Origin of the sequence: Pseudomonas sp. LS-2 (assembly GCF_003605735.1) — a bacterium.
In the GTDB taxonomy this organism is placed as follows: domain Bacteria; phylum Pseudomonadota; class Gammaproteobacteria; order Pseudomonadales; family Pseudomonadaceae; genus Aquipseudomonas.
Window position 1 is genome coordinate 228,984 of record NZ_QXTJ01000016.1, and the last position, 42,344, is coordinate 271,327.

The 42,344-nt window shown below is 61.6% G+C and carries 36 protein-coding genes and 3 pseudogenes (1 of these 39 only partly in view); 29 read left to right on the forward strand and 10 right to left on the reverse strand.

What is annotated here, in order from left to right; all coding sequences use genetic code 11:
* The 6 genes and pseudogenes from odhB to brnQ form a co-directional block, all read left to right on the forward strand.
* Positions 1-306, forward strand: partial view of a 2-oxoglutarate dehydrogenase complex dihydrolipoyllysine-residue succinyltransferase gene (gene odhB, locus D3M70_RS11750; protein ID WP_120125924.1) — the 3' end only. The gene continues 936 nt to the left of window position 1, outside the view; 306 of the gene's 1,242 nt are visible here — the last part of the coding sequence; the start codon falls outside the window, past its left edge; its stop codon occupies positions 304-306.
* A 169-nt stretch (positions 307-475) separates the two neighbouring features.
* Positions 476-1,554 (forward strand): FAD-dependent oxidoreductase (locus D3M70_RS11755; RefSeq protein ID WP_256659819.1); only part of this gene is annotated, 1,079 nt, incomplete at its 3' end.
* A 1-nt stretch (position 1,555) separates the two neighbouring features.
* Positions 1,556-1,863, forward strand: a pseudogene (locus D3M70_RS33065) (dihydrolipoyl dehydrogenase); the annotation flags it as partial.
* Between the two features lie 204 nt (positions 1,864-2,067).
* Positions 2,068-3,234, forward strand: coding sequence for an ADP-forming succinate--CoA ligase subunit beta (sucC, locus tag D3M70_RS11760; protein ID WP_081567122.1), 1,167 nt, complete (start codon positions 2,068-2,070; stop codon positions 3,232-3,234).
* The gene (gene sucD / locus D3M70_RS11765; protein WP_062381087.1) at positions 3,234-4,118 is read left to right on the forward strand and encodes a succinate--CoA ligase subunit alpha; all 885 of its coding nucleotides are present in this window, start codon (positions 3,234-3,236) and stop codon (positions 4,116-4,118) included. Before sucC ends, sucD begins: the two co-directional genes overlap by 1 nt.
* 684 nt (positions 4,119-4,802) lie before the next feature.
* The gene (gene brnQ, locus D3M70_RS11770) at positions 4,803-6,116 is read left to right on the forward strand and encodes a branched-chain amino acid transport system II carrier protein (protein WP_120125925.1); all 1,314 of its coding nucleotides are present in this window, start codon (positions 4,803-4,805) and stop codon (positions 6,114-6,116) included.
* Between the two features lie 101 nt (positions 6,117-6,217).
* On the opposite strand, the gene D3M70_RS11775 is transcribed toward brnQ, so the two are convergent.
* Entirely contained in the window at positions 6,218-6,472 is a 255-nt protein-coding gene (locus D3M70_RS11775; protein WP_120125926.1) for a hypothetical protein, read from the reverse strand.
* A gap of 331 nt (positions 6,473-6,803) precedes the next feature.
* Here D3M70_RS11775 and htpG point away from each other — a divergent pair, with 331 nt between their 5' ends.
* Together htpG and D3M70_RS11785 are read left to right on the forward strand one after the other, a co-directional pair.
* The gene (htpG, locus tag D3M70_RS11780) at positions 6,804-8,708 is read left to right on the forward strand and encodes a molecular chaperone HtpG (RefSeq protein WP_120125968.1); all 1,905 of its coding nucleotides are present in this window, start codon (positions 6,804-6,806) and stop codon (positions 8,706-8,708) included.
* A gap of 78 nt (positions 8,709-8,786) precedes the next feature.
* Positions 8,787-9,512 (forward strand): dienelactone hydrolase family protein, encoded by a 726-nt coding sequence (locus tag D3M70_RS11785; protein WP_120125927.1) that lies wholly within the window; start codon positions 8,787-8,789, stop codon positions 9,510-9,512.
* A gap of 143 nt (positions 9,513-9,655) precedes the next feature.
* On the opposite strand, the gene D3M70_RS11790 is transcribed toward D3M70_RS11785, so the two are convergent.
* Positions 9,656-10,519 carry a pirin family protein gene (locus tag D3M70_RS11790; protein WP_120125928.1) on the reverse strand — a complete coding sequence of 288 codons (864 nt, stop codon included), beginning with the start codon at positions 10,517-10,519 and terminating at the stop codon, positions 9,656-9,658.
* Between the two features lie 200 nt (positions 10,520-10,719).
* On the opposite strand from D3M70_RS11790, the gene D3M70_RS11795 reads away from it, so the two are divergent.
* Positions 10,720-12,345: a methyl-accepting chemotaxis protein gene (locus D3M70_RS11795; RefSeq protein ID WP_120125929.1), complete on the forward strand. Its 1,626-nt coding sequence runs from the start codon at positions 10,720-10,722 to the stop codon at positions 12,343-12,345.
* Positions 12,346-12,564: 219 nt separating this feature from the next.
* Here D3M70_RS11795 and fabB read toward each other — a convergent pair whose 3' ends face one another.
* From fabB to D3M70_RS11810, 3 genes are all read right to left on the reverse strand, one after another.
* Positions 12,565-13,785 carry a beta-ketoacyl-ACP synthase I gene (fabB, locus tag D3M70_RS11800; protein WP_120125930.1) on the reverse strand — a complete coding sequence of 407 codons (1,221 nt, stop codon included), beginning with the start codon at positions 13,783-13,785 and terminating at the stop codon, positions 12,565-12,567.
* 10 nt (positions 13,786-13,795) lie between these two features.
* Complete coding sequence (gene fabA / locus D3M70_RS11805) at positions 13,796-14,311, reverse strand: 3-hydroxyacyl-[acyl-carrier-protein] dehydratase FabA (protein WP_120125931.1); 516 nt, start codon at positions 14,309-14,311, stop codon at positions 13,796-13,798.
* Between the two features lie 216 nt (positions 14,312-14,527).
* Complete coding sequence (locus D3M70_RS11810) at positions 14,528-16,453, reverse strand: response regulator (RefSeq protein ID WP_120125932.1); 1,926 nt, start codon at positions 16,451-16,453, stop codon at positions 14,528-14,530.
* A 295-nt stretch (positions 16,454-16,748) separates the two neighbouring features.
* On the opposite strand from D3M70_RS11810, the gene D3M70_RS11815 reads away from it, so the two are divergent.
* Positions 16,749-17,774, forward strand: coding sequence for an NAD(P)H-dependent glycerol-3-phosphate dehydrogenase (locus D3M70_RS11815; protein ID WP_120125933.1), 1,026 nt, complete (start codon positions 16,749-16,751; stop codon positions 17,772-17,774).
* Positions 17,775-17,798: 24 nt separating this feature from the next.
* Here the strand turns inward: D3M70_RS11815 and D3M70_RS34175 are convergent.
* A pseudogene (locus D3M70_RS34175) lies at positions 17,799-17,990 on the reverse strand (hypothetical protein); the annotation flags it as partial.
* Here D3M70_RS34175 and D3M70_RS11820 point away from each other — a divergent pair.
* From D3M70_RS11820 to D3M70_RS11850, 7 genes and pseudogenes are all read left to right on the forward strand, one after another.
* Positions 17,901-18,158 (forward strand): annotated as a pseudogene (locus D3M70_RS11820) (DUF4389 domain-containing protein); the annotation flags it as partial. The pseudogenes D3M70_RS34175 and D3M70_RS11820 sit on opposite strands and share 90 nt — an antisense overlap.
* On the forward strand, positions 18,155-18,613 hold the full coding sequence (sixA, locus tag D3M70_RS11825; protein WP_120125935.1) for a phosphohistidine phosphatase SixA: 459 nt from the start codon (positions 18,155-18,157) through the stop codon (positions 18,611-18,613). The pseudogene D3M70_RS11820 and the gene sixA, both read left to right, overlap by 4 nt.
* 151 nt (positions 18,614-18,764) lie before the next feature.
* Positions 18,765-19,208: a hotdog fold thioesterase gene (locus D3M70_RS11830; RefSeq protein WP_120125936.1), complete on the forward strand. Its 444-nt coding sequence runs from the start codon at positions 18,765-18,767 to the stop codon at positions 19,206-19,208.
* Between the two features lie 112 nt (positions 19,209-19,320).
* On the forward strand, positions 19,321-20,154 hold the full coding sequence (locus tag D3M70_RS11835) for an alpha/beta fold hydrolase (protein ID WP_120125937.1): 834 nt from the start codon (positions 19,321-19,323) through the stop codon (positions 20,152-20,154).
* The gene (locus D3M70_RS11840) at positions 20,151-21,005 is read left to right on the forward strand and encodes an alpha/beta fold hydrolase (RefSeq protein ID WP_120125938.1); all 855 of its coding nucleotides are present in this window, start codon (positions 20,151-20,153) and stop codon (positions 21,003-21,005) included. Before D3M70_RS11835 ends, D3M70_RS11840 begins: the two co-directional genes overlap by 4 nt.
* 147 nt (positions 21,006-21,152) lie before the next feature.
* Complete coding sequence (locus D3M70_RS11845) at positions 21,153-21,971, forward strand: DUF4892 domain-containing protein (RefSeq protein ID WP_256659814.1); 819 nt, start codon at positions 21,153-21,155, stop codon at positions 21,969-21,971.
* Positions 21,972-22,072: 101 nt separating this feature from the next.
* Positions 22,073-23,125: an AI-2E family transporter gene (locus D3M70_RS11850; RefSeq protein WP_120125940.1), complete on the forward strand. Its 1,053-nt coding sequence runs from the start codon at positions 22,073-22,075 to the stop codon at positions 23,123-23,125.
* A 66-nt stretch (positions 23,126-23,191) separates the two neighbouring features.
* Here D3M70_RS11850 and D3M70_RS11855 read toward each other — a convergent pair whose 3' ends face one another.
* Both D3M70_RS11855 and D3M70_RS11860 read right to left on the reverse strand, forming a co-directional pair.
* Complete coding sequence (locus tag D3M70_RS11855; RefSeq protein WP_120125941.1) at positions 23,192-24,265, reverse strand: HAMP domain-containing sensor histidine kinase; 1,074 nt, start codon at positions 24,263-24,265, stop codon at positions 23,192-23,194.
* Positions 24,262-25,014: a response regulator gene (locus tag D3M70_RS11860; protein ID WP_120125942.1), complete on the reverse strand. Its 753-nt coding sequence runs from the start codon at positions 25,012-25,014 to the stop codon at positions 24,262-24,264. The genes D3M70_RS11855 and D3M70_RS11860 overlap by 4 nt, the downstream gene beginning before the upstream one ends.
* Before the next feature lie 1,150 nt (positions 25,015-26,164).
* On the opposite strand from D3M70_RS11860, the gene kdpF reads away from it, so the two are divergent.
* The 6 genes from kdpF (at position 26,165) to D3M70_RS11890 (ending at position 34,251) form a co-directional block, all read left to right on the forward strand.
* Positions 26,165-26,260, forward strand: coding sequence for a K(+)-transporting ATPase subunit F (gene kdpF, locus D3M70_RS11865; protein ID WP_037009437.1), 96 nt, complete (start codon positions 26,165-26,167; stop codon positions 26,258-26,260).
* 5 nt (positions 26,261-26,265) lie between these two features.
* The gene (kdpA, locus tag D3M70_RS11870) at positions 26,266-27,960 is read left to right on the forward strand and encodes a potassium-transporting ATPase subunit KdpA (protein WP_120125943.1); all 1,695 of its coding nucleotides are present in this window, start codon (positions 26,266-26,268) and stop codon (positions 27,958-27,960) included.
* A 16-nt stretch (positions 27,961-27,976) separates the two neighbouring features.
* Entirely contained in the window at positions 27,977-30,052 is a 2,076-nt protein-coding gene (gene kdpB / locus D3M70_RS11875; protein ID WP_256659820.1) for a potassium-transporting ATPase subunit KdpB, read from the forward strand.
* 63 nt (positions 30,053-30,115) lie between these two features.
* Positions 30,116-30,682 carry a potassium-transporting ATPase subunit KdpC gene (gene kdpC, locus D3M70_RS11880; protein WP_165869777.1) on the forward strand — a complete coding sequence of 189 codons (567 nt, stop codon included), beginning with the start codon at positions 30,116-30,118 and terminating at the stop codon, positions 30,680-30,682.
* 167 nt (positions 30,683-30,849) lie between these two features.
* Positions 30,850-33,507: a sensor histidine kinase KdpD gene (locus tag D3M70_RS11885; RefSeq protein ID WP_120125946.1), complete on the forward strand. Its 2,658-nt coding sequence runs from the start codon at positions 30,850-30,852 to the stop codon at positions 33,505-33,507.
* Between the two features lie 54 nt (positions 33,508-33,561).
* Positions 33,562-34,251 carry a response regulator gene (locus D3M70_RS11890; RefSeq protein WP_120125947.1) on the forward strand — a complete coding sequence of 230 codons (690 nt, stop codon included), beginning with the start codon at positions 33,562-33,564 and terminating at the stop codon, positions 34,249-34,251.
* A 135-nt stretch (positions 34,252-34,386) separates the two neighbouring features.
* Here D3M70_RS11890 and D3M70_RS11895 read toward each other — a convergent pair whose 3' ends face one another.
* A complete protein-coding gene (locus D3M70_RS11895; protein WP_120125948.1) occupies positions 34,387-35,451 on the reverse strand; it encodes a patatin-like phospholipase family protein in 1,065 nt (354 codons plus the stop codon).
* A 177-nt stretch (positions 35,452-35,628) separates the two neighbouring features.
* Between D3M70_RS11895 and D3M70_RS11900 the strand changes: the two genes are divergently transcribed.
* The 6 genes from D3M70_RS11900 (at position 35,629) to D3M70_RS11925 (ending at position 41,757) form a co-directional block, all read left to right on the forward strand.
* Complete coding sequence (locus D3M70_RS11900) at positions 35,629-35,907, forward strand: hypothetical protein (RefSeq protein WP_120125949.1); 279 nt, start codon at positions 35,629-35,631, stop codon at positions 35,905-35,907.
* A gap of 270 nt (positions 35,908-36,177) precedes the next feature.
* Positions 36,178-37,095, forward strand: coding sequence for a MoxR family ATPase (locus D3M70_RS11905; RefSeq protein WP_120125950.1), 918 nt, complete (start codon positions 36,178-36,180; stop codon positions 37,093-37,095).
* Complete coding sequence (locus tag D3M70_RS11910) at positions 37,095-38,048, forward strand: DUF58 domain-containing protein (RefSeq protein ID WP_165869778.1); 954 nt, start codon at positions 37,095-37,097, stop codon at positions 38,046-38,048. The genes D3M70_RS11905 and D3M70_RS11910 overlap by 1 nt, the downstream gene beginning before the upstream one ends.
* A gap of 13 nt (positions 38,049-38,061) precedes the next feature.
* Positions 38,062-40,062, forward strand: coding sequence for a DUF3488 and transglutaminase-like domain-containing protein (locus D3M70_RS11915; RefSeq protein ID WP_120125952.1), 2,001 nt, complete (start codon positions 38,062-38,064; stop codon positions 40,060-40,062).
* 30 nt (positions 40,063-40,092) lie between these two features.
* Positions 40,093-40,863 (forward strand): CHAD domain-containing protein, encoded by a 771-nt coding sequence (locus D3M70_RS11920; protein WP_165869782.1) that lies wholly within the window; start codon positions 40,093-40,095, stop codon positions 40,861-40,863.
* Between the two features lie 99 nt (positions 40,864-40,962).
* Positions 40,963-41,757, forward strand: coding sequence for an acyl-CoA thioesterase II (locus D3M70_RS11925; protein ID WP_120125954.1), 795 nt, complete (start codon positions 40,963-40,965; stop codon positions 41,755-41,757).
* A gap of 77 nt (positions 41,758-41,834) precedes the next feature.
* On the opposite strand, the gene D3M70_RS11930 is transcribed toward D3M70_RS11925, so the two are convergent.
* A complete protein-coding gene (locus D3M70_RS11930) occupies positions 41,835-42,053 on the reverse strand; it encodes a hypothetical protein (RefSeq protein ID WP_120125955.1) in 219 nt (72 codons plus the stop codon).
* Between the last annotated feature and the right edge of the window lie 291 nt (positions 42,054-42,344).

Below are 42,344 nucleotides of genomic sequence, written 5' to 3' on the forward strand. Positions count from 1 at the left end.
AAAGCCCGTGACGGCAAACTGTCCATCGACGAGATGACCGGTGGTACCTTCACCATCACCAACGGTGGTACTTTCGGTTCGATGATGTCGACCCCGATCGTCAACCCGCCACAAGCGGCGATCCTGGGCATGCACAACATCGTTCAGCGTCCTATGGCGATCAACGGTCAGGTTGTCATCCGTCCGATGATGTACCTGGCACTGTCCTACGATCACCGCTTGATCGACGGTAAAGAAGCTGTGACCTTCCTGGTGACCATCAAGAACCTGCTGGAAGACCCGGCTCGTCTGTTGCTGGATATCTGATTCAAGGCAGTCGCAAGCCGCACGCGCCAAGCTGCAAGCAACAGCAGCCTGGCGCTCGCGCTTGAGGCGTCGCAACATCCCAATAACAGGCTGCAACTTGTCTGTAGAGCAACACGGATCAGCTTGCAGCTTGTGGCTTGAAGCTCGCAGCTAAAGAGGAACTCTTTGTATGTCCCAGAAATTCGACGTGGTAGTGATTGGCGCAGGCCCTGGCGGTTATGTTGCCGCCATCAAGGCCGCGCAACTTGGTCTCAAGACTGCCTGCATCGAGAAGTACCAGGATAAAGAGGGCAAGCTGGCTCTCGGCGGTACCTGCCTGAACGTAGGCTGCATTCCTTCCAAGGCGCTGCTGGACAGCTCCTGGAAATTCTACGAAGCCAAGAACCAGTTCAACGTGCACGGCATTTCCATCTCCGGCGACGTGCAGATGGACGTCCCGGCCATGGTTGGCCGCAAGTCGCAGATCGTCAAAGGTCTGACCGGCGGTGTGGCCAGCCTGTTCAAGGCCAACGGCGTCACTTCCCTGCAAGGTCACGGCAAACTGCTGGCCGGCAAGAAAGTCGAGCTGACCAAGCCTGACGGCACCACCGAAGTCATCGAAGCCGACAACATCATCCTGGCTTCCGGCTCGCGTCCGATCGACATTCCACCGGCCCCGGTCGACCAGAATGTCATCGTCGACTCCACCGGTGCCCTGGAATTCCAGACCGTGCCTGAGCGTCTGGGCGTTATCGGCGCTGGCGTCATCGGCCTTGAGCTGGGTTCGGTATGGTCGCGTCTGGGTTCCAGGGTTACCGTTCTTGAAGCGCTGGAGAAGTTCCTGCCAGCCGCTGACGAAGCCGTGTCCAAAGAAGCTCAGAAGACCTTCACCAAGCAGGGTCTGGACATCAAGCTGGGCGCTCGCGTGACTGGCTCGAAAGTCAACGGCAACGAAGTTGTCGTCAACTACACCGACAAGGAAGGTGAGCAGAACATCACGTTCGACCGCCTGATCGTTGCCGTAGGCCGTCGTCCGGTGACCACCGATCTGCTGGCCTCCGACAGCGGCGTCGACATCGACGAGCGCGGTTTCATCTTCGTCAACGATCAGTGCGAGACCAGCGTCCCTGGTGTCTACGCGATCGGTGACGTGGTCCGTGGTCTGATGCTGGCACACAAAGCCTCGGAAGAAGGCATCATGGTGGTCGAGCGCATCAAGGGTCACAAGACTCAGATGAACTATGACCTGATCCCTTCGGTTATCTACACNGCGTTGAGGTTAACGTCGGCAGCTTCCCGTTCGCGGCCAGCGGCCGTGCAATGGCGGCGAACGACACTGGCGGTTTCGTCAAGGTCATCGCTGATGCCAAGACCGACCGTGTACTGGGTGTACACGTCATCGGCCCAGGCGCAGCAGAGCTGGTTCAGCAGGGCGCGATCGGTATGGAGTTCGGCACCAGTGCCGAAGACATCGGCATGATGGTCTTCTCCCACCCGACGCTGTCCGAAGCGCTGCACGAAGCTGCTCTGGCTGTGAATGGCGGCGCCATCCACATCCAGAACAAGAAAAAACGCTAAGAAAAAACCACGGCGGTCCGCCCGTCGTAAGCCTTGTTCGCAGGGCTTACCGCGGAAGGTCCGTCGGACTCGAACTCCCGGCGGGTTTCGAACCGGCATTCAATTGCAGGGGCGGGACCTCACGGGAGAAGCGGTCACAGGTGGTGCGGCACGCCTAGACGAGCAGCACCGAATGCGCAGTACCTAACGAAGACGGTAATAAGCATGAATCTTCACGAGTATCAGGGTAAGCAGCTGTTTGCTGAATACGGCCTGCCAGTATCCAAGGGCTTTGCAGTAGACACCCCGGAAGCAGCAGCAGAAGCGTGCGACAAGATCGGCGGAACCGAGTGGGTCGTCAAAGCCCAGGTTCACGCAGGTGGTCGCGGTAAAGCGGGCGGCGTCAAGCTGGTTCGCAGCAAGGAAGACGCAGCTGCGTTCGCTCAACAGTGGTTGGGCAAGCGTCTGGTCACTTACCAGACTGATGCAAACGGTCAGCCAGTCACCAAGATCCTGGTTGAATCCTGCACTGACATCGCCAAAGAGCTGTACCTGGGCGCTGTAGTGGATCGTTCGAGCCGTCGTATCGTGTTCATGGCTTCCACCGAAGGTGGTGTGGACATCGAGAAAATCGCTCACGAAACTCCTGAGAAGATTCTCAAGGCCACGATCGATCCACTGGTTGGCGCTCAGCCATTCCAGGGTCGCGATCTGGCATTCCAGCTGGGTCTGGAAGGCAAGCAGGTTGCTCAGTTCGCCAAGATCTTCGTTGGCCTGGCCAAGCTGTTCCAGGACCACGACCTGGCTCTGCTGGAAGTGAACCCGCTGGTGATCAAGGCTGACGGCGATCTGCACTGCCTGGACGCCAAGATCAACATCGACGCCAACGCCATGTACCGTCAGCCTAAGCTGAAGGCTTTCCACGACCCATCTCAAGATGACCCACGTGAAGCCCACGCTGCCAAGTTCGAACTGAACTACGTGGCACTGGAAGGCAACATTGGCTGCATGGTCAACGGTGCTGGCCTGGCCATGGGTACCATGGACATCGTCAACCTGCACGGCGGCAAGCCAGCCAACTTCCTCGACGTAGGTGGTGGTGCGACCAAAGAGCGCGTGACCGAAGCCTTCAAGATCATCCTGTCCGACAGCAACGTCGCAGCAGTACTGGTCAACATCTTCGGCGGCATCGTTCGTTGCGACATGATTGCCGAAGGCATCATCGGCGCTGTGAAAGAAGTCGGCGTGAAAATCCCGGTCGTTGTTCGCCTGGAAGGCAACAACGCTGACCTGGGCGCTAAAGTACTGGCAGAAAGCGGCTTGAACATCATCGCTGCTACCAGCTTGACCGACGCTGCTCAACAAGTCGTCAAAGCTGCGGAGGGCAAATAATGAGCGTCCTGATCAATAAAGACACCAAAGTTATCTGCCAGGGCTTCACCGGCTCGCAAGGTACTTTCCACTCCGAACAAGCCATTGCCTACGGCACCAAAATGGTTGGCGGCGTGACGCCAGGCAAAGGTGGCACCACTCACCTGAACCTGCCGGTGTTCAACACCGTTCGCGAAGCAGTAGAAAAAACCGGCGCTACCGCCAGCGTGATCTACGTTCCGGCTCCTTTCTGTAAAGATTCGATCCTGGAAGCTGCTTTCGGCGGCATCAAACTGATCATCTGCATCACCGAAGGTATTCCTACCCTCGACATGCTGGATGCCAAGGTCAAGTGCGACGAGCTGGGTGTTACCCTGATCGGCCCTAACTGCCCAGGCGTGATTACTCCGGGCGAGTGCAAGATCGGCATCATGCCAGGTCACATTCACTTGCCAGGTAAAGTCGGTATCGTGTCGCGTTCCGGCACCCTGACTTACGAAGCTGTGAAGCAGACCACTGACGCCGGTTTCGGTCAGTCGACTTGCGTTGGTATCGGTGGTGACCCGATCCCGGGTTCCAACTTCATCGATATCCTGAAGCTGTTCCAGAACGACCCACAGACCGAAGCGATCGTCATGATCGGTGAGATCGGCGGTTCGGCTGAAGAAGAAGCGGCTGCCTACATCAAGGCAAACGTGACCAAGCCGGTCGTTTCCTACATCGCGGGTGTGACTGCTCCTCCGGGCAAGCGCATGGGCCATGCTGGCGCGATCATCTCCGGCGGTAAAGGCACTGCAGACGAGAAATTCGCTGCTCTGCAAGACGCTGGCGTGAAAACCGTGCGTTCGCTGGCAGACATCGGCAAGGCACTGGCTGAGCTGACCGGTTGGGAAATGAAGAAGTAAGCATTGCTTGCTGATCATTTTCTGATCGACAAAGGCCACCTTCGGGTGGCCTTTGTGTTTTCTGGCTTATCGAATCTGTAGGCATCTTGTTTCGAGCACTTCTCGATTGCAGCCTGGCTGACGCCACCGCCGGCAAGCCGTGCTGCTACAGGGCAAGGGTAGAGCCGGAATGCGGCGTCACTCACCGCACTTGGAGCAGTCCGGCTTGCCGGCAGTGAGACATTCAAGCTTGCCACCGCCGGCAAGCCGTGCTGCTACAGGGCAAGGGTAGAGCCGGAATGCGGCGTCACTCACCGCACTTGTAGCAGTCCGGCTTGCCGGCGGTGAGACATTCAAGATTGCCACCGCCGGCAAACCGAACGGCTACGGTCGTTGCTTGATGCCAAGAACGTGTCACTACGCAGTACCTGTAGGAGACGTCGGAGGTTACGACGGCAGCGAAAGCGGTGTCATGCCTAACGCAATGTTGTAAGACCTTTCCGATATGCGACAGGAAAGTGCGTACATCGGTCGGGGTGCCCTGTGTCGGTGCGTGAAATAGGGTAGGCTAGCCGCCATTTTGCGTTGCCGGCCCCCAAAAGGAGCCTGTCAGCGCCACGGGCCGGTCCTAAAAGGACGGGCAGCATTTCCCTCACCCTCGGGAAATCCTCTTCTTAATTCCGATTCAGCAGTGTGGTTTCTTTGATGAAAGTGTTGAAAGGTCAGGACATCCTGGCGCTTGGTTTCATGACGTTCGCGTTGTTCGTGGGTGCTGGCAATATCATCTTCCCCCCCATCGTTGGCTTGCAGGCCGGTCCGCATGTGTGGATGGCCGCGCTGGGCTTTCTTGTCACCGCCGTCGGTCTGCCGGTTGTCACCGTGATCGCCCTGGCCAAGGTCGGCGGTGCGATGGATGCTCTGAGCAGTCCCATCGGCAAAGTCGCCGGCACAGTGCTTGCGGCCGTCTGCTACCTGTCCGTGGGGCCGCTGTTCGCCACGCCACGTACGGCCACGGTGTCTTTCGAAGTAGGGCTTGCGCCCATCACCGGCGAAAGCCCGCTGGCGCTGTTCCTCTACAGTCTTGTGTATTTCCTGCTGGTGTTCTGGATCTCGTTGTACCCGGGCCGTCTGCTCGATACGGTCGGGCGTTTTCTGGCGCCGCTGAAGATCATCGCTCTGGCGGTGTTGGGCATCGCTGCGTTCGCCCTGCCTGCCGGTGATGTTGGCACCGCGCAGCCTGCGTATGTCGCGGCGCCGTTCTCCCAAGGCTTCATCAATGGCTATTTGACCATGGATACCCTGGGGGCGCTGGTGTTCGGTATCGTCATCGTCAACGCCATCCGTTCCCGTGGTGTCGAATCGCCCAAGCTGATCACTCGCTACGCGATCATCGCCGGCCTGATCGCAGGGCTCGGGCTGGCTCTGGTGTACGTCAGCCTGTTCCGGCTAGGTTCGGACAGCCATGCCATCGCGGCTGGCGCCACCAACGGCGCCGCTGTCTTGCACGCGTATGTGCAGCACACCTTTGGCACCTTGGGCAGCGGCTTTCTCGCGGTGTTGATCTCCCTGGCATGTCTGGTGACCGCAGTCGGCCTCACGTGTGCGTGCGCTGAATACTTCAGTCGCCTGCTGCCTTTTTCCTACAAGACTCTGGTGATTTTGCTGGCCGCGTTCTCGCTGCTGGTTTCCAACCTGGGCCTGACCAAACTGATCCAGTTTTCGATCCCGGTGCTCACAGCGATCTACCCACCCTGCATCGCGCTGGTTGCGCTGAGTTTCTGCAAGGACTTCTGGCACGTTCAAGGGCGCATCGTCGGACCGGTGATGCTGGTGTCGCTGCTGTTCGGCATGATCGACGCCCTCAAGGGCTCGGGGCTGGGCGAATACCTGCCTGACGCGGTCGCCCGCTTGCCGCTGAGCGAGCAGGGGCTGGCGTGGTTGATCCCGTCACTGGCGACCCTGTTCGTCGCGTTCATCGTTGATCGGGTGTTGGCCAAGCGCAGCGAGGCGCTGGCCTGAGAGGAGGGCGGCGCAGGCAATAAACCGCCGCGCCGTTTAAATCGAGGACATAAAAATAAAGCCCGCTGCGTGCGGGCTTTATTTTTTGGAAACTTTGGAACTTACTGCTTAGTTGGCGCAGGTGCCTGATCGTTGGCCTCTTTTGCACGCTCTTGCGCAGCTTCGGCGTTCTTCTGGGCAGCTTCCTGACTTTCTTTGGCGGCGTCGTTCACTTTGTCTTGAGCCTTCTGCATCGACTCTTGGGACTGCTGGGCAGCCTTGTTGGCATCTTCCTGTTTATCCTCGGATTTTTTATCGCAGGCAGCGAGGCCCAGGGTGGCAGAAAGCATGAGGGCAATGGCTAAAGTCTTACGCATGGGGTGTTTCTCCTTATTGAACATCTACGTGCCTTCGAGCGCACCGTTAATAAGTTAGTTCCATGTTTGTGCACGATAAATAAGCCACTGTGTCACCGCTGTTACGCATGAGGTGGGCTGGGTGCGGCTTAATCGTTTTTGCTCCGGTAGAGGAATTGCAATCTTTCACCCGACCTGCGTGCAGTTCATGAAGATTGTGTGGTTCGCCTTGCGCGAACTCTTGAAATCCCTGACCCAGCCCCCACCTTGATGACAACCTGCTGTCCGGCCCGCGGTATCTGGCGCCTGGCGGCTACCCCTATTTGTGTGGACTGATTGGAGTTTGATGACCATGAGTGTGGAAACTCAAAAGGAAACCCTGGGCTTCCAGACCGAGGTAAAGCAACTGCTGCACCTCATGATCCATTCGCTGTACTCGAACAAGGAGATCTTCCTTCGCGAGCTGATTTCCAACGCCTCGGACGCCGTGGACAAGCTGCGTTTCGAAGCGCTGTCCAAGCCTGAGCTGCTTGAAGGCGGTGCGGAGCTCAAGATCCGTGTGAGCTTCGACAAGGACGCGCAAACCGTCACGCTCGAAGACAACGGCATCGGCATGAGCCGCGAAGATGTGATCACCCACCTGGGTACCATCGCCAAATCCGGCACCGCCGACTTCATGAAGAACCTGAGCGGCGACCAGAAGAAGGATTCGCACCTGATCGGCCAGTTCGGTGTGGGCTTCTACTCGGCATTCATCGTCGCCGATCAGGTAGACGTTTTCAGTCGTCGCGCAGGTCTGCCCGCCAGCGAAGGCGTGCACTGGTCTTCCAAAGGTGAGGGCGACTTCGAGGTCGCGACGCTCGAGAAAGCCGATCGCGGCACCCGCATCGTGCTGCACCTGAAAAAGGGTGAAGACGAGTTCGCCGATGGCTATCGCCTGCGCAACATCATCAAGAAGTACTCCGATCACATCGCCTTGCCGATCGAGCTGCCGAAAGAGCAGGTCGCCGTCGAAGGCGAGCCGGCGCCAGTGCAGGAATGGGAAACCGTCAACCGTGCCAGCGCGCTGTGGACCCGTCCCCGCACCGAGGTGAAGGACGAGGAGTATCAGGAGTTCTACAAGCACATCGCCCACGACTTCGAAAATCCGCTGGCCTGGAGCCACAATAAGGTTGAAGGCAAGCTGGAGTACAACTCGCTGTTGTACGTGCCGGCCCGCGCCCCGTTCGACCTGTATCAGCGTGAAGCGCCGCGTGGCCTGAAGCTGTACGTGCAGCGTGTGTTCGTCATGGATCAGGCCGAGTCGTTCCTGCCGCTTTACCTGCGTTTCATCAAGGGTGTGGTGGATTCAAACGACCTGTCGCTGAACGTCTCCCGTGAAATCCTGCAGAAAGATCCGATCATCGATTCGATGAAGTCCGCGCTGACCAAGCGTGTGCTGGACATGCTGGAAAAGCTGGCGAAAAACCAGCCGGAAGAATACAAGGGCTTCTGGAAGAACTTCGGTCAGGTGATGAAAGAAGGTCCGGCCGAAGACTTCGCCAACAAGGAAAAGATCGCCGGTCTGTTGCGCTTCGCTTCGACCTCCGACGAGAGCGGCGAGCAGAGCGTTTCGCTGGCTGAATACCTGGCTCGCGGCAAGGAAGGTCAGGACAAGATCTACTACCTGACCGGCGAAAGCTACGCGCAGGTCAAGAACAGCCCGCACCTGGAAGTCTTCCGCAAGAAAGGCATCGAAGTGCTGCTGCTGACCGACCGTATCGATGAGTGGCTGATGAGCTACCTCAGCGACTTCGACGGCAAGGGCTTCGTCGACGTGGCACGCGGTGACCTGGATCTGGGCAAACTTGATTCCGAAGAGGACAAGAAAGCTCAGGAAGAAGTCGCCAAGGACAAGGAAGGCCTCATCGAGCGTCTGAAAACCGCGCTGGGTGATGCCGTCAGCGAAGTGCGCGTCTCCCATCGTCTGACTGATTCCCCTGCGATTCTGGCCATCGGTGAGCAGGACCTGGGTCTGCAGATGCGTCAGATTCTGGAAGCCAGCGGCCAGAAGGTGCCTGATTCCAAGCCGATTTTCGAGTTCAACCCGACTCACCCGCTGATTGGCAAGCTGGACAACGAACAGAGCGAGGACCGTTTCGGCGAGCTGTCGCACATCCTGTTCGATCAGGCAGCGCTGGCAGCCGGTGACAGCTTGAAGGATCCGGCGGCGTACGTGCGCCGTTTGAACAAGTTATTGGTCGAGCTCTCGGCTTAACATTCGAGCATTGTCAAAACCCGCTTCGGCGGGTTTTGTCATTTGATTTCCTTCACCCTCCAACAGCAGGAGTCCGCAATGAGCAACGTTACTGTGCAGTCCGTGGTGTATCAGATCGACGGTCAGAGCTACGAAAGCCGTCTGGCCTTCAGCGAAGGTGCCGAAGCCGCCCCGGGTCTGGTCATGGCTCCGAACTGGATGGGCATCAGCGAAGACGCCGAGCAGATTGCCAGGGAAGTGGCAGCCAAAGGGTATGTGGTCCTGCTGGCCGACCTGTACGGCCAGAATGTTCGTCCAAAAGGCAATGACGAAGCAGCGGCAGCGATGATGCCGATGAAGAATGATCGTGCCTTGCTGAACAAGCGCATGACTGCGGCACTGGATCAACTGACCACGCAGAACCTTGCGGCGGTGGACAAGGCGAGCCTGGCGGCTTTCGGTTTCTGCTTTGGCGGATGCTGTGCGCTGGAACTGGCACGCACTGGCGCGCCGCTGAAAGCCGCGGTGTCGTTCCATGGCACGCTGGACACCACCAACCCGGCAGACGCCAAAAACATCAAGGGCAAGGTGCTGGTACTGCACGGTGCGTCCGACCCATTGGTGCCCAAAGAGCAACTGCCAGCGTTCGAAGCGGAAATGAACGCAGCCAATGTCGACTGGCAGCTGTTGAGCTACGGCGGCGCGTTCCATTCCTTCACCGATCGTCACGCCAACAACCCCGGCGTGCAGATGTACAACCCGACGGTTTCCAGGCGTGCATTCACCGCGATGCACAATTTGCTGGATGAAGTCTTCGCCGGTTGAATACACCTGTTTGACGATACAAGGAGCCGGCTTGCTGGCGAACGCAGTCATCAGTCCACCATGCGTTGACTGATACGCCGCATTCGCCAGCCAGCCGGCTTCCACGCCTGAGGCCGAGCCAAAAGCATTTCCTGTGCGTCTGGCTATTTCCTGCTCATCGGCAACTCGATCCGCGCCACTTCTCCCGGCACCGTCGGCCAGTCGCCGGCCGCCCACTTCGCCCTGGCCCGATCGATCAAGGCCGGATCGCTGGCGACGAAATTCCAGTTCATCCTCCTCGGACCGTCCAGCGGCGCACCGCCGATCATCACGGCGTGGGATTCACTCTCGGCGCAAAGCGTCGGTTCGGTTCCCGGCTCCAGTACCACCAGGCTGCGTGGCTCCACCGGTTCGCCATCGAGCAGCATTTCACCTTCGATCACATATAGCGCCCGCTGCTCGTGCTCGGCGGGGATGAGCAGTGTCGTCGCGTTCTGCATCTTCACTTCGGCGTAGAGGGTCGATGACAGAACCGGAACGGGCGACTTCAGACAAAAACCGTGGCCGGCGATCATGCGGATGCCGATGCCCATGTAATCGCTGGCTGGCAATGCCGCGGCGGGGTGGTGGCTGTAATGGCCGTCTCCCTGTTCGTGCTCCTTGGGCGATGCCAACCACACTTGCAGGCCATGAAGCCGCGAGCCCTGGTCATGCTGCGCTTGTGGTGTGCGCTCGATGTGGGCAATTGCGCGACCGGCGGTCATCCAGCTGACTTCGCCGGGGAGTACGTGTTGATCGCTGCCCAGGCTGTCCTTGTGCTGGATTTCGCCCTCGAACAGGTAGGTCAGGGTCGACAGCCCGATGTGCGGGTGCTGGCGGATGTCCATGCCGGTGCCGGGCGAATAGGTGGTTTCCAGCATGTGGTCGAAGAACACGAACGGTCCGACACTGCGGCATTGCGCGGAGGGCAGGGGGCGCAGAATCGGCTGGCCTTCGACGTCTTCGGCGCGGGGTTTGATGGTCAACATGTCAGGGCTCTCGGTGGACGTGGCGACAGCGTACAAGAATAAGCATCCGTGTCAGGATCGTCTGTGCTCACACGTCGCTGTTATAAATTATTACGAACTAGTTAGTGAATTTTCCTACAGCTTTAGGAGGAGGTAGCCGATAGCGGGGCGACAACCGGCTGCCCTTTTTTCAGTGCAGGGTTTTTTGGAAGGGACCCATTATGACCGTCAGAAACATGAATATCGCGCCCCGTGCCGCGCTTGGCTTCGGGGTGCTGGCACTGCTGGTTTTCGGTCTGGGCGCTTTCGCGCTGTTGCAGATGTCCAGCATGCGCAAACAGTCGGATCTGGTTGAGAGCAAGTGGCTACCCAGCGTTATGGAGCTGGGCACGATGGGTCAGGACCTGATGCGCATCAGGACCCTCACGCTGCGGCTGATGCTCAACCGCAATGCCGACGCGTTGCAGGACAACTACAGCAAGATCGATCAGCTCAAGGCCGGTTTGCAGCGCACCGAACAGCATTATGCCGGGCTGATCGAGTCCTCACGGGAGCGCGAACTCTACGCGCTGTTCGCAGAGGCGAAGCAGGCGTATTTCCAGCGTCAGAACCGCATCATGGAGCTGTCACGACAAAACCAGATGGACGAGGCGCTGCAGGTCCTCAACGGCGAGATGAATCAATACGCCGACAAGATGACTCAAGCGCTCAACGAGCTGACCGCGATCAATAAGCAGGGCGCCTCCCAGGCAACCGACCTGGCGCAAGAGGTGTTTGGCAGCGCCAGGCTCTGGGTGATGGCCATGATCGTGCTGACGGCGGTGGTCACTCTGGTACTCGCCTGGGGCCTGACCCGCAGCATCGTGCAGCCACTGGCGCAGGCATTGGGCATCGCGCAGGTCATCGCGGCAGGGGATCTGACCGCTGACATCAAGGTAGAGGGGCGCGACGAACCTGCGCGGTTGCTGGAAGCATTGAAGGCCATGCAATCAAGTTTGCGTCGTACTATTCTGCGCATCTCCGATTCGTCCAGTCAGTTGGCCTCGGCGTCCGAAGAGTTGAGTACGGTGACCGAGGATTCCACCCGTGGTCTGCACCAGCAGAGCCTTGAAATCGATCAGGCGGCGACGGCGATCAATCAGATGACGGCGGCGGTCGAAGAGGTGGCGCGTAATGCCGTGGCGACCTCCGAGGCCTCCGACGAATCGGAACGTATCGCTCAGCGCGGTCGGCATCAGGTGCAGGAAACGGTGGCCTCGATCAACCATCTGGCGCAGGACGTCACGCACACTGGGGTTCAGGTCGAGACCCTGGCGCAGAAGGTGTATGGCATCAGCAAGGTGCTGGATGTGATTCGGTCGGTGGCCGAGCAGACCAACCTGTTGGCGCTCAACGCTGCGATCGAGGCGGCGCGGGCGGGCGAGGCGGGTCGTGGTTTTGCGGTGGTGGCCGATGAGGTGCGGGCGCTTGCGCATCGTACTCAGTCGTCGACACAGGAGATCGAGTTGCTGGTCGGGGATATTCGTCAGGGCACCGATCAGGCTGTGGCGGCGATGCAGGGCAGCAACAGCCGTGCCCGTTCGACCCTTGAACTGGCGCAATCGGCGGGGGTGGCGCTGGACGAGATTGCGGCGGCGATTACCTTGATCACAGAGCGAAATATGGTGATTGCCAGTGCGTCCGAGGAGCAGGCGCAAGTGGCGCGTGAGGTGGATCGCAACCTGACGAACATTCGGGATCTGGCGTTGCAGAGCTCGGCCGGCGCGAATCAGACCAGTGCGGCAAGTCATGATCTTTCGCGGCTGGCCACGGATTTGAACGGGATGGTGGCGGCGTTTTCGGTTTAAGTAAAAGGCCGCGACCGCTTCGCAATATGAAGACGGTCACGTAGAAGCGCTTGCCCGCCAAAGCAATGGCTCAGCTCGTATTGTGTTACCTGGACTGGGGCATCGCGGGCAAGCGCGCTCCTACAAGCAGAGCATTGCGCCGCCCAATGGGGGCATTTCGGCAGACATGAAAAAAGGCGCCTCAAGAGGCGCCTTTTTCATAGGCTGCGACAGGTCGGATTATTTACCGGTCCAGCGCTTCATCACCAGCGTGGCGTTGGTGCCGCCGAAGCCGAAGCTGTTGCTCATGACCAGATTGATCTCGGCGTTTTCGCGAGTCTTGGTCAGGATCGGCAGATCGGCGACTTCAGGGTCCAGCTCGTCGATGTTGGCCGAGCCTGCCATGAAGTTGCCTTCCATCATCAGCATGCAGTAGATCGCTTCGTGAACACCTGCGGCGCCCAGGGAGTGGCCCGACAGGCTCTTGGTGGAACTGATGGCCGGAGCGTCAGTGCCGAAGACTTCACGCACGCCTTTCATCTCCGCGACGTCGCCGACCGGCGTCGAAGTGCCGTGGGTGTTCAGGTAGTCGATCTTGCCGTCAACGGTGGACATCGCCTGCTGCATGCAGCGGATCGCGCCTTCGCCGCTCGGTGCGACCATGTCGTAGCCATCGGAGGTAGCCCCGTAGCCCACCAGTTCAGCGTAGATCTTCGCGCCGCGCGCCAGTGCGTGCTCCAGCTCTTCGACCACGACCATACCGCCACCGCCTGCAATGACGAAACCGTCACGGTCGGCGTCGTAGGCGCGGGAAGCCTGTTCCGGGGTTTCGTTGCGCTTGCTGGACAGTGCGCCCATGGCGTCGAACAGGAACGACTGGCTCCAGTGCTCTTCTTCACCGCCGCCGGCGAAGACCACGTCCTGTTTACCCATCTGAATCTGTTCCATGGCGGTCCCGATGCAGTGAGCACTGGTGGCGCAGGCAGAGGCGATGGAGTAGTTCAGGCCCTTGATCTTGAATGGCGTTGCCAGACAGGCCGAAACGGTGCTGCTCATGGTGCGGGTCACGCGGTATGGACCGACGCGCTTGACGCCTTTCTCGCGCAGGATGTCCAGCGCTTCCATCTGGTTCAGGGTCGATGCGCCGCCGGAGCCGGCGATCAGGCCGGTACGCGGGTTCGACACTTGCTCCTCGGTGAGGCCCGAGTCAGCGACAGCGTCTTTCATGGCCAGATAGGCATAGGCCGCAGCGTGACCGACGAAGCGATAGATCTTGCGGTCGATCAGCTCTTCGAGGTTGAGGTCGATGGAGCCGGAAACCTGGCTGCGCAGACCCATTTCGGCATATTCCGGATTGAAACGGATGCCAGGGCGGCTTGCACGCAGGTTGGCGGAAACGGTGTCTTTGTCATTGCCCAAGCAGGAAACAATGCCCAGACCAGTGATAACGACGCGGCGCATGCGAATACCCTTAGAAATTGTCAGTGGAGGTGAACACGCCGACGCGGAGGCCTTCGGCGGTGTAGATTTCGCGACCGTCCACGGTCACCGAACCGTCGGCGATGGCCAGGTTCAGCTTGCCCTTGAGGACGCGCTTGATTTGGATGTTGTAGGTGACTTTCCTGGCGGTCGGCAGGACCTGGCCGAAGAATTTCACTTCGCCCGAGCCCAGCGCACGACCGCGGCCCGGCAGGCCTTGCCAGCCCAGGAAGAAACCGACCAGTTGCCACATGGCATCCAGGCCCAGGCAACCTGGCATCACCGGGTCGCCTTCGAAGTGACAGGCGAAGAACCACAGGTCGGGAGTGATATCCAGTTCGGCGACCAATTCACCTTTGCCGTACTTGCCGCCTTCTTCGCTGATATGGGTGATCCGGTCGATCATCAGCATGTTGGGGGCGGGCAGTTGCGCGTTACCTTGGCCGAACAGCTCGCCGCGACTGCAGCGCAGCAGGTCTTCCCGGGTAAAGGCGTTTTGTTTGGTCATGCGAGCTCCTCGATAATCCTGTGCGGCTGGGTAAGGCGTAGCTACCCAATGCCAATCTGACCAGCGGGTCATCCCTCTGCTGGCAGCCTACTCATAGACTATTGCGTTGTAATGAAAGTCACAGCACAGGCGAAATGAAAGTACACCTGTGCACTGAAATTTTCCGTCCGCGCGTCGGCGCAGTTCGATCACGGCACACAAGACTGCCGCAATTTATCATTTATCGCCAGTCGCAGATGCCTTAAAGGTCAACCAGCGTTGTAAAACCTGCTGTAAATCAGTGCGCTTGAAAGGCTTGGCCAGGTAATCGTTCATGCCCGCCTGCAAGCAAATCTCCCGGTCCCCATGGCGGGCGTTGGCGGTCAGAGCGATGATCGGCAGGGTTTCGAGGCCCGGCAACTGGCGAATTCTACGGGTGGCTTCATAGCCGTCCATGATGGGCAGGCGGCAGTCCATCAGGATCAGGGCGTATTTCTCCCGGCTGACCATGCTCACCGCTTCCGCGCCGTCACCGGCGGCGCTGACTTGCAATCCCAGACTGCGCAGCATGGCTTCGACCACGGTGCGGTTGACCGGGTTGTCCTCCACCAGCAATACGCAACCCTCGCGCTCCTGCGACAATTCGCCCACGGCGCCGGGTTGCGGTTGAGGTTCTTCCTGCTGAATCAATTGCAACGGGATTTCGAGGGTGAACACCGAGCCGAGCCCTTCGCTGCTCTGGGCCTGCAGCGATCCACCCATGCGCTCCGTCAGGTTGCGTGCGATGGGCAGGCCCAGCCCGGTTCCGCCGTAGCGTCTGGAGATCGAGTTGTCCGCCTGCTGAAAGGCATCGAACATCGATTCCAGCAGGTCCGGCGAGATGCCGATGCCACTGTCGCGCACGGCGCAGGAGAACAGGATGTGGTGGGCATCGCGTTTCTGCCAGGACGTTTCAACACGCACGCTGCCGAACTCCGTGAACTTCAACGCATTGCCGATCAGGTTGACCAGAATCTGCCGGATACGGGTCGGGTCGCCCTTGACCCGTAACAGATCGAGCCCGGGCGGCAAGTCCAGCTCCAGCGCCAGACCGCGCTGTTGCGCGTTGTGGGCAAATGCCTGGACGGAAGTGGAGATCAGTTCCGCCAGATTGAAGGCGATGTTCTCCAGCTCCAGTGCGTCGCGTTCGAAGCGGGAGAAATCGAGAATGTCGTTGATCACCCGCAGCAGGTGTTCGGTTGACTCGGTGGCCAGCGCCGCATATTCGGACTGCTCGTCGGTCATCTTCGTGGTTTCCATCAACTGCAGCATCCCGAGCACGCCATTCATGGGGGTGCGCAGTTCGTGGCTCATCATTGCCAGGAATTCGGACTTGGCGCTGTTGGCGCGTTCTGCTTCTTCGCGGGTCCTGATCAATTCGTCCATGGCCTGCTTCTGCTCGCGGCTGGCTTTTTCCAGGCCTTGTGCGAGGTTGTTGATGTGTCGGGCCAGATCACCCAGCTCGGCGTCGTCGGCCACCGGCAGCGGCGCGGTGTAGTCGCCGTGCTGGATCGCCTTGACGGCATCACTCATGGCGCTGATGGGCTGCGACAGACTCAATGACAGGCGCCGGGCAAGGATGTAAGTAAAAAGCAGAGCGAACAGCGCGAGAATGCCGGCCTTGAGCAGGATTTCCTGTTCGCGCAGGTTGAAGGCATCGCTGGACATGCCCACCAGGACCCGGCCCAGATAATCCTCGACAGGCACGCTGGCGCTGTCACCGCGATCGTCCAGACGGCTGCTTTCGCTTTTGACCTGTTGCACGCGAATGGGGGCCTGAAAGATTTCCATTTGCCGGGCGTTGGGGTTATCGACGGGTTGCTCGACGTGCACCAGGACATTGCCCGAGCTGTCCTGTACTTCGAGAAAACGTACGTGGGGCGTGCTCATGGTCGCCTTCATCAGGCTCTCCAGCACGTCGTTGTTGCCCACGATCACTCCGTATTCGGACGCAGGGGCGAGCTGGTTGGCTATCAGTTGGCCGGTATGGGTGAGCTCCTGACGCAGATCCTGGATGCGCACGACGGTAAAAAAACTGATGAGCAGCAGGGTCAGCAACAGGGCCGGGCCCAGACTGAGAATTTGCGTGCGGGTGCTGATGTTCCAGCCACGTTGTGCCGTCACGGCCGCGCTCCGCCGGTCATGGATGCCTCATATGCCATCGTTTACGCAACGCCAGGCAAAAGATCGTGTCATCGGTCTGAATCTCGTCGGAAAGCGACGTAACGATAGCTCATCGGTGTCGCCGTGGAATTTTCATCTGGGGCGCGCATCTTAACCGAGCCGTAGGTGTTTTCCTCATGAAGAGTCAGGCCCGGATGATATGTGTCGTACTGTCGTGTTTTGCCGCTGGTGGCGAGCCCGGCGCTCCGTATAATGCTGCCATCGCCAGATCTGATGGCTCTAGATGGATTGTTTTATGACCCGACAGCAACCAATCGCAGTGCTGGGTGGCGGCAGCTTCGGAACGGCGGTGGCCAACCTGCTGGCCGAGAACGGTCACCGGGTGCGGCAATGGATGCGTGACCCCGAGCAGGCCGAGGCGATTCGCGTCAACCGCGAGAACCCGCGCTATCTCAAAGGCATCAAGGTGCTCGACGGGGTCGAACCCGTGACCGACCTGCAAAGCACGCTGGCAGACAGCCAGTTGGTGTTCGTGGCCCTTCCGTCCAGCGCCTTGCGTAGCGTTCTGACGCCCCATGTCGAGCTGCTGACCGGCAAGATGCTGGTCAGTCTGACCAAGGGCATCGAGGCGCAGACGTTCAAGCTGATGAGTGAAATCCTCGAAGACATCGCCCCGAACGCTCGTATCGGCGTGCTGTCCGGGCCCAACCTGGCTCGCGAGATCGCCGAGCATGCCTTGACCGCGACGGTGGTCGCCAGTGAAGACGAAGACCTCTGTCAGCAGGTTCAGGCTGCGCTGCACGGTCGCACGTTCCGCGTCTACGCCAGTGCCGACCGTTTTGGCGTCGAACTGGGCGGTGCCTTGAAAAACGTCTACGCCATCATCGCCGGGATGGCTGTGGCATTGGGCATGGGCGAGAACACCAAGAGCATGCTGATCACTCGAGCGCTCGCCGAGATGACCCGGTTTGCCGTCAGTCAGGGCGCCAATCCGATGACCTTTCTGGGCCTTGCCGGCGTCGGCGACCTGATCGTGACCTGCTCCTCGCCCAAGAGCCGCAATTATCAGGTTGGCTTCGCGCTGGGACAGGGGTTGAGTCTGGATGAGGCAGTCACCCGGCTGGGCGAAGTGGCCGAAGGGGTCAATACGCTGAAAGTGCTCAAGGCCAAGGCTCAGGAATTGCAGGTCTACATGCCGCTGGTCGCCGGGCTGCACGCAATCCTGTTCGAGGGGCGCACGCTGGAGCAGGTCATCGAGCTGCTGATGCGCGCCGAGCCCAAGACCGACGTCGATTTCATCTCGATCAGTGGTTTCAACTGATTCAATGCCCCCTGATTTCCAAGTTCAATGGAGAAGCTCTTGAACGAGTCCAAATTCAAGCAACACGAATCGGTTCTGCTGCGCGTCCTGTGGATGGTGGTGTTCGTGGTGGTCTGGCAGGTTGCGGTCACCGTGCTGGCCGTCGTGGTACTGGTGCAACTGGCGTATCGCCTGTTCTATGGCGCGCCAAGCCTGAGTCTGATGTCGTTCGGTGACAGCCTGAGTCAGTATTTCGCGCAGATCGGCCGTTTCGGCACCTTTCATACCGATCAGAAGCCCTGGCCGTTCGCCGACTGGCCGACCCCGCGTCCACCCGAGGGCGAAGCGCCGCATACCGTTCCAGCCGCCCCGCACCCCGTGCGTGATGAGGAACCGAAGCTATGAAATTGTGGATTCTGCGCCACGGCGAGGCCCAGAACCGCGCGCGCGCGGACGCTGAGCGGGAGCTGACCGACAACGGCCGCGCAGAAGTGCTGAGCAGCGCCGCCACCCTCATGGGCCAGCCGTTGCGCTGGATCATCGCCAGCCCTTACGTGCGTGCGCAGCAGACCGCCGAACTGGTTCCTCAGGCCCTGGGGTTTTCGGAAGCGGTGGTGACCGTGCCCTGGCTGACGCCGGACAGCGATCCGCGCAAGGTCCTCGATAACCTCGATCTGTACGCTTCGGACAATGTGCTGGTGGTCAGCCATCAGCCATTGGTGGGTTCGCTGATCGGTCTGGCGGTGCATGGCAGTCTGCAGCAGGCAGAGCCGATGCACACCGCCAGTCTCGCGGAGCTGGAGGCGGATTTCCCGCTGGCAGGGGCGATGGAGCTGATCAAGGTCCGCCATCCCGGCTGACCCGCGTTCGTATTCCTTGTAGAGCCGGCTTGCCGGCGAACGGGTTGTGTCAGGCGATTCATTCGTTACTGCCCCAGCTTTCGCTACCAAGTCGGCTCCTACAGTCCCGCTGCGATTCTGATGCTATGTCTTCGATAACAAGGAAAAAAACATGAGTCTATGGCGCCAACCCCCTGACCTCGATGCCCTCAACGCCATGCAGAAGAACACCATCGGCGAGTTGCTGGATATCCGTTTCGAGGCTTTCGATGAGCAATCCCTGACCGCCAGCATGGTGGTCGACCATCGCACCCATCAACCTTACGGCCTGTTGCATGGCGGCGCGTCAGTGGTATTGGCGGAAACCGTGGGTTCGTCGGCGAGCTACCTGGTCATCGACAGCAGCAAATACTTCTGCGTGGGGCTCGAAATCAACGCCAACCACTTGCGTGGCCTGCGCAGCGGACGTGTGACTGCGGTGGCGCATCCCGTGCATATCGGCCGCACGACCCACGTCTGGGACATCCGCCTGACCAGCGATGAAGGCAAGGCCAGCTGCATTTCGCGCCTGACCGTCGCGGTCGTCCCACTGGGTGAACAGCCACCGTCGCGCTGACCGGGTCCGGCATGACCGGAGTGTCATCATCGATGGCAGTTCCGGTCATTGCCGCGTTGCAGCGCCGGTGCGCACAATTGCAGCCTGTTCAAGGTTCTCTGGATGCGCCGGCATGACCCAACCCGTGTTTTTCGCTCACGCCAATGGCTTTCCTTCCGCCACCTACGGCAAATTGTTTGCAGCACTCGGGGATGAGTTTCAGGTGACTCATCTGGAGCAGCACGCTCACGATCCGCGTTTCCCCGTAACTGACAACTGGCCGAATCTGGTCGATGAGCTGGTTCACCATCTGCGTGAGCAGGAGCAGCCGGTGTGGGGTGTGGGGCATTCGCTCGGCGGTGTCCTGCATTATCACGCCGCCTTGCGTCATCCGGAGTTGTATCGTGGTGTGGTCATGCTCGATTCGCCGGTGCTGACCCGCTTCGATCAATGGATGATCCGTGCGGCCAAACGCTTTGGTTTCATCGATCGCATCACCCCGGCCGGGCGCACGCTGGGGCGGCGCGAAGTGTTCAGTGATCTGCAGGCTGCCCGGCAGTATTTCGCCGGCAAACACCTGTTTCGCCGTTTCGATCCCGAGTGCTTCGAGGCCTATCTGCTGCACGGCTTGCAAGCGGATGGCGAGCAACTGCGCCTGCGTTTCGACCCGGCCACCGAGATCAGCATCTACCGCAGCGTGCCCCACACCAGCCCCGGCATGGCCCGCCATCTGCGGGTGCCGCTGGCGATGGTGCGCGGCGAGCACAGCGACGTCGTGCGACGCCATCACGCGATGTCGGTGAAAAGCATGCGCGAAGGCGAGTATCTTTCTGTGCCGGGCGGGCATATGTTTCCGCTAGAACACCCCGAGGATACCGCGCAGATGCTCAAGAACCTGTTCTCCCGCTGGTCCGCTCGCGGCCAGAGCGCCAACGACGACCGGTCACGCCGGCGAGCCCGCGCATGAGCTGTTCCGTCGAAGAAGTTCGTCTGAGCCTGCCGCATATCGAACTGGCGGCGCATCTGTTCGGGCCACAGGACGGGCAGCCAGTGATTGCGCTGCATGGCTGGCTGGACAATGCGAACAGCTTCGCTCGCCTGGCGCCCAAGCTCCAGGGCTTGCGGATTCTGGCGCTGGACATGGCCGGGCACGGTCATTCCGATCACCGCCCACCCGGAGCCGGATACGGCCTGCCCGACTACGCCCACGACGTATTGCAAGTGGCGCAGCAGATGGGCTGGGAAAGGTTCTCCCTGCTGGGGCACTCCCTCGGCGCCATCGTATCGGTCATCATCGCCGGCGCCTTGCCCGAGCGCATCGAGCGTCTGGCCTTGATCGACGGCCTGATTCCGCCGCTTGGCGAACCTGTAGGTGCTGCCGAACGCATGGGCGCAGCCTTGCAGGCGCAACTGATGCAATCGAGCAAACGCAAACCGGTTTATCAGGAGATGGATCGTGCGGTCGAGGCGCGAATGAAGGGGGTGGTGGCGGTCAGTCGAGAGGCCGCCGAGTTGCTCGCTCAGCGCGGACTGATGCCGGTGCCCGGTGGATACACCTGGCGCAGCGACAGCCGTCTGACCCTGGCGTCGGCGACCCGGTTGACCCGGGCGCAGGCGTTGTCCTTCGTCAACGCCATTCGCTGTCCCGCCCACCTGGTGGTGGCGCAGGAGGGCATGCTGGCGCAGAACAAAGAGCTGCTGAGCAGTGTGCCGTTTGAGGTCACTGCACTGCCCGGCGGGCACCATCTGCATCTTAATGACGAGGCGGGCGCACGCGCTGTTGCAGACTGTTTCAATCGGTTCTTCGCCGTTTCTTGACTTGCGCATCGCAACTGTCGAGGCTGGGCGAGTTGAAACAGGAGACTGCACGATGGACCACTGCCCACGCCCGACCCTTTCACCTTCCGAGCCGCACGACCGTGCGGCATTTGTTTGCCCCCCGATGTTCATTCGATGAGAGCACCCATGCGTTTTTCCCGTGCTCTGGGCCTTGCGCTGTGCCTTTCTGGTTATGGCGCCATGAGTCATGCAGCCGACGTTGCCGGCAGCCAGGACTTCGCCAATCTGCCACGACCGAGTGACTCGGAAATCGTCGATTACCGGCCAGCCGCAGAGCTGGAACGTATCTTCCCCATGGGGTCGATTCGCAAGATCAGCGGGCAGTTGCGCTTTGAGAGTCAGGTCTCCTCCCGAGGCACGGCGACCTCCGTGACCTATGAGCTTGCACCCGAGCGCTCCGCTGACGAGGCGTTCACCGCTGCCCGTGAAGCGTTGCAAAAACAGAATGCGCAGTTGCTGTTCTGGTGTCAGGCCCGCGATTGCGGCGAAAGCAGCCTGTGGGCCAACGAGGTGTTCGGCAATTCCAGGCTGTATGGCGCGGACAGCGGGCAGGCGTATCTGCTGTTGCGCCTTGCCGCGCCGAGCAACGATACGCTGGTGGCGCTGTACAGCATCACACGGGGCAATCGCCGCGCTTATCTGCATGTCGAGCAGTTTCAGGCGAGTGCGCCGCTGGGTGAGGTGTTGCCGACCTCTGCGACCTTGCTGCGCGAGCTCAAAACCAGCGGCGATCTGGACTTGCCGATGCTCAACGGCGCACCTGCCGAGCCATGGATCACTTTGCTGTCTCGGGGCCTGAATCTGGACAGCACCTTGCGCGTCACGCTTTCCGGTCCGCAGAGCGAAGTGTGGCGTGAGGCGTTGACCGCCAAGGGCGTGCGAGCAGCGCGACTGGAAGCCGGAAACAAGGAAACCCAAGGCCTGATCATCGAACTCATTCGTTGAAAAAAACGCTCTATCGCGGGCGTTTCCCTCAGCAAATGCGGCGAGCGACGACGTTCGCCGTTATGCTCCGGTTTCTGGACTCCTCTTCTATGGAATGACCCATGCTCAATAACGATCGCCTGTTGGTGCAGATTCTTCTGCTGGCGTTGCTCGGTGCCTGTCTCTGGGTCATGGCGCCGTTCTGGTCGGCGCTGTTCTGGGGGGCGGTTCTGGCATTCGCCAGCTGGCCGTTGATGCGGTTGCTGACACGCGCGCTCAAGGGGCGGGAATCGCTGGCCGCGGGCATTCTGACCCTCGGCTGGATGTTGCTGGTCGCCGCGCCTCTGGTCTGGCTGGGGTTCAACCTCGCCGACCATGTGCGCGATGCCACGGTGTTCATCAAGGACGTGCAGGTCGACGGGTTGCCTGACCCGCCCACCTGGCTGGGCAGCATTCCGCTGGTGGGCGAGCGTCTGGTGGGTTACTGGACCACCATCGATGAACAGGGCGCGGCGATGCTCGCCACCCTCAAGCCGTATCTGGGTCAGGTCGGCAACTGGCTGCTGGCGCGTAGTGCGCAAATCGGCGGCGGCATCCTGGAACTGACGCTGAGTATTGTCTTCGTATTTTTCTTCTACCGCGACGGCCCGCGGCTGGCGGCCTTCGTGCTCAGTCTGCTGGAGCGGCTGATTGGCGATCGGGCGCCGTATTACCTGGATCTGGTGGCCGGCACCGTGCAACGGGTGGTCAACGGGGTGATCGGGACGGCCGCTGCGCAGGCGGTGCTGGCGCTGATCGGTTTCCTGATTGCCGGTGTTCCCGGCGCACTGGTGCTGGGCATCGGCACCTTTTTGCTGAGTCTGGTGCCCATGGGCCCGCCGCTGATCTGGATTCCCGCCACGGCCTGGCTGGCCTGGAGAGGGGAGTACGGGATGGCGATCTTTCTCGGGTTGTGGGGCACGTTCGTCGTCAGTGGCGTCGACAACGTGCTCAAACCTTACCTGATCAGTCGCGGCGGCAATCTGCCGTTGGTGATTGTGCTGCTGGGGGTGTTTGGCGGGCTGCTGGCGTTCGGTTTCATCGGCCTGTTCATCGGCCCGACATTGCTCGCAGTCGCCTACAGCCTTCTGCTCGATTGGGTCGGGGACAGCCGGGCGCGGCAGTTGCCGAAATAAACCGCCGCCATTGACCAGAACGCCGCCCGGCGGGGCGGCGGCAGGGTAGGTCAGCGCAAAGCCGATTCAAATGCGCGGCAGATCCAGGACTGCGGTGAGGCCGCCGCCGGGCGTATCTTCCAGCCGCAGATCGCCGCCCATGCGTCGGGCGGCTTCGCGGGCGATGGTCATGCCGATGCCCACGCCGCCAGAGTTGCGATTGCGCGAGCCTTCGACACGATAAAAAGGCTCGAACACGGCTTCGCGCAGGTTGGCCGCAATACCGGGGCCGTTGTCGACAACCGACACTTTGAGCCGATCGCTGGCGTCCTCGATCACCACCCGCGCGTGTCCGGCATAACGCAAGGCATTGTCGATCAGGTTGTGCAGGCAGGAACGCAGCGCCATGGGCTGGGCCCGGAGCGGCCTGCACGTACCGATGGCCTGAACATCATCGCCATTGTCCTGCGCGTTTTCGGTCAAGGATTCGATCAGGGCCTGCACGTCGAAATATTGCAGCGCTTCGCTGGTCCGTTGTTCGTTCAGGTAGGTCAGGGTCGCGTCGAGCATGGCGATCATGTCGTTGAGGTCCTGAGTCATCTGCCCGTGCAGCCTGGGTTCTTCGATCTGCTCGACGCGCAACTTGAGGCGGGCCAGCGGCGTGCGCAGGTCGTGGGAGACGGCTGCGAGCATGCGGCCCCTTTGTTGCACCTGATCGCGGATGCGTTCTTGCATCAGGTTGAAGGTGGCCGCGGCCTGACGGGCCTCGCGGGGCCCGTCGAGTAACAGAGGGGGGCTGTCGAGGTTTTCACTGAGGCGTTCGGCGGCGGTGCTCATCCGCTGGATCGGTCGGCTCAGGGCTTTGGCACCGAACCAGGCGGCGATGACCAGCGTGATCAACTGGAAGAACAGGGGAATCAGCGGAATGCCGAAGAACGGCGGGCGACCGGGGGGCGGAGGCGGCGGGCGCAGAGCTTCGAGCGTCGAGGGGCTTTCTTGCTGGCCGGCCGGCGCTGCTTGTCGCGCCTCATAGTGCGGCGGGGGCGGCATCTTCGGCCCGTAATAATGAAACCAGGCGAACGCCAGCAGGTGAGCCAGAACGATTGCCAGCAGTGCACCCCCGAACAGCCGGGCGAACAGTGTATCGGCCGAGCGGATCAACCAATGTCCCTGGCGTCGAACATATAGCCTTCGCCACGTACGGTCTTGATCAGTTGCGGGGACTTCGGATCGTCACCCAGTTTCTGGCGCAGGCGCGAGACCAGCAGGTCGATGCTGCGGTCGAAGGCTTCGATGGAGCGGCCGCGTGCGGCGTCGAGCAATTGTTCGCGGTTGAGCACGCGGCGCGGGCGTTCGAGGAACACGCGCAGCAGGCGGAATTCGGCATTCGAGAGCGGCACGACCAGGCCGTCGGGCGCGGTGAGCTGGCGCAGTACGCTGTTCAGGCGCCAGTTGTCGAAGCGCAGGGTGGTGCGTTCTTCTGTGCGGTCATCGCGCACGCGGCGCAGGATGGTCTGAATGCGTGCCACCAGTTCCCGTGGCTCGAAAGGCTTGGCCATGTAGTCGTCGGCGCCCAGTTCCAGGCCAATGATGCGGTCAGTGGGTTCGCACCGGGCGGTGAGCATCAGGATCGGGATGTCGGAGGTGCTGCGCAGCCAGCGGCACAGGGACAGGCCGTCTTCGCCGGGGAGCATAAGGTCCAGCACCACGACGTCGTAGGTTTCTGCGGCCAGGGCTTCGCGCATGGCATTGCCGTCGGTGACGCCGGTGCTCTGGATGTTGAAGCGGGCCAGGTAGTCGCACAGCAGTTCGCGGATCGGGACGTCGTCGTCGACGATCAGTGCGCGGGTGGTCCAGCGACGCTCGTCAGTCTGGGGCGTGGCGGTGTTGGTGTCTGGGGTTGGGTGCATGTTGCTGCCGCCATGTGATGCTGCCACGGGATGGGCCGCTGGTAAGGAACGACGCTGCCATGCTACTGCGCAGGCGAGCGGGGCGGAAGGGTAAGGGGGGCGGGTGTCGGTGGATTGTCCTGAATGTATCGAGAAGTGTACATGTGATTGTTGGGGTCAGACGGGGGCTGGCTAACGCCAGGCCTGTTTCGCCTTCGGCGAGTTACTTGAAAAGACACCAAGTAACCAAGTGTCCTGGCTCCCGGTTTGGCCTCGACTTCGTCGAGGTACCCTCACTCCGGCGACGCTCCGTGGGCCCGCGCCGAACGGACATCCATGTCCTGACGGCGCTCTCGCGGCATCCATGCCGCTCGGCCCACTGCGCGCCGCCTGCGTTCAGCCTGCACCCAGGTCGCGATTTGTGGTGTCTGGGCTATTGCGTACGGAGATCAAGATCAAGATCAACGGCAACGGCAACGGCAACGGCAACGGCAACGGCAACGGCAACGGCAACGACGGCCACCGAACCTGTAGCAGTCCGGCTTGCCGGCGGCGGCCATCTTCCGTACGACACCGCCGGCGAGCCGGACTGCTACAGGGCGTGTGTGGAGCCGAGATTAGCGTTGGACACCAATCACTGTGGGAGACGCCGGAGGTCACAGGGATCAGGTCACGACGAAGAGCTGCGTTCGCTTTAGATCTTGCTTCTAAGCGCGCGGAATACCAGACGACGCAAATTGCGACTTTGGCAGGCCGAGCGCAGGCGTTGCGTAGGGGGCAGCGCGACATGGATGTCGCGCTAGCCGCCGTTCGGCCAGGGATGGCCGGTCGGCGGCGTGCCCTCGGAGCAATGCCGGAGTCGAGGGAACCCGACGAAGTCGGGCCGGACAGGGAGCGCTAGACCCTTGGTTACTTGGGGTCTTATCAAGTAACTCGCCGAAGGCGAAACAGGTCTGGCGTTAGCCAGGGCCAGTACCAGCGCCGCCACAAATGAATCTGCATACAAAACCCACCCTCCCCATAAACCCGCTCTTTACACCCCGCGGCCCAACAGACCCGCCAGTCTTTACGCTTTCTTTATGCCCGGCCCGACCTCTCGATCTCGTTCCTTTACACCCTCAGTGAGGACAATTCCGGCACACGGCAGTCGCCGTATGACGGAGAGTTTTTCATGAGCGTTCTGGATGGGGTGTCACTGCTGTTGGCGGCAGGGTTGTTCGTGTACTTGCTGGTGGCGCTGTTGCGCGCCGGCCGGGTCGAGGAGTGACGGCCATGCACAGCTATGACTATCTGCTGATTCTGGCCTTCTTCGCGCTGGTTCTGCTGCCCGCGCCGTTTCTGGGCCGCTTCTATTACAAGGTGATGGAGGGCGAGCGCACCTTCCTGACCCCCGTCATGGGGCCGGTCGAGCGTGTCTGTTATCGGCTGGCGGGTGTCGATCCCAAGGTCGAACACAACTGGAAAACTTACACATTCGCCCTGCTGGCGTTCAATCTGGCGGGGTTCGTGCTGTTGTTCGCAATCCTGCTGTTTCAGGGCGCGTTGCCGCTCAATCCGCAAGGCCTGCCGGGGATGGAGTGGTCGTTGGCGTTCAACACTGCGATCAGTTTCGTCACCAACACCAACTGGCAGAGTTACAGCGGCGAAGCCTCCCTCAGTTATCTGAGCCAGATGGCCGGACTGACGGTGCAGAACTTCGTCAGTGCCGCGACCGGTATCGCAGTGCTGATCGCGTTCTGTCGCGGGATTGGCCGTCGCTCGACGCAGCACCTGGGCAACTTCTGGGCGGACATGACCCGGGCGACGCTCTACGGCCTGCTGCCGTTGTGCATCGTGCTGGCGCTGTTTCTGGTGTGGCAGGGCGTGCCGCAGACGTTTGCTCATTATGTTGACGCCCTCACTCTGCAAGGCACTGACCAGACCATTCCTCTGGGCCCGGCCGCGAGCCAGATCGCGATCAAGCAACTGGGCACCAACGGCGGCGGCTTCTTCGGCGTCAACTCGGCGCACCCCTTCGAAAACCCGACTGCCTGGAGCAACCTGTTCGAGCTAGTCTCGATCATCCTGATCCCGGTGGCGCTGGTGTTTACCTTCGGTCACTACGTCAAGGACATGCGTCAGAGCCGCGCCATCGTCGCCTGCATGTTCGTGCTGTTCCTGATCGGCGGCGCCACCGCGCTGTGGGCCGAGTATCAGCCCAACCCGGCGCTGAACATGGCGTCGGTGGAGCAGGCCGCGCCCATGGAAGGCAAGGAAACCCGCTTCGGCACGACCGCGACAGTATTGTGGGCGACGGCGACCACGGCAGCGTCCAACGGCTCGGTCAACGGCATGCACGACAGCCTGAACCCGCTGAGCGGCATGGTCGCGCTGGCCAACATGATGGTTGGTGAAGTGATCTTCGGCGGTGTCGGCGCAGGCTTGTACGGCATGCTGCTCAACGTCTTGATCGCCGTGTTTCTGGCCGGGCTGATGATCGGCCGCACTCCGGAATATCTCGGCAAGAAGCTGCAGGCCCGCGAAGTGAAACTGCTGGTGGCGACACTGATCGTGATGCCGGTCGGCGTGCTGGTTCTCGGAGCCCTGGCGGCGTCGTTGCCCGGTCCTGCCGGCGCGGTCAGCAACCCCGGCGCTCATGGTTTCAGTCAGTTGCTGTACGCCTACACCTCCGCCACCGCCAACAACGGTTCGGCGTTCGGCGGTTTCAGCGCCAACACCACCTTTCACAACCTGATGATGAGTCTGGCGATGTTCATCGGTCGCTTCGGCTACATCCTGCCGGTGCTGGCGCTGGCGGGCAGTCTGGCGGCGAAGAAGACCTCACCGCTGGGCCTGAACAGTTTCCCGACCCACGGCCCGCTGTTCGTCACGCTGTTGACCGTGACCATCCTGCTGGTGGGCGGCCTGACCTTCCTGCCGACCCTGGCTATGGGGCCGATTGCCGAACATCTGAGCCTGGGTTTCTGAGGAGCGAATCATGAACATGCCTGCACCCGTTACAAAGAAAGCCGTTACCCACACCGTCGAACCGGCCGTGGTGCCTGAATCTGCAAAAACCGGTTTCGCCGCACTGTGGCGGCCGGCGCTGATCCAGGCGTTCGTCAAGCTTGACCCGCGTCAGTTACAACGTGCGCCGGTGATGCTGGTGGTGGAGTTGACCGCGATCCTCACCACTGTGCTGTGTCTGATCCCCGACCCCGCGGTGCCGACGTTGGTGGCCGTGCAGATCGCTGTCTGGCTGTGGTTCACCGTGCTGTTCGCCAACTTCGCCGAAGCCTTGGCCGAAGGACGTGGCAAGGCGCGGGCCGACAGCCTCAAGGCCGGCACCGAAGGATTGAAGGCCCGCCTCAAAGGCGCGACCGGCGGCTTCGTGACGGTCAACGCCAGCGCGTTGCGCAAGGGCGATGTGGTGCGGGTAGAAGCGGGGGAGTTGATTCCCGGCGACGGCGAGGTCATCGAAGGCATCGCGGCAGTCAACGAAGCAGCCATCACCGGTGAGTCCGCGCCGGTGATTCGCGAGTCAGGCGGCGACCGCTCGGCGGTGACCGGCAATACCCGGCTGGTTTCCGACTGGTTGCTGGTGCGCATCAGCGCCAACCCTGGCGAGTCGACGCTGGATCGCATGATCGCCTTGGTCGAAGGCGCCAAACGCCAGAAAACCCCCAACGAAGTGGCGCTGGACATCCTGCTGATCGGTTTGACTCTGATCTTTCTGCTGGTGGTCGTGACGCTGCAACCCTTCGCCCACTTCGCCGGCGGCAACCTGCCGCTGGTGTTTCTGGTGGCGCTGCTGGTGACGCTGATCCCGACCACCATTGGCGGCCTGCTCTCGGCCATCGGCATTGCCGGGATGGACCGTCTGGTGCGTCTGAACGTCATCGCCAAGTCCGGTCGTGCCGTGGAAGCCGCGGGCGATGTGCACGTGTTGCTGCTGGACAAGACCGGCACCATCACCTTCGGCAACCGTCGCTGCGCAGCGGTCTACGCGGCGTCGGGCGTCAGCGCCAAAGAGCTGGGCGAGGGCACATTGCTGGCGTCGCTGGCCGATGACACCGCCGAGGGCAAATCCATCGTTGAATACCTGCGTGGGCTGCACCCGATCAACGAGCCTGCACCCAGCCGGCTGACCGCCGTGCCGTTCAGCGCTGAAACACGGCTCTCCGGCGTCGACTTTGACGGTCACGTTTATCGCAAGGGCGCGGTGGATTCGCTGCTGAAGTTCATCGGCCGCGATCGCAGTGACCTGCCACTGACCCTGTCTCGCGAAATCGACAAGATCGCCAAGACCGGGGGCACGCCATTGCTGGTGAGCGTCGACAACAAGCTGCTCGGCGCGATTCACCTCAAGGACGTGGTCAAGCCGGGGATTCGCGAGCGTTTCGAGGAACTGCGCAAACTGGGCATTCGTACGGTCATGGTCACCGGCGACAACCCCTTGACCGCCGCAGCGATTGCCGCCGAAGCCGGCGTCGATGACGTGCTCGCCGAAGCCACGCCAGAAAGGAAGCTTGCGCGGATTCGGCAGGAGCAGAACGACGGTCGATTGGTGGCGATGTGTGGCGACGGTGCAAACGACGCCCCGGCGCTGGCCCAGGCGGACGTCGGCATGGCGATGAACGATGGCACGCAAGCGGCCCGCGAAGCGGCGAACATGGTCGACCTGGACAGCGATCCGACCAAGCTGCTGGACGTGGTGCAGATCGGCAAGGAACTGCTGGTCACCCGAGGCGCGCTGACGACCTTTTCGATTGCCAACGACGTCGCCAAATACTTTGCGATCTTGCCGGCGCTGTTCGCCGCGATCTACCCGCAACTGGGGGTGCTCAACGTCATGCACCTGGCCAGCCCGCAGAGCGCGATTGTGTCGGCCATCGTCTTCAACGCGTTGATCATCGTGGTGCTGATCCCGCTGGCATTGCGCGGCGTGCGGGTTCAGGCCGCCAGCGCCGCGCACCTGCTGCGGCGCAATCTGTTGATCTACGGCCTGGGCGGCATCGTCGTGCCGTTCGTGGGCATCAAGCTGATCGACATGCTGCTGACCGCGCTGCACCTGGTTTAACGCACTGCCTGCGCAGCGAACCCACGCGTGTTCGCTGCGCCTACCTTGATTGAGGATTGAATGATGTCCAGTGTATTGCGTCCGGCCATGAGCCTGATCGTTCTGATGACCCTGATTACCGGCGTGGCGTATCCGCTGGTGGTGACGGGCGTTGCGCAAGTGGCGTTTCCCGTGCAGGCCAATGGCAGTCTGGTGTATGACGATCAGGAAAAAGTGCGAGGGTCCGAATTGATTGCGCAAGCGTTTACCGGCGAGAAGTGGTTTCATCCACGCCCTTCGGCCGGTGCGTTTGCCACGGTCGCCAGCGGTGCGAGTAATCTGTCGCCGAGCAATCCGGCGCTCGCCACACGTATCGGTGATGATGCGCTCAAGGAGAAGGTCGATAATCAGGGGCCTGTGCCGTTGAATCTGCTGACCACCTCCGGCAGCGGACTGGACCCGCACCTGTCGCCGGCAGCGGCGCAGTATCAAGTCGCACGGATCGCCGCGGCGCGTCATCTGCCGCGTGAGACGGTGCAGGGTCTGGTGGTGGCTAACACCTACAGCCCGTTGATCGGGCCGCCGGTGGTGAACGTGTTGGCGTTGAACCAGAGTCTGGATGCGTTGCCGTCTGGCAAACAGGTGAACTGAAGTACTCCGTAACCGAGTTCCACGGGGCTCTGTAGGAGCGCGCTTGCCCGCGATTGGGTTGTGTCAGGCTGCTAACCGGCCACTGACAGAGCGCGATCGCGGGCAAGCGCGCTCCTACAGGAATTGCAGCAGGGCTCAAACGTAATCAATACCCAAGGACAACCATCGTGAACCCAAACAGCCGCGCCGACGCTCTGCTGGCCCATCTGCCCCGGGACGACCGTGGTCGGTTGAAGGTGTTTCTCGGCGCTGCCCCCGGCGTGGGCAAGACCTTCGCCATGTTGCAGGCGGCACACACGCAAATGCGCCAGGGCGTTTCGCTGCTGGTCGGTGTGGTCGAAACCCATGGCCGCGCCGAAACCGAAGCCTTGCTCGGCGGCTTGCCGCAACTGCCCATGCTGCGCTCCGAATACCGGGGCGTGACGCTCGAAGAAATGGACCTCGACGCTTTGCTCGTGGCGAAACCGAAGCTGGTGCTGGTGGACGAACTCGCCCACAGCAACGCGCCGGGCAGCCGTCACGCCAAACGCTGGCAAGACATTCAGGAACTGCTCGCGGCAGGTATCGACGTCTACACCACGGTCAACGTTCAGCACCTGGAAAGCCTCAACGATCAGGTGCGCGGCATCACTGGGGTGCAAGTGCGCGAGACCCTGCCTGACTGGGTGTTGCAGGAGGCCTACGAACTGGTGCTGATCGATTTGCCCCCCCGGGAGCTGCTGGAGCGGCTTCGCGATGGCAAGGTCTACGTACCGGAACAGGCGAGGGCCGCCATCGATGCGTTCTTCACGCAGACCAACCTGACCGCGCTGCGGGAAATGGCTATGCAGACCGCTGCCGCTCAGGTGGATAACGATCTGGCGCTGGGGTATCGGCAATTGGGGCAGGCCGCGCCCGCCGTGCGCGGCCGGTTGCTGGTCGGGATCGACGGCGATGCTCAGGCTGAACGTCTGGTGCGTCACGCCAGCCGTGTCGCCCAACGTCGGCATCTGCCGTGGAGTCTGGTGCATGTCGACAATGGCCGGTTCTTCGACGAACTGGCGCGCACCCGCTTGCAGAATGCCCAGCAACTGGCCGAACGGCTGGGTGGCGAGGTCGTCGTGCTGCGGGCCCCGGAAGTGGCGAAGACGCTGATTCAACACGCCGCCGAGCGTCGTGCCAGTCTGGTGCTGGTCGGCCAGTCCGAGCGGTCGTTGCGTCGTCGCCTGTTCGGAGGCGGGCTGGCGGCGCGGCTGCTGCGCAATGCCCATGGCCTTGAAATCAATGTGCTCGACAGCGAGGCGCGCGCCGATCAACCGCGTTCGACCACGCCTCGCGCTTTTCGGTGGTTCGATTACCTCTTGGCGGTGCTGGCGACCGTCTGTGCCAGTGCGCTGGCGTGGGCAGTGTCGAGCTTTCTGGCGCTGCCCAACATTTCGCTGGTGTTCCTTGCCGCCGTGTTGCTGGTGGCCGTGCGCAGCAGCGTCGGCCCGGCGATGGTCTGTTCTGTGCTGTCGTTTCTGGCCTATGACTTTCTGTTCATCCCGCCGAATTTTTCTTTGAGCATTCAGCGCGAAGAAGATGTGCTCACCTTGCTGTTCTTCCTGATGATGGCAGCGTTGACCGGCAATCTTGCGGCGCGTCAGCGTCGCCAGTTGCAGGCGTTGCGCGATACTCAGGAAGAAACCAGCGAACTGCTCGACCTGTCCAGACGCCTCACCGCCGCCACCGATCGCCAGGCTGTGCTCAGTGCCGCCGAACACCATCTGGCGGGCTGGAGCGAGTTGCAGATCTGCGTCCTCGATCACGATGCTCAGCAAGGCTGGATAGTTGAAGTCGGCGGCGCGCTCGAGTTCTCCGAGTTCGAACGGGCGGCCGCAGACTGGGCCTGGCAACACGGGCAGGCGGCGGGCAAAAGCACCGGGACGTTGCCGTCGGGCCACTGGTGGTGGCTGCCGTTATGGGTCGACGATGCGCCCATGGCCCTCCTGGGTGTCAAGGCGCGTGAAGGGCAGAGTTTCAGCGCTCAACGTCGGCGCTTGCTGACGGCGCTGAGTCAGCCGCTGGGTCAGGCGCTGGCCCGGGCCCGACTGGCCGAAGACCTGGAAGCGGCGCGTCTGCACGGCGAAACCGAGCAACTGCGCAGCGCCCTGCTGGCGTCGGTTTCCCATGACCTGCGCACGCCGCTGACGGCCATGCGTGGCAGCATCGACAGCCTGCTGGCGCTCGGCGAGGCGATTCCCCTGCATGACCGGCAGGAATTGCTGGAAGGCACCCGCGACGAGGCTGAACGTCTGGACCGCTACATCCAGAACCTGCTGGACATGACCCGGCTGGGGCACGGCGCGTTGAAGCTGGCGCGGGACTGGGTGTCCCCCGGCGATATCGTCGGCAGCACCTTGAATCGTCTGCGTGCGGTGCTGGCGCCGTTGCAGGTCAGCACTGATCTGCCGGTCGATCTGCCATTGCTCTACGTGCATGCGGCGCTGATCGAACAGGCCCTGATCAACGTGGTGGAAAACGCGGCGCGCTTCTCGCCGGTTCACGGGCGGTTGCAGATGCACGTACACGCCACCGACGAGGAGCTGGTCTTTGCGGTCAGCGACGAAGGCCCGGGGATTCCCGAGGCTGAGCGGGCCAAGATTTTCGACATGTTCTACACCGCTGCGAGGGGGGATCGTGGCGGGCAGGGAACGGGGCTGGGCCTGGCGATCTGTCAGGGGATGGTCGGCGCCCATGGCGGACGGATCACCGTGGGCGACGGTATCGAGGGGCGCGGGACCTGCATCAGTCTGCACCTGCCGTTGCAGGCGCAGCCGCAGGCGGAAATGGAGCAGGCGGTTTGAGTGGACTTTGCGCTACGCTCGCGCTTTTCGAGAACCCTTTGTCATGAGACTGCCATGAGCCAGACCGCAACCATTCTGGTGATCGATGATGAACCGCAGATCCGCAAGTTTCTGCGCATCAGCCTCGCGTCACAAGGCTACAAAGTGCTGGAAGCCGGGACCGGCAGCGAGGGCTTGAGCCAGGCGGCGTTGAACAAGCCCGATCTGTTGGTGCTCGACCTCGGGTTGCCGGACATGGACGGCCAGAATGTCCTGAGTCAGTTGCGCGAGTGGTCGGCGGTGCCGGTGCTGGTGCTGTCGGTTCGCGCCAGCGAGGGTGAGAAGGTGCGTGCGCTGGATGCCGGGGCGAACGACTACGTGACCAAGCCGTTCGGCATTCAGGAGTTTCTGGCGCGCATTCGTGCCTTGCTGCGTCAGACGTCGGACACGGGGCACACCGATGCGGCGCTGGTGATCGGGCCGTTGACCGTGGACCTGGCCTATCGACGGGTGTCGCTGGACGGCGTCGAGGTCGCGCTGACCCGCAAGGAATACGCGGTGCTGGCGCAACTGGCGCGGCATCCGGGGCGGGTCATCACTCAGCAGCAACTGCTCAAGGACATCTGGGGCCCGACCCATGTGGAAGACACCCATTACCTGCGCATCGTGGTCGGTCATCTGCGGCAGAAACTGGCGGATGACCCCGCGGCGCCACGGTTCATCGTGACCGAGGCGGGGGTCGGGTATCGGTTGGCGCAGTCATGACGCCAATCCACGGCAAGCCTGGATTCCTGCGGGAACCGGCTTGCTGTCGAGGGCGGTGTGTCAGTCATGCATGAGTCGCCTGGCACCCTGCATTCGCCAGCCAGCCGGCTCCCCCACGTTTTCTCGTTGTTCCCCTCAATGCTCGCGCTCGTACCGGTCCAGCGTGTCCCGTGCGATCTCCCGTCCCAGGGCGATCAGTTCCGGCGCCTTGTAGAACTCGAAAAAACGGCACACGCGTTTGGGCACGTTGATCAAAATGTCCGGCGGATACCCGGCAATCTTGTACTGCGCCAATGACGTCTGCATCACCTCGAAACTCTGGTTGATCAGGTCCAGCAGGGACGCAGGTCCCACGTTGTCGACGATGATCGAACCGCTGGCGGACTTGGGCGCACCGGGTTCCTGAGGGGCGGCGCAGGGTTGCTGGCCCTGGGGATCGGCTGAGTCCGTGTCATGGCTGCCCAGCCACGGGCTGTTCGGGAGGGTCGCGGCGGTGGTCTTGAGGCTGTCCTGTGCCAGACGCAGCACATCGTCGCCGGCCACGTCCAGCTTGCGCCGAAAGGGCAGGTGCGAGCCGATGGAGCTGATCAGGCTGTCGAAGCGTTTTTTCACCGCTGGCGGACGCTCGATCACCGGTAGCTGATAGTGCTTCTGGTTGGTGGAGTTGAGGTTGACCGCGACGATCAGGTCGCAGTGGCTTGAAACCACCGGCACAATCGGCAAAGGGTTCAACAGACCGCCGTCCACCAGCGTGCGATTGCCCTGTACCACCGGGGTGAACAGGCTGGGAATCGCTGCCGAGGCGCGCATGGCCGAATGCAGGTTGCCCTCCTGAAACCAGATTTCCTGCTGGTTGGTCAGGTCGGTGGCGACGGCGGTGTAGGGGATTCGCAGATCCTCGATGTTGACCTCGCCGACGATCTCGCGAATCTGACCGAAGACTTTCTCCCCGCGAATCGCCCCAAGCCGGAAACTCACATCCACCAGTCGCAGCACATCCAGATAATCAAGGCTCTCGATCCAGGCCTTGTATTGCGGCAGTTTTCCGGCCGCGTAAATGCCACCGACCACGGCCCCCATCGAACACCCGGCGATACAGGCGATGTCGTAACCGCGCCGCTCTAGTTCCTCGATCACGCCAATGTGCGCGTACCCCCTGGCACCCCCGGAACCCAACACCAGCGCAATTCGTTTCTTCATCTAAAGGCTCCCCGTGGCAATGGTTCTACCCTACGCCCTAGGCTGGCGGTAATCATCTGGTGTTTGTATAACCCTTGCGACATAAAACAGATACTCTGCGACGCCGGGTCGTGGCACTTTTGCATCGCCGCACCGTCAAAGCCGCATTCTCGATTTCCACTGTTGAGGTAACACTGAATGAAAGCCTGGATCTGCCTGCCTTTGCTTGCCCTCGTTCTCACAGGCTGTGCGGGTAAAACCGCCTATCGCGACGCGTGCGCCACCAACCTCGATGCGGCCTGGCATGAGCTGGATCTGGCCAAGGCAGAAGGGTTCGCCGGCACCGTCAGCTATTCCAAGGCCCTGTCGCTGCTGACCGGCGCCAAGACCCAGCAACAGTTCGAAGCCTTCGAAGGTTGTTCCGAGAAAGCCGAGAAAGCCCGTTTCTATATCCGCGAGTCTCGCGCGGGTCGATAAAAGTGCTTGATTGAAAAGACCTGTAGCAGTCCGGCTTGCCAGCGGTGGCGAGTGTGCAGACCCCACCGCCGGCAAGCCGTGCTGCTACAGACGATGTTGCAGCCTTGAATTCTTGCGCTTCGCCTCACTGCTTCACCCTCCCGCAACAAATCCTCCTGATTCCCTCTATCTGCTCTGGCGAAAAGGCCTACGCTGACTTTAAAGTGGCTGCACGTCTGGCATTTTCTGCAGTCCTAATAGCCAAGAGCAGTCGCCTGGGGAGGCTTTCCAATGGGCAGAAAACTGGATGCGTGTCTCAACGCGATCAATGAAGTGGTGCTGGGCAAGGAGCCTCAGGTTCGTCTGGCCATGACCTGTCTGCTGGGCGGCGGTCATCTGCTGATCGAAGATTTGCCCGGCATGGGCAAGACCACCCTCAGTCATACCCTGGCGCGGGTCCTGGGACTGAGCTTTCAGCGCATTCAATTCACCTCCGATCTGCTGCCGGGCGACATCCTGGGCACCTCGATCTTCGACCGGGAAACCGGGCAGTTCACCTTTCATCCGGGGCCGATCTTCGCCGAACTGGTACTCGCGGATGAGATCAACCGCGCCACCCCGAAAAGCCAGAGCGCGCTGCTAGAAGCGATGGAAGAAGGGCAGGTCACCATCGAAGGTGCAACGCGCCTGCTGCCCGATCCGTTTTTTGTCATTGCCACCCAGAACCCCTTCAGTCAGGGCGGCACCTTTGCCTTGCCCGAGTCGCAACTGGACCGCTTTCTGATGCGCCTGTCGCTGGGTTACCCGGCACGGTCGGCCGAAAAGGCCCTGCTGCTGGGTGAATCGCGCCGTGAGTTATTGCCCCGCATCGAGCCAATTCTGGACCACACTGAACTGGCCGCGATGCAGGAAGAAGCGCGCCGGGTCCGGGCCAGCGATGCCTTGGTCGACTATGTGTTGAGACTGGTGGACGCCACGCGCAGCCAGCCGCAATTCGCCTACGGTCTGTCGCCTCGTGCCAGTCTGGCGATTCTGTCGGCGGCGCGAGCCTGGGCCTTGGTGATCGGACGTGATTACGTGATACCTGAAGACGTTCAGGCGATTCTGCCTTCGGTGATCGGTCATCGCCTGCGCGAGCGCACCGATCCCACCGGGCATGGCGGCGGGGCGTTGGTTCAATGGCTGCTGCGTGAGGTGCCGGTGCTTTGATGCCACAGTTCAAACCGGTCTGGCAGCGCTGGGTGGGACGCCGTATCCCCCCGGCATCGCGGATCGAGCTGGATCACCGACGAATCTTCATTCTGCCGACACGGGTCGGCGGCACCTACGCGCTCGTGCTGTTCCTGCTGCTGCTGGTCTCGATCAATTATCAGAACAGCCTTGCCTACGGGCTGACCTTTCTCATGCTCTCGGTGGGGATTCTCGCGATCCTGCACACCTACCGCAATTTCAGCGGCCTGATTCTCAGCGCCAGCAACGCCCGCTCGGTGTTCGTCGGCGAACCGGTGCAGTTGCGCCTGCGGCTGGAGAGCGCCGCCCACGGCCATCAGGCCATCGCGCTGGGCTGGGACAGCGAGCAACTGGAGCAGGCCGACGTCGACCCGGAACGTCAGGTGGAGGTCGCCTTGACGTTGCCGGCTGCCCACCGTGGCTGGTTACGGGCGCCGCGTCTGCGGGTCGAAAGTGTGTTTCCGCTGGGGATCTTCCGCGCCTGGAGCTGGCTGGACCTGGAGCAGACCGTCTTGATTTACCCGCGCCCGGTGCCGGGCAGCATGCCGTTGCTGCAAGGGGTACAACCTCACGCCGAGGATGACGGACAGGCGACGCAGGGGCAGGGCGTCGACGATTATCAGGGCCTGCGCCTGTGGCAGCCCGGCGACTCGCTGCGGCGCATGCACTGGAAAGCCTGGTCTCGCGGTCAGGGCCTGATGGTCAAGGAGTTCACCGACCTGAGCGGCCATGACCTGTGTCTGGATTTCATGGCCTTGGGCGGCGACATCGAAGAGCGCCTGTCGCGCTTGTGTTATTGGGTGCTGGAACTGTCCCAGCGCCAACAACCGTTCGCCTTGCGTCTGCCGGGTTTTCTGTCGGCGGTGGACAGCGGTGACGCTCATCGCGAAGCCTGTCTTCGGCAGCTGGCGCTCTACGGGGTGCGGGCATGAGCGCGAGGCTGCCATGACATCGGCCAATCTTGCCCAGCCAATTCCTCGCGTCAGCCTGAACTGGCTGCTCATCGCTCAGGCACTGGTCATCGTGCCCTTCGCCTTGCACATCCCCGTGTCGTTGATCGTGTTGTGGCTGGTGTGCACGTTCTGGCGCATTCAGATCTTCCGCATGCGCGTGCGCATGCCAGGCACCTGGGTCAAATCCGGTCTGCTGGTGGGCACCGCCGGCGGGATCTTTCTGGCCCGGGGCAGCCTGGTAGGGCTCGACGCCGGCGCCGCGCTGCTGATTGCCGCGTTCATTCTCAAGATGCTGGAAATGCAGACCCGGCGCGATGCGCTGGTGCTGATCTTTCTTGGCTTCTTCTGCGTCGCGGTCGGCTATCTGTTCGAAGACGCGCTGCTGTGGGGGCTGTTCACGCTGCTGCCCATCGCGACCTTGCTGGCCGGGCTGATCGGCCTGCAACAGTCCAGTCTTTCCAGCAAGCCGGCGAGCAGCCTCAGACTGGCCGCCAAGCTGTTGGTGCAGGCGGTGCCGCTGATGCTGCTGCTGTTCCTGTTCTTTCCGCGTCTGGACCCGCTCTGGTCGCTGCCGCAGCCCAGCAACAAGGCCTTGACCGGGTTGTCCGATAGCATGGCGCCGGGCGACATCGCCGATTTGAGTAAGTCCGCCGCCCTGGTGTTTCGTGCCAGCTTCGAGGGCCAGGTGCCGCCGCGCAATCAACAGTATTGGCGCGGTCTGACCCTGGAGCAGTTCGATGGCAGGCGCTGGTCGCAGTCCTCGCGGGCACAGGTCCCGGATGCTCCGGACTGGCGCAGGGAAGGCGAAAAGCTCAGCTACAGCATCGTCATCGAGCCCACCGGAAAGCCCTGGCTGATGACCCTCGATGTCGGCGAAACCGACCTTGCCGGGGTCAGGCAGATGAGCGATTTCCGCTGGCAGCGTCGTCGTCCCATCGAGCAGTCGATGCTGTACACGGTCAATTCCTGGCCCGACGCCGTGCGTGAAACCGTGCTCAGCGATGGCGGGCGCATGCAGAACCTGCAGCTGCCAGCCAAGGGCAATCCCGAGGCGCGGGAGTGGGCCGCTGACCTGCATCGCCGCTATCCAAAGGTCGATGCGCTGGTCGACGCCATGCTCTCGCATTTCACCGAGCAGCCGTTCCACTACACCCTGAAGCCGCCGCAACTGGGGCCCAACAGCATCGACGACTTCCTGTTCACCAGCCGCGCCGGTTTCTGCGCCCATTACGCCGGCGCCATGACGTTCGTGCTGCGGGCGGCCGGCATACCGGCCAGGGTCGTGGCCGGGTATCAGGGCGGCGAGTTGAACCCGGATGGCAACTACATCAGCGTGCGTCAGTTCGACGCCCACGCGTGGGTCGAATACTGGCAGCCGGGCGTCGGCTGGCGCAGCGTCGATCCAACCGCCGCCGTGGCACCTGCGCGCATCGAGCAAGGTCTGGAACAGGCGCTCGCCAGCGACGAGGATTTTCTCGCCAACTCGCCCATGTCGGCGCTGCGTTACCGACACCTGGCCTGGCTCAATTCGATCCGCCTGAGTTGGGATAACCTCAACTACGGCTGGCAGCGCTGGGTATTGGGCTATCAGGGCCAGCAGCAACTGCAGGTGCTGGGGCGCTGGTTCTCCGGGTTTGAGACGCCGGTGTTCGCCGGTGGCGCGGTGGCGATTCTGGGCTTGTTGGCGTTGTGGCTGTTCAAGCCCTGGCGTCGGGAAAGTGACTCACAGCTTCGTCTGTTCAATGCCTTCGAACGACTCCTGGCCCGCCATGGTCTCAAGCGTCAGCAGGGGGAGGGCGCGCAGGCATTCGCCCGTCGCGCTGCGCAGCGCTTTCCTGCCCATGCTGAAGCGATCGAAGGATTCGCCCGGGAGTTCGAGGCGCAACGCTATGCGGGCGTCTCAGGTTCGGTCGGGCAGCTGCGCCGACGTCTGAAAAACCTGCGCCGCCGTTTGCCCTGGCGCTTGTCGGCGGTGAAGGACAAGCAGTCTTAGTGATGGATAGAGGAGTGTTCCATGTCTGCCATGGTCGATCATCTGGTCGCCGAAATTATCGGCCTCAACGTCAAGTTGCTGGCCTGTCACGCCCGGCTTGTGGCCTCCACTGACAGTGAGGCGCTGCATGACCTGCGTACCACGGTGCGACGTTTGCGCAGTGTGCTGCGGCCGTTGCGCGGGTTGCCGGGGCTGGATCGGGTCGAAGAAGCGGCCAAGGGTGTCGGCGATCTGACCACGCCGTTGCGGGACATGCAGGTGCTGGCCGGGTTTTTGCGTGAGAACGGCGAGGATCGAGCGGCGCACAAACGCGAGCGCTACCTCGCGACTGCCTGCCCGAACGTCGCCACCTCTCACGAACTGAACCGGCTGTTGGGGGTGCTCGATCAGATGCCCTCGTTTCTTCGCGCCCAACAGCGGCATGGTCTGCTGAACAAGCTGCGCAAACGTATCGGCAAACGCATGGACAAGCAGTGGAAGAAACTGCGCGAGGCCATGGCTGATCCAGCCCACGACCGGCATCGCTTGCGTTTGCTGATCAAACGCGTGCGTTACGCCGCCGAAGCCTATCCCGACCTCAGCCATCAGCCAGCAGGCATGCAGAAACGTCTCAAGGCCGCACAAGGTGCGCTGGGCGACTGGCATGATCATCTGCAATGGCTGGAGCAGGCCAGGCATCACTCGGATCTGGCGTCCTGTGTTGCCGGTTGGGAGTTGGGCATGCACCGTGCCGAGGCGAAATCAGACCGGCAGCTGGAGCGCCTGTCGCTGGCATGTTTTGGCGAAAAACCTGCGCAGTGACCCCGATCAGGCCGCAGGATTGGCAGTTATGAACCCTGTCCTGCGGTTCCAGCCTCGCTACCATCGGGTGATGTTGGTCACCTGCCCTGTGGAGTGCGCATGAAACTTTCCGAGTTACTCGATGCCGTTCGCGCCAACCCAAAATCGGTAACCATACCGGCTTCCTGGTCTCAGGGGCGGTCCTGCTTCGGCGGGCTGATGGCGGCGCTGCAGTTCGAAGCCATGCGCGCCAGGGTCCCGACGGATCGTCCGGTGCGTTCACTGGCGATCTGTTTCGTCGGTCCGCCTGCGATCGATGTGCCGATCTCGTTCGAGGTGGAAATCCTGCGCGAGGGCAAGGCGGTCAGTCAGGTGCTGGGACGCGCCGTGCAGAACGGCGAGACGGTGACGTTGATTCAGGGCAGCTTCGGTGCGGCCCGAGAGTCGATGATTGCCGTGCAGGCCGAGCCTGCACCGCAGTTCAAGCCGGTGGAGGACGTGCCGGTGTTCCCCTTCATTCCGGGGGTGATGCCCGAATACCTGCGGTTTATCGACATGCGCTGGGCATTGGGTGGCCTGCCTTACACCAACACAAAATCACCGGCCATCGGTGGCTATGCGCGGCTCAAGGACGTGGAAAACGAGAGGCTGACTGAAGCCCATTTGCTGGCGTTGGCCGATACCTGGCCGCCTGCGGTGTTGCCGCACCTGAACAAACCGGCGCCTGGCAGTTCGTTGACCTGGACCATCGAGTTTGTGCAGCCGTTACCGAAGTTGACCACCCATGAGTGGACGCAATATCGGGCGGTGATCGAGCATGCGCGCGATGGGTATGGGCATGTTGCTGCAGGATTGTGGACGCCGAACGGGGAACTCGTGGCGATCAGTCGTCAGACGGTGACTGTATTTGGATAGTCGCAGCCGGCTGGATGCTTCGGGCTGAGCGCTGTTGCGCGAGGGGAATGTGGTAATCCGGGACTCGCCCCGAGACCTTATTGGCCTCGGGTCTTGATGGCTTGTGCTGCGATCAGTCCGATGATGCCGATACCGGCAGACGTCACGCTGGCGTTCAGCGCCGCATCGAGCAACAACAGGCCTGAGACGATGGACAGTGGAAAGGCCATGGACGACAACACCCGGTTTGACGACAGGCTGTACTTTTCGGCCGAGAAGAAGTCTTCAAGGTGCAGGTTGGAAATGAACTTGGGCATGATGCGAACCTCGTAAAGCCTGAATAAGAACTGTTTTCGATGAGTTGAGAATAGGCCCGGCATCGCACAACGGCGAATCGAGGTTTGCTATCGGCGTCATAGACGGCATGCGAGAAAGCAATCGGGGAGGCGGGGTGGCACGAGTCAGATTGTGGAGTCGGCTCGTTGGCGAGTGTTGAATATCAGCGGCCTGATCAGTTGCAGAAAGACCGCATTCGCAGGCAAGCCAGCTCCCACGGCCTGCGGCCAGAATCAAAAGCAGACTCAACCCACTTTCCCGCTTCTGCGGAC

Coding starts and splice junctions, on each gene's coding strand:
- D3M70_RS11900 (WP_120125949.1), top strand. CDS start 35,629: ATGAAAGCCTGGATCTGCCTGCCTTTGCTTGCCCTCGTTCTCACAGGC.
- fabA (WP_120125931.1), bottom strand. CDS start 14,311: ATGACCAAACAAAACGCCTTTACCCGGGAAGACCTGCTGCGCTGCAGT.
- D3M70_RS11775 (WP_120125926.1), bottom strand. CDS start 6,472: ATGCGTAAGACTTTAGCCATTGCCCTCATGCTTTCTGCCACCCTGGGC.
- D3M70_RS11835 (WP_120125937.1), top strand. CDS start 19,321: ATGACCCAACCCGTGTTTTTCGCTCACGCCAATGGCTTTCCTTCCGCC.
- htpG (WP_120125968.1), top strand. CDS start 6,804: ATGAGTGTGGAAACTCAAAAGGAAACCCTGGGCTTCCAGACCGAGGTA.
- D3M70_RS11910 (WP_165869778.1), top strand. CDS start 37,095: ATGCCACAGTTCAAACCGGTCTGGCAGCGCTGGGTGGGACGCCGTATC.
- D3M70_RS11860 (WP_120125942.1), bottom strand. CDS start 25,014: ATGCACCCAACCCCAGACACCAACACCGCCACGCCCCAGACTGACGAG.
- kdpB (WP_256659820.1), top strand. CDS start 27,977: ATGCCTGCACCCGTTACAAAGAAAGCCGTTACCCACACCGTCGAACCG.
- D3M70_RS11815 (WP_120125933.1), top strand. CDS start 16,749: ATGACCCGACAGCAACCAATCGCAGTGCTGGGTGGCGGCAGCTTCGGA.
- D3M70_RS11890 (WP_120125947.1), top strand. CDS start 33,562: ATGAGCCAGACCGCAACCATTCTGGTGATCGATGATGAACCGCAGATC.
- D3M70_RS11790 (WP_120125928.1), bottom strand. CDS start 10,519: ATGTTGACCATCAAACCCCGCGCCGAAGACGTCGAAGGCCAGCCGATT.
- kdpA (WP_120125943.1), top strand. CDS start 26,266: ATGCACAGCTATGACTATCTGCTGATTCTGGCCTTCTTCGCGCTGGTT.
- kdpF (WP_037009437.1), top strand. CDS start 26,165: ATGAGCGTTCTGGATGGGGTGTCACTGCTGTTGGCGGCAGGGTTGTTC.
- D3M70_RS11850 (WP_120125940.1), top strand. CDS start 22,073: ATGCTCAATAACGATCGCCTGTTGGTGCAGATTCTTCTGCTGGCGTTG.
- sucD (WP_062381087.1), top strand. CDS start 3,234: ATGAGCGTCCTGATCAATAAAGACACCAAAGTTATCTGCCAGGGCTTC.
- D3M70_RS11795 (WP_120125929.1), top strand. CDS start 10,720: ATGACCGTCAGAAACATGAATATCGCGCCCCGTGCCGCGCTTGGCTTC.
- D3M70_RS11930 (WP_120125955.1), bottom strand. CDS start 42,053: ATGCCCAAGTTCATTTCCAACCTGCACCTTGAAGACTTCTTCTCGGCC.
- D3M70_RS11840 (WP_120125938.1), top strand. CDS start 20,151: ATGAGCTGTTCCGTCGAAGAAGTTCGTCTGAGCCTGCCGCATATCGAA.
- fabB (WP_120125930.1), bottom strand. CDS start 13,785: ATGCGCCGCGTCGTTATCACTGGTCTGGGCATTGTTTCCTGCTTGGGC.
- D3M70_RS11895 (WP_120125948.1), bottom strand. CDS start 35,451: ATGAAGAAACGAATTGCGCTGGTGTTGGGTTCCGGGGGTGCCAGGGGG.
- sixA (WP_120125935.1), top strand. CDS start 18,155: ATGAAATTGTGGATTCTGCGCCACGGCGAGGCCCAGAACCGCGCGCGC.
- D3M70_RS11925 (WP_120125954.1), top strand. CDS start 40,963: ATGAAACTTTCCGAGTTACTCGATGCCGTTCGCGCCAACCCAAAATCG.
- D3M70_RS11785 (WP_120125927.1), top strand. CDS start 8,787: ATGAGCAACGTTACTGTGCAGTCCGTGGTGTATCAGATCGACGGTCAG.
- D3M70_RS11845 (WP_256659814.1), top strand. CDS start 21,153: ATGCGTTTTTCCCGTGCTCTGGGCCTTGCGCTGTGCCTTTCTGGTTAT.
- D3M70_RS11905 (WP_120125950.1), top strand. CDS start 36,178: ATGGGCAGAAAACTGGATGCGTGTCTCAACGCGATCAATGAAGTGGTG.
- sucC (WP_081567122.1), top strand. CDS start 2,068: ATGAATCTTCACGAGTATCAGGGTAAGCAGCTGTTTGCTGAATACGGC.
- D3M70_RS11915 (WP_120125952.1), top strand. CDS start 38,062: ATGACATCGGCCAATCTTGCCCAGCCAATTCCTCGCGTCAGCCTGAAC.
- kdpC (WP_165869777.1), top strand. CDS start 30,116: ATGTCCAGTGTATTGCGTCCGGCCATGAGCCTGATCGTTCTGATGACC.
- brnQ (WP_120125925.1), top strand. CDS start 4,803: ATGAAAGTGTTGAAAGGTCAGGACATCCTGGCGCTTGGTTTCATGACG.
- D3M70_RS11830 (WP_120125936.1), top strand. CDS start 18,765: ATGAGTCTATGGCGCCAACCCCCTGACCTCGATGCCCTCAACGCCATG.
- D3M70_RS11920 (WP_165869782.1), top strand. CDS start 40,093: ATGGTCGATCATCTGGTCGCCGAAATTATCGGCCTCAACGTCAAGTTG.